Source organism: Endozoicomonas sp. 8E (assembly GCF_032883915.1).
In the GTDB taxonomy this organism is placed as follows: Bacteria; Pseudomonadota; Gammaproteobacteria; order Pseudomonadales; family Endozoicomonadaceae; genus Endozoicomonas_A.
Genome location: NZ_CP120717.1, coordinates 6,412,555 through 6,470,225 on the forward strand (window position 1 = coordinate 6,412,555; position 57,671 = coordinate 6,470,225).

A 57,671-nucleotide genomic window follows, 5' to 3' on the forward strand; every position below is an offset into this window, starting at 1 on the left:
CTGCTGCCTGTCACGGGCTGTTTGCAGGTCTTTTTCGCACAGGTCCAACCCTGTCACATCGACTCTGGCCTCCAGCCAGGCTGCAATGGAGTGACGGCCCTCACCGCAACCCACGTCCAGCACTTTATCGCCACTGCGTAACTTCAGACGATTAAAATCTATGGTTTGCATGTTGTTTCAGTTATCCTCGGGCATCACCCGCTGACAGCGGTCCGCTGGTCAAGCTCAGCATCGGCAGCCATTGTGGCTTTTAATTCTTCGGGTTCTTGTTCAATATCCAGCAGGTTCAGGTAATACTGACTGAACTGTCTGGCGGCTACTTTCCAGCAGAAAGTATCCAGAATTCGTTGTCGGCCAAGCTGACCGTATTGAATCCGCTGTTCAGGGTTTTCCAACAGTGTCCGCAAGGCTTGTGCCAGGGCTTTGCTGTTGCCAGCCCGGACAATCAGGCCAGCATCACCCACAACTTCAGGAAGAGCGCCTCCGTCTGAAGAAATTACCGCACATCCACAGGACATGGCTTCTCCGGCCGGTAGCCCAAAACCCTCATAGAGTGAAGGGGTCACTGCAATGGCGGCTTGGGAATAGTATTCCACCATTTGTTCAGTGGAAATGCCGGACACAAAAGTTACCGCTGAGCCAAGATTCAGTTGTTTCAGCTGCTGCTCTGTCTGACCACCTTCTTTCAGTTTGCCTACCACCAGCAGTTCCAGCTCAGGATAGTCCGGTTTTAACAAAGCCATGGCTTCCAGGAGATGTTTTAAACCTTTCAAAGGCTGGTCCGCAGAAGCTGTTGTCATAATTCTGAACGGCTTGCGTTCGATATTAGGTTGAGGGCTGAAGGCTTCGGTATCAATCCCATTATAAATAAGATTGATGTCGTCAGCTGGACGCTCAAAGGCTTCAGCGATATCCCCCCGGGACTGCTCCGAAACAGTGACAATGTGCTTCAGTTCACGAACCACTCTGCCCTGCATGGTCAGGAAAGAATACCAGCGCCGGGTCAACAGACGGTGCTTCCAGTCTGGCGCGGCATCCAGAGCCAGCTGTCTGTCCCGGGTGATGGGGTGATGGACGGTGGCTACAACGGGAATACCCTGTTTTTGCAGGTCCAGAAGGCCATAGCCCAGACTCTGGTTGTCGTGAATAATGTCGTAGTCATGAGTGTTTTTGCGCAGGTATTTCACGACACGACGGGTAAATGTGTAGGGCTCGGCAAAGCCTCCGGTCAGCATGGCCCACCATTCAAAGAAATCAGACCAGGATTTCAGGTGTCTGGGTCTCAGGGCTGTGACATGACTTTCCTGGCTGAACAGATCCAGACTGGGGATTTCAATCAGGCCCACCCGGGGATCAAGATCCGGATAAGGAGGGCCGGAAATAACATCCACCTGATGACCGGCTTCCACCAGAGCCTTGCTCAGGTACTTGAGATAGATGCCCTGACCACCCACAAAGGGATGACTTCGATAACACAGCAGACAGATTTTAAGCGACCTGGCAGGCTGTTTAGATACCTCAGACGACAGAGGGCTTGCTGACGTCAGTGTGTTGGGTAGTTTTTCTTGTATGGTCATTGAATAACCTGTCACCAGACTGGTTTATGGGCTTGAAACAGCGCAGTTTGCTGAATGTGACGGGACAAAGGCCACCGTTTTCTACCCGTATCATTTGCGGGTGAGTCCTTTCTGTCAGACTCGGACAGGCTCCTGATCGTCAGGGTCGTGGGAAAATAGCATAAAGTGAAGCGGGCGTGAAATGGCGGGTGCATATCGAATGAATCTCTGAGAGTCATGCTCTCATTGTCTGCAGCGAACTAATGACAGATCTACCTTCATGCCTGATCTTTTGGACAGAATGTTGGTCACGCAAAAAAACTGTTATAACACTTTTATGCGCAATAAAATGTTATAAAAATACACTTTATTGCGCATAAAAGTGTATACACCTACACTTTATTGAAGAACGATCAAAAATCCGACATAACCCATGAAAAGATTGTTGCTGAAAAAACTGCTTGATTGGAAGCAAAGCCCCTCAAGAAAGCCTGTTCTGCTTGATGGTGCAAGGCAAACGGGCAAATCTTTTCTCCTTGAAACACTGTTCGGTGGACACTTTGAACAAGTCATACGCCTGGATTTTCTTGAGCAGCCCGGTTTGGCGAACCTGTTTGCCGACTCTCTCAAACCAGACGATATTATCACCAATATCGAGATTGAACTGAACATCAGCATTGACAGGCAAAAGGATCTCATCATTTTTGATGAGGTTGGAGAGTGTCTGGCGGCCCTTCACTCCCTGAAGTTTTTTGCTGAACAGTGTCCTCAAATGTATCTCTGTGCATCGGGGTCAAATATTGGTCTTCTGGATTCATTTCCTGTTGGTAAGGTGGAATGGCTTGAACTCTACCCACTGACATTTGAGGAATTCCTCCTGGCCTCCAATCAACCGCCTCTGGTTAAAGCTTTTGAACAAGTGAATCTGGGTAAGGTAGCTCATGAAAAGCTCTTCAGTTTGCTTATTGACTATTACTTTGTTGGAGGGATGCCAGAAGCAGTAAAGGCCTGGTTTGAGGTTGATAAAGACATCACTGAAAGAACCCGGACAGTCCAACAAATACATGCTTCACTTCTCTCGGGCTATGAGCGTGATTTCGGAAAATACTCCGATAAACTTTCTGCACAACATATACAGGCAATCTTTAAAAATGTGCCAGTTCAGTTATCGAATACCATGGACGACTCGGTTAAACGGTTTAAGTTCAAAGACGTTTTAGAGAAAAAAAGTCGCTACAAAGAGCTGGCGGGCCCCATTAACTGGCTGGAAAATTGCCGACTGATATCCAAGTGTCACCCCATAGACTGCAAGCCTGACTCCCCCCTTAAACCACTGGCCAAAGAAAATATCTTCAAACTGTTTTTATTCGATATTGGCTTACTGGGACACATGCTGCAGATCAACTACAAGGAGCATCGGGATCAGAAGTATCACTACAAGGGTTTTATCGCAGAAAACTTCATACAAAACGAACTCATCACCCTGATCGGCAAGCCAACCTATTCATGGGAATACGCCAGAAGTGAAATCGAATTTCTGTATAAAACCGAAGCAGGTGACATAGTACCTGTAGAAGTAAAAAGTGGCAAAAGGACTCGAGCCAAATCGCTGCAAACTTATGTCCAGCGATATAGCCCAAATACAACACTCAAGCTGATTGGTTCAACAGGCTCACTGGATGACCCTGCTGCCAGGGTCCTGCCTTTGTATTACATTTCTAAAGTCAAAGAGATTCTGGGGTAATTTGGATAGCCGGACTTCTGTGCGCCAGGAGCTGCTGGAACAATAAGAGATGGGAGCGAGATATATAAAAAATTGTCTTACTTCTATAGATAGCCTATAACTAAATGATCCAATGAAGTTTTGATCCGGGGGCGATCTGGATTCGACGACGGTATCGAAACCTTAGGTGCATGCCGAGGACGTAGTGGTTCTCGTTAATCAAAACACTACAAACCTTATAGTTGCCAACCTGGTAGCTCTTGGAGACGCTCAAAACGACCTCTTCGATCAAGAAGAGTTCGCACTTGCAGCTTGATCGTAGCTAAACCCTACGAGTCTCCCAGTCTCTCCGGCTCGTCTGCTGGCCGGTTTTCGGACTGTCACCGTAAGTAGACTCGCGAGGCCCTGTATGCCTGTGGCTGGCCAGCTAAAACTTAACAGGATCGCTCAGTAGAACCCCGACCGCTGGGTCGTTTCTGAGTTAAATCCAAAGGCGGATCTAAGCATGTAGAGCCGAAGGCTGAGAATCGGCGGACGCGGGTTCAATTCCCGCCGCCTCCACCAATATACAGCCCTGTGGATAATTGATCTGCAGGGCTTTTTTGTGTCTGACAAGACTCTTTTTCTTCAGGGTTCCGAAAAAGTATCAAAGGTTTGTCGAGCGAAACTTCCACGCGTTTTTGGCAGGTTTATCCCTGGATCGTGAAATTCCGGATCGCATGATCATCATGAACTTTCGCCACCTGCCTGAAAAACATCATCCCGGACGAGCTATTTTTGAGGAAATAAAGATTTCTTATCAAGTCTATTTGTTCCCATAGACTTCTACCTTGAAGTAATTTGGAGTCAATATGAAAATTGCAGTACTGTCTCGCAACCCCAAATTGTACTCTACTCGTCGTTTAAAAGAAGCCGGCGAAGAAAGAGGACATGAAGTTGATATTATTGACACTCTCCGATGTTATATGGATGTAACACGCAGTCGCCCAACTGTTCGCTGTGATGGCGAGTCTCTTCCATACTACGACGCAGTAATACCAAGAATTGGAGCTTCTATTACATTTTATGGCACTGCCATCGTCAGGCAATTTGAAATGATGGGCACATTCTGTGTGAATGAATCTGTTGCCATTACTCGCTCTCGCGACAAATTACGTTCTCTACAATTGTTGTCACGAAAAGATATTGGATTACCGAGAACAGGCTTTGCCTGTAAACCCGAGAATGTAAAGGACCTCATCAAAAACGTAGGTGGAGCCCCACTGGTAATAAAATTACTGGAAGGTACTCAGGGTATCGGCGTAGTTCTCGCAGAGAATCAGAAAGCAGCAGAAGCGATAATTGAGGCTTTTTTTGGGCTGAAAGCTAATATTCTAGTTCAGGAGTTTATTAAAGAAGCAGGAGGTGCAGATCTCCGTTGCTTTGTGATCGGCAGCAAAGTCGTAGCCGCTATAAAACGACAGGGAGCAGATGGAGAATTTCGCTCAAACCTTCATCGCGGTGGAACAGCTACGCTTGTCCGCTTGTCAAAAGAGGAGCGAGCGACTGCAGTTAATGCCGCAAAAGCAATGGGGCTGAATGTCTGCGGTGTCGACCTTTTACAATCTGATAACGGGCCAGTAGTTATGGAAGTTAACTCCTCTCCGGGACTGCGCGGTATTGAAACAGCAACAGGAAAAAATGTTGCTGGCATGATCTACGAATTTATTGAAAGCAAAGCAACTAAATCAACCCGAACCCGTGGAAAAGGCTGAAGGTGACAAAGATGTTAGTATCAGATATTAGTATCGGTGGCTCTGTGATCAAGGCTGGGCAAACCAGACAAATTCGTCTGGAGGTTGCAAAGCTATGTACCAATACAGACTTTTCACTACCTGTACATGTTATACACAGTAAAAAAACTGGTCCAAAAGTCTTTGTATCGGCAGCCGTTCATGGCGATGAGCTGAACGGTATTGAGATTATTCGTCGCCTAATAAATTTGAAGACATTTAAAGTTACTATGGGTACCTTGATTCTTGTACCAATGGTTAATGTCTATGGAGTGCTTTATCAAAGCCGATATCTCCCAGATCGTCGGGATTTGAACAGAAGCTTTCCCGGTTCACCAAAAGGTTCATTGGCCAGCCGGTTAGCTCATATATTCCTGAAAGAAATAGTCAGCCTCTGTGAATACGGCATAGACCTCCACACAGGCGCTATTCATCGCTCAAACTTGCCTCAGATTCGTGCCAATCTGATGGATAAAGAAACACTCTCTCTGGCCCGTGCATTCGGTGTACCCGTTTTATTGAATGCCAATATTCGTGACAATTCTCTTCGACAGGCAGCTGAAGAGTTCAATGCGCGTGTACTGCTTTATGAAGCCGGAGAAGCTTTAAGGTTTGATGAAGTCAGTATACGTGCGGGAGTTCATGGCGTTATCAATGTGTTAGCTGAGCTGAGGATGCTTAGACTGAGGCGCAAGGTAAAAGCTTTCACTCCCTATATAGCGAACAAAAGTTCGTGGGTCAGGGCTAATGCCAGCGGCATTATCAACTCTCTTAAAAATCTTGGTGATCAGGTTGATAAGGGAACTCCATTAGCCACTATTGGAAGCCCACTTGGTGAAATCATTGATGTAGTAAAAGCGACACAGGCAGGCATCATTATTGGTAAACAGAATATCCCTCTCGTTCAGGAGGGTGAGGCTATGTTTCATATCGCTTTCTTTACTGCATCCGATGGTGATGTTGCTGAAGATATAGAAATGATGCAGGAAGAGCTGCAAACTGAATCGTCCGTTTTAGAGTAACTCAAATGTTTAAAAAAATACAAAAGGCAAACAACAAGCCTGTTATTGGCTGTGTAGAGCTATGCGATCTGCCAGACCTGGGTATTTTTGGCGTTGAAGTACGCATTGATACCGGAGCAAAAACCTCCTCCCTGCATGTGGACAACTTAATATCCTTTGAAGACGAGGGAAGCCCCTGGGTTATGTTTGACCTGCATCCAAACCTCCATAACGTGGGTGAAGTTCTAAATTGTAAAGCGCCTGTTAAAGATATCAAAACCATAAGGTCATCAAACGGAATTAAAGAAAAACGGTATGTCATTAGTACCACATTAAAATTACATGATTACATCTGGCCTATCGATGTAACACTTTCTAACCGTGCAAAGATGACATATTTGATGTTACTTGGAAGAGAAGGGATGGGTAATTTTTTTTTAGTAGACCCTTCTCGGAAATTTATGAAGAACGAATAGGGTATACACATTCTCTGGGTGTGAATGCCGAACCATGCTGGCAGCAACAGTCAGTTCTGCCTGCCGGTGGCAACCTGTACATTCTCGTTGATGATGAAGTGGAGCCGTGATTCAGCTTCCAATTAAACTTAGAAAACACTTATTTTCTTGATCTGTCACTTTCTCAATCTACCCTTACTCCCTAGAAATTAGAATGCACGGATAGAATGATGAACAACTCACTCTTTGCGGCATTGTTTATACTGCCGGTATCGATATCTTCCATCTGTCAGGCTGACTCGTTGAAAAGACGTTTTGTTATCGAGTTTCAGCAGGATGGTGCAGGTTCTCCGATCCAGAGCGTTTCTATAAAACATAACCTCAATACTCTGTCGTACAACCCGTCAGACATTGCCGACACAAACGGCTATGCGGGGTTAGATTTACCACCTGATGATAAACCTCATGGAATTAACGGTTACGGATTAAAAACCACCCTTATTGAGTCCATTTCGTGGCCATTGATTTACGCCTCTCATCTGCTGGTGGCTTACGAAATGATCCTGATCACACATGACACCTCTCTGAGCGCCAAACCTTTTTCATGGCTACCTGTAGAAGCGTTTGTTGTTATTGGCTGGCTTTTGAAAAACGATTGGAACTCTGATTCGTCACTGTTTATCCCGATAGATCAACCGGAGGCCAGTCAGGATGACCCGTTTGCAATCACCACCATGATGCTACCCGGAAATAGCCAACAAAAAAATGACCACCAAAACCCGCCATCTACATCATCCAGTCAGCAAGCCACAGGAGGGGCAACCAGCACCCGGACTACAGGCTATGCCAGCGGCTCCCCTTCTTCTGGCTCTGGCGACGATGACAAAAACCCTGAACCACACCAGCATACTTTCGATTACAACTGTCACTTCGGTTCCTGTCATGGTGTTTGTAAACTCCGATCATCATCTGTTGGTGGAGGGTCCGCCAGAAGGCCGCGGAATTCCCTAGCCAGTTCAGCAAGCCTCATCACACTGGCAACATTAGCACAGAGCATACATCCTCCCTCAGCAGTCCCGATCGGGCAACCAGAGCCAGCCAGTAAAACTTGTAAAAGTGGAGTTACTGATCCCACCGGGCCGTTTGTCTGTGAGGTGCTGCTGAAAGTGAAGAGTGGCGAACGGCTGTGCGGGAAGCGCTTAAGGGACAGAGAGATGCTGTCAAATCACAGAATGCAATACCACACTGCGCCAAGATTCTGTGATGTGATAGTAGTCGGGGGTAATGGCGAGCAGCGAGTATGTGGGGCCGTCTTCAATATACTAAAGCAGCAGCGTCACAACAGGAGATACCACGAAGGTGAAGAAAATATCAGATGGTCCGATCCCGATAGAAGCGACCAAGATATTGGGTCAGTATTCTGTGATGTGATTGCATACGTGCAGAATTACGAGGAACGCATACAGGTAACATCACGACAACTATGCGGGAGGATCTTCGAGACTAGCGAAAGACTGCGTCGTCACAGAAGAAGTTGCCACCAGGGACGCCATTCCAGATGGAAAGACATCAGGAGACCACCGGTGGAGTAATTTTCGGATTTTTAACCATGCAGCAGTCATCAGCTACTGTTTTTCGGGAACTTACACAGGGTTCAACGTGTCTTAAGTGTATGGCTTAAATAATTTTAAATATCAGCTCATTCAAATTAATTCACTACACTTCTTGACTGATGCGTAGTGTTCTGAAGACAGGAGAATAGTGTAATGAAGAAATTTCTCAAACTTGGCCTTCCTTTCACCCTGTTATTTTCTCTGGGTGCGAATGCCGAACCATGCTGGCAGCAACAGTCGGTTCTGCCTGCCGATGGCAACCTGTGCATTCTCGTCGATGATAAAGTGCAGCCAGGTCAACCAAAATGGTTCTTCGGCAGAGCGGCACTGGATCTGGATGAAACCGACCAGACGGCTGGCAAAATAAAGCACTTTTGTGTTTATGAAGTAAGGAGTGAAGGTGGCTATGACATCAAGCGCAGCAGTGACTATTTCTGGCTGGATGCGACAGAAAGTGAGGTCCAGTCAAGATTTCAAGTACTGCCAAAGCACAAAAATGATCCACTCAGCCCTGATCAGTCTGATAAATGGGTGTTGAGTTCAGGCGCTCTGGCAGATTTGTTCAAGTTCTGCTCTGCTGAAAAACCAAAAGTGGTTGAATCAAGCGATATCAGTATGTGTGCAAAACCTTTGAAGAGCGAGAGCATTGCTTTTGGGAAACTTTCCACACAGGCCAAATGCAAGGTGTTTGATGCGGCGGTGGGCAAAGATGTAGTGCCCATGCCTATTGTACAGGCTATGCGTCACGATCTGCCTGATGCCACTTGGGTAGGCGTTGGTTGGGCTGTGCGCGATGGTCAGCCATTTGCCACGCATACGGTTTATGGCCCTCCATACTCTACCGAGTATTGCCTGCTTCAAGCTATGATACGAGGTCACCAGTACTGTAGCGTTGATAAAACCGGTCACTATCAGACAGGCAATGAGATTGACTACGATGATACAGCCGACGGAATAAACGACGCCTATATTTTAAATTATCCTGATCAACCCTCAGGCAAACCGGAACTGTAATATCAGGGATTACTCCTAACAATCGACAGTTCTGGAGGCCTTGAGTAAAAAAAACGGCTATCATAACATGTCAGTGGCTGATAAATTCTGAAAGCCATTTTTTGTAAAAAAGCAGTAGATCCCTGACAACAATGGAAATAAGAAAAGCACAACGCAGCGATGCCCATAGGGCTTTTGAGCTTCGAACTCTGGCGATACGTTCTGAATGCAAAGGCCATTACAGTGATGAAGCTCTGGCTCGTTGGACTGAAGGTTCTGCCACTGAGAAATTTATGAATGACGTTGAGCAGAATTTTCATGTTGTGATGATGAAAGGTGAAGTGGCCGGTACAGGAATGATTGATATCGGGAACGGCATGGTCGATGCCATCTTTGTGGACCCCCGATTTATGAGAGTGGGCGTTGCCCGCAGGATGATGACTCATCTGGAACAGATTGCGAGGGAAGCCGGTCTACCTGAAATGAAGCTGAATTCAACATTGAATGCAGCCGCCTTTTATCGGCGTTGTGGTTTTGACGGAGATGCAGTATCGACTTATCATTCTCCCAGAGGGTTTCAGCTGGATTGCATTCCCATGACTAAAAACCTCTCTGAAGCTGCCTACTGACTCATTGTTGTGGTTTCACCCAGACTTCTAAGAGGCTGTCGCAGAAGTACTGCGCTTCCACGAGGGCGGCTGGGATGCTCATTTACTCGCTGTAAACTGGCCTTTTTCGCCAGTCAGTGCTGTGTCTCAGCTTGTCTCGCTAGTTTTTCAGCAGCCTCTTAACCATTGTTATTCCTGACTTTCAGCTGAACCGTATAGACGGGATTTGTACCTATCTATCATCGTTTATTCATCTATTTTATATGGAAATAATAACAAACAAACTTTATGTCATATTAATATTCCGGAAGTACTATGAACGATTTCATTTCTGCCTCGAATAATCTTCTTTGGGGAAGTATCCTGATTTACCTGCTGCTTGGAGCCGGTATTTTATTCACCATTCGTACCCGCTTCGTGCAGTTTCGCCGCTTCGGTATGGCCGCGAAAACCATGATGGGAAGTCGCAGAACCCACTCCCAGCGCCAGATTTCTGCGTTCCAGGCATTCTGCACCAGTCTTGCAGCCCGAATAGGTACTGGTAATATCGCCGGTGTTGCCGTTGCCATCTATCTGGGTGGACCCGGTGCTATCTTCTGGATGTGGCTGATCGCCCTGCTGGGTATGGCGACCAGCTTTTCAGAAAACACTCTCGCCCAGATCTACAAAACCAACAATGGCGATGGCACCTATCGCGGAGGTCCCGCTTACTATATGCAAAAAGCGTTGGGTCAGCGCTGGATGGGCGTTGCTTTTTCCATCTCCCTGATTATCGCATTCGGATTTGCTTTCAACAGTGTTCAGTCCAACTCTATTGCGGCTGCTTTTTCGGATTATAACATTGCTCCTGAGTACATCGGTGCAGGTCTGGTAGTAGTCAGCGGCATTGTTATCTTTGGCGGCATTCGTTCCATCGCCAAAGTCGCTGAAATGATTGTTCCTGTCATGGCTCTGGGCTACCTGGCTGTGGCTCTTGTGATCGTTGCCATGAATGTCTCTGAACTGCCTGCTGTATTCACTCTGATTTTCAAGAGTGCTTTCGGTCTTGAAACAGCTATGGGTGGCGGTGTTGGCTACATGGTTTCTCAGGCGATGATGCAAGGTATCAAGCGCGGTCTGTTCTCCAACGAAGCGGGTATGGGAAGCGCACCTAACGCTGCAGCAACTGCTCACTCCACTCACCCGGTTAGCCAGGGCATGATGGGGATGCTGGGGGTATTTATAGACACTATCGTCGTATGTACAGCCACGGCTGCTATCATCCTGATGTCCGGCATGCTGGAACCGGGCAATGGCCTGACCGGCGTTGCATTGACTCAGGCTGCCTTGTCCAGTGAGATAGGCCCTTTGGGTGGACACCTGATTGCAGTAGCCATTCTGCTCTTTGCTTTCACTTCCATCATTGCCAACTATTACTACGGTGAGTCCAACCTGCTGTTTATCAAAAACAGCAAGCCGCTGCTGGTGATTTATCGAGTAGCTGTGCTGGTTATGGTGTTCTGGGGCTCTGTTGGCAATCTGCCTGCCGTTTGGGCTTTTGCTGATCTGTCCATGGGTATCATGGCCCTGATTAACATTACCGCTATTCTGTTACTGTCAGGTATCGTTGTGCAGGTTCTGAAAGACTTTGATGAGCAGGTGGCTGACGGCGTTGTCCCGGTATTTAACCGTAAGAAGTTTCCATTGCTTGATAAGACCATGGATAAAGACGTATGGCAGGAGCACAATGCTGGCGAAGCTCGACCATACCCTATCCCGAAAGTGAAGATCCAGACGGCTACTGAATAACACCTATTGAGGTCGAGCCACCTGCCCGACCTCTTTTTCCATGAAAACACCTCTAATACCAATCGAACTTTCCAACTCCCTATTGCGCCGAAGATTTGAGCCTTAATACCGCGTTGGCGATCGTCGCCATTGCTAAGACTATGACTCCTCACGCCGCCTTGTCTTAAGGCTCAAATCTCCATGCTCATCACGGCAATTAGAAAGCACGATTGGTATAAAAATACTCTCCTGTGTGACATAAAACCGCTTCAGCAGAATCTGCCCTAATCAGGATTTGTGATATGCTTGAGCCCGTTTAAAGTTATCCAGGTGAGTACCGTCCTTTTTGCCATGCACTGAAGCACTCTGGCTTTGAAAGGTCATCCCAAAAGCAGGTATTCCCTCACCAAGTCAATGGAAAAGGTTTCTGAGCATGCCGGAAAAAAAGCAGGGCTTCGCCTTTGAGCAGTCGCTCACAGAACTGGATACACTGGTCCAGCAAATGGAATCCGGTGATATGTCGCTGGAAGAGTCACTGAAGGCCTTTGAAAAAGGGGTAAAGCTGACACGTGAATGTCAGAAAGCCCTGACTGAAGCAGAACAGAGAGTCCAGCAGCTTCTGGAAAATCAGGGTCAGCCGGAAACCCGCCCGTTCGATCCGACAGAAGGCCAATAACCCATGACTCTGCTGGAATACATCAAGGGTTGTCAAAGCCGCGTTGATGAGCAGCTCAAAAATCATCTTCCCGGAATCAGTCAGGTCAGCGAAAGACTGGTTGAGGCTATGTCCTACTCCGTTTTTAACGGCGGCAAACGTGTTCGACCGATCCTGGTTTATGCCGCCTCTGAAGCCCTGGGCGGCGAGCAGACTCAGGCAGACCCTGCTGCCTGCGCTGTAGAGCTGATCCACGCGTACTCCCTGGTGCATGATGATCTTCCAGCGATGGATGACGATGACCTTCGAAGAGGCAAACCCACCTGCCACAAAGCTTTTGATGAAGCCACCGCCATTCTGGCCGGTGACGCTTTGCAAACCCTGGCTTTTGAAGTACTGGCTAGCAACAGTCATGAATTACCCGCGCCTGTCCGTCTGCAACTGGTCGGGGAGCTGGCCCGTGCTTCTGGCCATGGGGGTATGTGCGGTGGCCAATCCATGGACCTCAACTCGGTAGGCAGTCCTCTGAATCAGGAACAGCTGCAGTTAATGCACAGCCACAAAACCGGGGCGCTGATTCGCGCCAGTGTTGTCATGGGCGCCATCTCAAGCGGTAAAGTCGAAAGGGAACAACTGACCCACCTTATTCGTTATGCGGACGCTATTGGTCTGGCTTTTCAGGTTCAGGATGACATTCTTGACGTCACTGTCGACACCAAATTGCTGGGCAAACAACAGGGGGCAGACCTGGCTCTCGACAAGCCCACCTACGTATCGCTCATGGGACTGGATGGAGCCAGGGAACTCGCCAGCTCCCTTTGTCAGCAGGCGATTCACTCCCTTGAAAGCTTCGGGGGTCGAGCCAAAATCCTCAGACAAATGGCAGAGTATGTCATCCAGAGATCTCATTGAACCGATGTGAGCAGTATTCCCATAGAAAAAACCTCCTGTTCAGGTACAATCCTATAATTCACCGATGACATTTACTGTTATCATTCTTTGCCCTTTGGGTAGAGTGTGGAATGATATCAGTCTCTCATGACTGTGTTATGACGCTGTCAGGCTTCGATACCCTCAAACCTGGCAAACTGCCGGAAGCATCAAGGTTTCCCCTTCCCGTCCCATGCAAGTTGTGGTGAATGAGGAACTACGTCGAATTTTTGAAAAGCGACCTGGAAGATCGGTTCCCCTGAAAAAGTCGCTTTTTATGGCTGAGAGGCCTGGATCGCAAGCAAACATGTTTCACGAAATACCCAAGACAAAACCTGATACTCCGCTGTTGGATCAGGTCAATACTCCTGAACAGCTGCGCCAACTTGATAGAACAGATCTGCCCCAGCTGGCCCGGGAGCTCAGAGAATTTCTGCTCTACTCGGTTGGTCGGGTAGGTGGGCACTTTGGTGCCGGGCTGGGTGTTGTTGAACTGACTGTCGCCCTGCACTATCTCTTCGATACCCCCCATGATCGCCTGGTATGGGACGTGGGCCATCAGACCTATCCCCATAAAATAATCACTGGCCGCAAAGACAAAATGAGCACCCTTCGTCAGAAAGACGGTCTGGCTGCGTTTCCAAAAAGAGAAGAAAGCGAGTTTGATACTTTTGGCGTAGGTCACTCCAGTACGTCTATCAGTGCCGCAATGGGCATGGCGACCAGCGCCCGACTGAAAGGAGAAAAACGTCGTACCGTTGCAGTGATTGGCGATGGCTCCATGACTGCCGGGATGGCTTATGAAGCCATGAACCATGCCGCCGACCTCAAGGCCAACATGCTGGTTATTTTAAACGACAATGACATGTCCATTTCAAAAAGCGTGGGCGGCTTGTCGAATTATCTGACCAAAATCTTATCCAGCAGGACCTATCACCATATTCGGGAAGGCAGCAAGAAAGTACTTAATGGCATACCCCATGCCTGGGAGCTGGCGCGCAGGACCGAAGAACACATGAAGGGAATGATCATTCCCGGCACACTGTTCGAAGAAATGGGTTTTAACTATTTTGGTCCTATTGACGGCCACGACCTGCCCATGTTGCTGCACACTCTTGAGAACCTCAAAGATCTGGACGGTCCTCAGTTCCTGCACGTAGTAACCCGCAAGGGTAAGGGCTTCACACCCGCAGAAAAAGACCCTATTGGTTATCACGCCATCACCAAACTGGAACCCAGCTCCAAAGCCAGTGAAGACAAACCCAGTCTTCCCAAAAAGCCCAAGTACTGTAATGTCTTTGGTCAATGGCTCTGCGACATGGCAGCAAAAGACGACAAACTGGTAGGTATTACCCCGGCCATGTGTGAAGGCTCGGACCTGATTCGCTTTGCTGATCGCTACCCGGATCGCTATTTTGATGTCGCCATTGCCGAACAGCACGCAGTGACTCTGGCTGCTGGTATGGCTTGTGAGGGGATGAAGCCCGTCGTAGCGATATACTCTACTTTCCTGCAAAGAGCCTACGATCAGCTGATTCACGACGTTGCTGTTCAAAAGCTGAATGTTCTTTTCGCCATCGACCGGGCAGGCATGGTTGGCGAAGACGGCCCGACTCATGGCGGCTGTTTCGATATTGCCTACCTGCGCTGTGTACCTGAAATGCTGGTTATGACGCCTTCTGATGAAGATGAAACCCGTCGTATGCTCTCTACAGGTTACCAGTATCAGGGACCGGCTTCTGTCCGTTACCCAAGAGGAACCGGACCCGGTGTCGCGATCAGTGAAAGTCTGGAAACCATGACAATCGGTAAAGGAGAAGTTCGTCGTCAGGGACAACAAGTAGCTATTCTCTCTTTCGGCACTTTGCTGCAGAACGCTCTGCAAGTCGCTGACGAACTGGACGCCACTGTCGCAAACATGCGCTTTGTCAAACCACTGGATAAAGAGCTCATTCAACAACTGGCCAAAGATCATGAACTACTGGTCACTCTGGAAGAAGGCTGCATTGCCGGTGGAGCCGGATCAGCCGTTTCCGAGTTCCTGAACGAGCATGGCATCAATGTGCCCATCATGCAGCTGGGCATTCCGGATGACTACATCGAAGCCGCCAGTCACAAACAACAACTGGCCGAGTGTGGACTGGATGCCGGGGGCATCAAACGATCCATTTTGAAACGCATGAGCCGGAGCCTGAAAAGCGCGATTAAGATCGCCCACGTCACACCAGCCTGATCATCTCATTATCAGCCTCCTGTTCATGGGAGGCTGATTCATTTCACTTCTGTTACTGTGATCTATTGCTGAACAGATGTCGCTAAATGCATAGCTTCTTCACCTTCCATCTGAATGGTTACATCTTCATACAGTGATATTTTATTGTCGCGCATCTCTATATAGCCAAATATTTTAAACAGGGCGGTAGAGCCCTCATTAGAGGTCACTCTGGAGGTGTGGTGATCGAACCCCCGGTCACCGTCAAAAAAAATCCGATGCACAGAAATATCTACGCTCCTGGTATGCTCCTTTATCCACTGTAATCGTTCGCAAATTTGCCGGCTGCCCTCCAGACGTCTTTCATTGATGATTATGACGGCGTCCTCCGTAAAATAATCAGTCACTTTTGAGGTGTCATGCTTTGCCAGGACAATTTGTAGAGCATCACAGAAAAGTTGCACTTTTTGCTGATAAGTCATTACCTTTGCATTCATGAGTACTATTCCTACCTTCGACATCCTCCCCGCCGTGAAGAGGGTGTCGCAAAACTCTCTCCAGCGTGGGAACGAGTTGACTCCCGTCATTCTCGTCATTCCCGCGAAGGCGGGAATCCACACTGACTCACCACCAGAACCGTACTGCCCGGTGCTCCCCTGGCCTTGTCATCCCCGAGAAGGCAGAGACCCACCGTTGGCGCTGGATTCCCGCCTTCGCGGGAATGACGACCTCAGAGCATGGGAACGAGCTGTTGGAGTTTTGCGACACCCTCTGAACGACGGGGATTCCTACAGCTAGAAGGTCATGCCCGAGCGCAGTGTACACCTTACCCAACAGCGGCATACACCTTATTCGACAATCTGCTCTACCTTTCGGATTGTCTGGGCGACCCCTTTAACAAACACGGGCAGAAAGCGGAAGGTATTTTACTTTTCCTGTCAGGTAGCGTAATCGCTAAAAACACCTGACGGATAGCAAAACAGCACAAGGGGCTTGCTCTGCAAGCCGAGCTTTCATCCCCGTCCTCAAAGTACGGGGTTTTACGCTCATTCGATAAGAAAGGTTCAATTTCTTCAGATATCCCACCCATTCTGAACCAACTGGAAATTGATTCAAATGAATGGCTCAAAACCATGAGATGGAATAACCGCCTTTATCGGGCAATGGGCAGGCTGGAAGCCATGAAAACTATTGCTCGGAAAATGAGGCAGTAATGAGTATAGGGATCGTTTACCTGTAGTCGCTCATTTCATGGCGTAAGCTGACTGCCCAACTTTTCCATTGTTATTTGTTTGTCCTGTCATATGGGGACCTTTACTATTTCTGACTTTTCCCCTTTTGAGCTATTCGTTTGTCGTTTGTTATGACAAACGATTATTCTGCTTGGCTGTAGGTTTGATGGTCTGCTGGGCTCGCGGTTAATAGGCCGTATTTTATATTTTTATATGGATGTCCTATTTTTCTTTTGAACTTTAATGACCATTACCTGTCTAAAACTTAGATGGCCATTGCTCGTCTAAAACTACAAGTTATTACGAGGGATATATAATGACTTACGGAGTAACAACCAGCGCCGCAGTCAGTGCGGTAACTCAACCGCCGCATTACAGTGCAGCCGCGTCCAGGACCGATTCGGAGGCTACAACGCTTTTTCCACGTGTTGATCAGCCTTCTGCAGATGAGGCTTCAGGCATTGCAGCCCGTAAAGCAACTAAAAGAAAGTTTGAAGAAGTACTGTTGGTTCCGACAGACAGGCCGCCTTCTGGCAGTCATCCCTCTACTTCCATTTTGGAAAATAGAGAAAATAACCATGAAAAATATTCACAAATGACTAACGCAGAATATGCTAGCACGTTTAGTTATGACGATCCGTTAGGATCAAATATAGAAGTTATCCTGGGAACAGGGGATTCAATTTGGGCTGAGTTGCCTTCCATTTATAGTGCGTGTCATCGTTATTGTTATCTTCTGATTTCTGCGAGTGAGAACAGAATTAATGCAGCCATGCATACTGCCATGAATGAAATAAACCTTGACTCTCATAAGGGAGAGGTCGATGATTTTTTAGAGGAATTCGGTGATAAAAAGTATAAAAAACTACTTTTTGTAAGAGACCATGAACTCTACTCCCATCTTGTTGAAAATGGTATCAGATTGGGTAACAACAGCGACGTTTATGTGTGTTTTTTTAATGAAAATCCTGTTACCGCATCCGACTACGATATTCAGTGTGATGCAAGACATAACAAATACGTGATATTAGACTCATCCGATAAATCAATCATAAAAGAGGGCAGAATATTTCATGATTAAATCCTCATTAGCCGACAGCTTGCACTAAGTTCTGTGCAAACTGTCAAGTGCCGAAAACAATGGAAAATACAAGACACTCGTAACCTGTTCCTTTTTTGGGATATATGGTTGATTTGTTTCCAGTAGCATTTTTGGGTGCCCAGTTTATTTCATATGGGACCTTTGCTGTTTCTGACTTTTTCCCCTTTTGAGTCATTCGTTTGTCGTTTGTTATGACAAACGATTATTCTGGGGAGCTGTCAGGGTTTGACGGGCTGCTGGGCTCGCGGCTTATGGGCTGTATTTATATGGATGTCCTACTTTTTTCACCAAGAGCCAGAGACAGTTCGCATCTGGCTCCAACTCAGACATCATGCAGTATCGTACAAGTGTCCCAGCTTCCAGACCTTGGTGGTCAGGTACTTCTCGTTATGAGGATTCTGCCCGGTCTGGTGGGGCTGACGATGAACAATATCAATCCCCTGACGGGTCAAGGCTTCAACCTTTTTAGGGTTATTGGTCATCAGTAGTAACTGTGTAACCCCCAGATGATCCAGCATGGTCTTGCACATATCGTATTTGCGCAGATCAGCAGCGAAACCCAGTTCTTCATTGGCTTCTACGGTATCCAGACCTGTATCCTGAAGCTGGTAAGCCCGTACTTTGTTCAGCAGGCCAATGCCACGACCTTCCTGACGCAGATAAAGAATAACCCCGCGTCCGGCTTCGGCAATCTTGCGCATAGCCTCCTCAAGCTGGGGGCCGCAATCACAGCGCATGCTGAAAAGAGCATCTCCGGTCAGACACTCTGAATGAACCCGTGCCAGAACGGGACCACCCTGACTCACATCCCCCATGGAGAGAGCCAGATGCTCCTTGCCGGTGCCACTCTCTTCAAATCCATGCATCATGAACTCACCGAAAGGGGTGGGCAAGCGAGACTCTGCAACGTAACGAACAGACACTCACTACTCCTCAAGACAGTCGTGCGTTGGGATTGTAGCATTACAGGATGTTACAGGCGAGTTAATATGGAGCCTCCAGTGTCATGACCCCGCCTTCTTCACTGAATCGGATATTCTTCAGATAACTCATGCCCAGTAACACGTTTTCAGGGCTGCCGCCTTCAATGACCGTCGCTTCAACATTGACAACCCGTATACCACCGACGGACACAAAACCCAGCATCACCCGAAAACCTCTGACGACGCCACTGGCCGTTTCGACACGAACCGCACTGCCATCCCTGTAGCGGATACCAAGACGGTCAGCCGTGGCACTGTTGATGGCGACAACATTCGCTCCGGTATCGATCAGCACCTGAACCGGATTATTGTTAATGACACCCTGGGCAAGGTACTGCCCATCATTGCTTCTGTTGATTCGAAACGTCAAAAGCTCCGGCGATTGAATGCCGTTACCCATATCGCGACTGAGAAAATAATCTTTCGCTACACCATTGATTTCGAGCCGGGCTTTTCGACTGCTGGCGTCGATCAGTTGGACACCTTTTACCGGTTGTTGACCAACCTTAAGAAATTGACGCTCACCATCAATGAAGACAAGAGCTTTGTCTGGAAACAGGGCCACTACCCTGACATTGACGGCGTGGGAAGAGTGTGAAAAAAACAACAACAGGCTGGTAAACACCCCAGCAATCACCCTGAAAGAGAATACTGATTTCATTCTATTTTTTATTTTGATCACCCACGAAGGGTTATAACCCAAATCCGTTTAGGCTCTATCTTGCTCACCGCAGGCATCAGGGTCAAGTTGTTAGACACAGCCGAATATTTTATTCTCGAAAACACCCACCAACTCTCAGAGCCGACTCTCAACTCTATGACTCTGAGATCCAACAGACCACAAGCCATCACAACACAAAATAAGCAATCACCTGAAGAGAGATAAGCGCAAAAATACCAGCAACTATGTCGTCTATCATTATACCCAGACCACCATGCACTCTCTTGTCCAGCCAACCAATAGGCCAGGGTTTCCAGATATCGAAGATTCGGAACAGGATAAAGCCGGCCAATACCCACTCCCAACCACTGGGCGCAGCCAGCATAGTGATCCAGTAACCGACAAATTCATCCCAGACAATACCAGGATGGTCATGGACGCCCAGATCTTTAGAAGTCTTTCCACACAGCCAGATGCCCAAAATAATACTGACAACCAGTACTAAAAAATAATTCCAGAGCGGCAGGTACTGGAACATCAAATAGAAAGGAATGGCCGCTATGGTACCAACGGTTCCCGGCGCAACAGGCGACAGGCCACTACCCAGACCAAAGGCAAAAAAATGAACCGGATTTTTCCAGACTGAGGGTGTATTGCTCATAAGTACCTGTAGTCCATGAAAGAATGCTCTTTCATAAAAAAGATGTCACTAAAAGTGCTGGTAGGCTCGGGGAGAAAGTGGCTGTGCCGTCTCCGCATCCATCAGCCCGGCAGCAGAAGTTATACGACCGATACAGGTTACAGGATTTTCTGCCAGCAGGCTGTCAGGAAGCAGCAACTTTTTTCGATCGGGCCATGTAAAGCACAGCTCATAATCATCTCCTCCAGTCAGGGCCAGCTTCCTGGCTTTCTCCAGACCCAGCAAACTTTTCAGCTCTTTGGAGACGGGAACCAATGACGTATTGACTTCAGCACCAACTTGACTGGCGTTGAGAATATGCCCCAAATCGCCCAATAGACCGTCGGAAATATCCAGGGCAGCCGTGGCCCCATTTTCCAGTAACCACTGACCCAACGCTATTCTGGGTGTCGGTCGATAGAAACGTTCCAGCAGATGACGTTGTTCAAGGGTACGAACACTCTCCGGGCTCTCACCTCTCAAAACATCAGGCAACGCACCGGCAGCGTCCCCAAAACGACCACTGACGTAAATCAAATCCCCGACTTTAGCGCCATTTCGCCGCAGCGCTTTAGCTTCTGGTAAGGTTCCCTGTACCTGTATTGAGAGGGTCAATGGCCCCAGAGTGGTGTCACCCCCGATCAGTCCTATCTGATGGGTTGACGCAAGCTCTGCCAAACCGTCAGAAAACGACTGAAGCCAGATATCATTGGATTCTGGCATGGTCAGACCCAGCGTAAAGCTGTGGGGTTTTGCTCCCATAGCGGCGAGATCACTGAGATTAACGGCCAGCGCCCGATAACCCAGCAGATAAGGGTCGCAGTTTTTCGGAAAGTGGATGCCTTCAACCAGCGTATCCAGAGATTGAGCCAGTTGCTGACCAGGATGAAGAGACAGAAGTGCACAATCGTCGCCTATACCAACGACATCACTTAAGTGAGATCGAAGACCCGGACGGTCGAAGAAACTGCGAATCAGATCAAATTCGCCAAGCGCCATGAAAGGTTCCAGCCAAACAAAAATATGAGTTTAACGTGCTGCCAGGCGGGTTAACAGATCAGGAGACAACAGCGCCACCCCCTGATCGAAAACCGATTACTTCCGACGGAAGTTACGCACTTCATCAGGACGAACACGGGGTGCCAGCTTGTCCAGAATGCCGTTTATGTAACGGTGAGAATCCTGGGCACCAAACCGCTTAACCAGCTCAATAGCTTCATTAATGACCACACGGTATGGAACATCGGAGCGGTTCATCAGTTCGTAGCAACCAATGCGCAGAGCCGACATCTCAACCGGGTCCAACTGTGAAATGGGGCGGTCCAGTAGCGGCGACATGGCGTCATCGAGTTGACTGGCTTCACGGGCAATCCCGGTCAGCAGCATGTGGAAATAGCCATCGTCCACCTTGCTGAAATCGTTGTCCGCACGGAACTGCATTTCAATCTGGGTGATGGATGACTGGGACATCTGCCACTGGTACAGGGCTTGTAGCGCCAGTTGACGTGCACGACGACGGGCAGATGGTTTTGGACGCGGGGCAGATTTCTGCCCGGCTTCCTGCTTCTCAGTGGACAACTCAGGCCTCCAGTTTCTTGAGCAGGGATACCATTTCGAAAGCTGCCATGGCAGCCTCTTCACCCTTGTTACCCGCTTTGGTGCCGGCGCGCTCGATAGCCTGTTCAATAGTGTCTACGGTCAGAACACCGAAGCTCACTGGAATTTCTTCGTCCAGATTCACAGTGGACAGGCCTTTCACACACTCGTTAGCAACGAATTCAAAGTGTGGTGTACCACCACGAATGACAGCACCCAGAGCAATAATAGCGTCGAAGCGTTGGGTTTTGGCGACTTTTTTAACAGTCAGTGGAATTTCGAACGCGCCCGGGCAACGAACGATAGTAATATCTTCTTCCGCAACACCGTGACGGGTCAGGCTGTCCACAGCAGCATTGAGCAGACTTTCTACAACAAAGGCATTCCAGCGGCCAACAACAATTGCATACTTGCCGCCATTTGCCTGCAGAGTACCTTCGATGGTTTGCAATGACATTGCGTTTTCCTCAATAAATCTTTGTAATGCACTGAATTCAGAGTACATGTGCTCTGACGTTCAGTCTTCACACGGAATATATTCAACGATTTCCAGATCAAATCCGGACAGGGCAGCGAAGCGAACCGGTGAGCTGAGCAGACGCATTTTACCTACTCCAAGGTCACGCAGAATCTGTGAACCGGTGCCAATGGTCAGATAAGCACCGGACATACCGTTGCTGCCACTCTTGCCTTCCGAGAACTTTTCCATTGCTCCACCCAGGTCCAGTCTGGACTCAGAGTCCAGCAGCACAATCACACCACGACCTTCACTGGCCACTTTGGCCATCGCCTTGTGCAGTGGCCAGCTGGACTTACCGTTTTCTGGATGTGCCGACAGCAGATCACGGAATGGTTCCATAGCATGAACTCGCACCAGAGCCGGAGAGTTCGGCGTAATATAGCCCTTGGTCAGGGCAATGTGCGTAGCGCCGCTGATAGAATCCTTGTAGGCCGTCATATCGAACTGGCCAAAATCGGTATCCAGTGTGCGCCGCTCTGACTTTTCAACGGTTTTCTCATTCAGGATTCGGTAGTTGATCAGATCAGCGATGGTGCCGATTTTCAGATCATGCTCTTTGGCAAACACTTCCAGATCGGGACGACGCGCCATAGTGCCGTCTTCGTTCATGATCTCGATGATGGCAGCTGCCGGTGTCAGTCCGGCCAGACGGGCCAGGTCACAACCGGCTTCGGTATGACCCGCACGGCTGAGTACACCGCCAGGCTGCGCTCTCAATGGGAATACATGGCCTGGCTGGACAATATCGCCGGGGCGGGACAGTGGGTCCGCTGCCACCCGAATGGTTCTGGCCCGGTCATGGGCAGAAATACCTGTGGTTACCCCTTCCGCGGCTTCAATAGAAACGGTAAAAGGTGTACCAAAACCCGATGCATTGTCTTCCGACGTCACCATCGGAGGCAGCCCCAGAAAATCGCAGCGCTCTCCGGTCAGTGTCAGGCAGAGCAGACCTCTGGCCTCCCGGGCCATGAAATTCACGATCTCGGGAGTGATTTTTTCAGCAGCGATTATCAGGTCCCCTTCGTTTTCACGGTCCTCATCATCTATAAGGATGACAGGCTTTCCGAGGCGAATATCCTCAATAATCTCTTCGATGGAGTTAAGCTGCATAACACCCCCATGTGTGTTTTTATACATCCGGTATGCGAAACCGGCGTATTCTAACGGTTTCGTTCCCAAGCTGGAAGCAGTCACTTCATAAAGCCATGTTCGGCAAGAAAACCGGCTGTCAGGCTGGCAGGAGCGGATTCGCTCTGTCCCCTGAGGCTCGAGTCCATCAGCCTTTCCAGATACCTGGCCAGCACATCCACTTCCAGATTGATTTCTGTTCCTGCCCGGTACCCGGCAATAATGGTTTCCTGGCGGGTATGAGGCACGATGTTCAGGGCAAAGCGACAGCCATCCACCCTGTTTACCGTTAAACTGACACCATCTATCGTGACTGACCCCTTGTGGGCAATATACCGGGCCAGATTAGCGGGAGCCTCGACCCAATAGACCGTCGAACGACCCGAAGGTTCGATGGAGACAATTTTACCGACACCGTCGACATGACCACTGACCAGGTGACCACCCAACCGGGTTGAAGGCGTCAGCGCTTTTTCCAGATTCAAGGCAGAACCGACAGCCAGACCCGAAAGCGTTGAATATTCAAGCGTTTCCAGGGAAACATCGGCCACATATCCCCGTCCGGTCAATTCCACCACAGTCAGGCAGACGCCATTGGTGGCAATGCTGTCACCCAGCTTTACATCAGAAAGATCCAGCGAACCTGAGTTGACCGTTAACCTCAGATCACCGGAGCGGGGTTCTACTTTTTGCAGGCTACCAACAGCCTCGATAATGCCTGTAAACATGAGTAGTGAATCTCAGTAATCAGTGTTCTGTTTAAACGTTGCCTTGATGAGCCAGTCATCGCCAATAGCACGAATATCAGAGATATTCAGACTCAGCTTTTCTGACATGGACTGGAATGGAAGGTTCAATAATGTCCGGGCTTCTGACCCCATCAAGATCGGGGCCATAAAGATATTCAGCTCATCCACCAGTCCTTCACTGACAGCCGACCCGGCAAGGGTAGCTCCTGTTTCCAGCAATACTTCCTGACAATTTCTTTGAGCCAGTTCACTCATTAATGCGTTCAGATCCACCTGCCTGCCGGCGTTCAACCTGATCACTTCAGCACCAGCGGCCTCCAGCTCTGCCTGTCGGCTCTGCTCTGCCTGATCCGTGCAGACAATCAGAGCCCTGCCCGGCCCAGTGACCACTTTCGCGTTGACAGGGGTTTGCAGGGATGAATCCAGAACCACCCTGAGTGGTTGTCTGCGAGCCAGTTTTTCAGCGTCTGGCAGCCCCAGTTCTTCGGCCCTGACAGTCAATGAAGAATTATCGTGAAGAATGGAGCCAACCCCGGTAATTACGGCACAGCTCTGCGCCCGGAGCTTTTGAACTTCACTGCGGGCAGCGGGTCCGGTAATCCACTGGGATTCACCACTGGCCATAGCTGTTCTGCCATCGAGACTCATGGCCAGCTTGAGTCGGACGAAAGGTTGCCCGCTCTCCATCTTTTTGATGAAACCAGGATTCAATGCTCTGGCTTCGGCCTCAAGAACACCGGATTCAACCTCAATGCCGACGTCACTCAGCCTTTTCAAACCAAGACCCGACACCATGGGGTTAGGGTCTTCCATAGCAGCGACCACCCGGCTCACTTTGGCCTTGATCAGCGCTTCTGCACAGGGCGGTGTTTTTCCGAAATGATTACAGGGCTCAAGGGTGACATAGGCCGTTGCTCCCTCAGCCTGGTCACCGGCCATTTCCAGGGCATGCACTTCAGCATGGGGCTCACCACAACGCTCATGAAAGCCTTCACCGACAATGACACCATCCTTCACGATCACACACCCTACCCTAGGATTGGGCATTGCCGTGTATAACCCTTTACGCGCCAGTTGCAGCGCACGAGACATCATTTCATGATCAATGGCAGACGCCATGGGATCTTCTCCGGGCTCAGTCAGAAATGGGGCCAGTTTATATGAATTTACCTCCGGCATCACTCACTGGTGAAAGCGCCCGATAAAATTTAATGAGGATAATACTCACTTCTCAGAGCCCCTTCCCGCAAGTAAAATCAACCTACTGCAAATGAGAAGAGTTGAGAGCAAGCAAATGCAACAACTTCGATTTCACCATGTCGGCATACCCACCCGCGAAAAGCTGTCGGAAGACTGTTATAACAAGGAATTGAAGCATCATGCCACCGGGTATTTCGAAACCCCTTATGGTGTTGAGTGGATGAATTTTGATGACGACAATACATTACCGGAAATTATAAAAACCACGCCCCACATTGCCTTTGAAGTGGACGACATTCAGGAAGCCCTAAAAGGAAAAGAAGTCGTTCTTGAGCCCACTTCTCCGGCAGAACATGTCACAGTGGCTTTTATAAAAGATGGTAGAACACTCGTAGAGCTGATTCAGTTTGACCGGCCAGAAAGTGAGATCTGGCCACATCCGGAAAAATTCCTGCTAAAGTAAGCCGCGTGGGCCTTTAGCGGGGCTTTCGGTTAAAAGATTCAGTTAAAGGCCAATATTGTCTTACGTCCGGGCTGACAAAGGTGGCCATGGACGCGACTCTTCACTCTCAATCCAGGCCTTTACCCAACCTTCCGGCTCTGGACACCAGTCTTCCCTGCCCATGGCTTTTCTGACTCGCCCAGTGTCCACTATCCGGCCCTTCTCGGTGACGGCTGTTCTTAACAGGATTGAAGAAGCCGGTTCACCTTTAACCCACATGGACTGGATAATATAAACCCATCGCTCATCCATCGCAGCCACCTGAGTGTACATAGTTACTTTGTCGAACATCCGAACCCGCTTTCGATAACGAGTGGTACTGCCAGCAACCACCAATCCCCAGCGCTCTCTTTTGAGGACATCAGACAGCCCACACTGAATAGAAAGAGTAAACCGGCCCAGATCATAGAGCGTCAAAACCCGACCATTGTTCATTTCCATGAACAGATCTAAATCCCATGGCATACAGCGAAAGCAGTTTTCACTGACAGCATCGACGGAAATTTTGGGTGCTTTTTTGGCTTTACCGATTGTGGTCAGGAGTCGAATAAATGGATACATACTCAAATCTTCTAGTAATTATGCCAAGCATCATAGCCATTCAAACAGTAGAAAGAAACAAGCGTTTAAAACTGAGTGACTCACGTCTGATAATCAATAGTTCAAAGTCTGTTCGAAGCTGATTTGTTGTCTAAACTATCCTGGATAGCTTTAAGCCATGTTGGAGATGTTTCATGGCTAAGAACTAAGCGCATGCAAGTGATGACAGGACGTAATGACAGTCTCCCCTCACTAACGACGTACCCGTTGATGAAATCTGTCGGGAATATTACAAGCCCGGAGATAAGAGAGGGAGAGGCCAGGAAAACAAGCCCTTGTTCCGGAGTAAACTATGAAAAAAATATTATTTATTGTTCTATGTTGGCTAATTACCAGCCCTGTATTGGCGTTACCTGCTATTAAACCAGCTCCTCTGAATAAGGGTGATACCGTTGCCTTAATTTCCAGCGGCTTTCGTGTTAATACCTCCCAGGATGTGCAATTTGCAACAGAACGACTGCAGGCACTGGGCTTGAGCGTTATCTACGGTAAAACTATTTTTCAACAAACCGGATATTTTGCAGGTACTGATCAGGCACGAGCTGCTGATATCAATGACATGTTTGCCAATCCAAAAGTAAAAGCCATTATCGAGTTACGGGGCGGCTGGGGGTCAGCGCGAATACTGGAATATTTAGATTTTTCTTTAATCAAAAAGCATCCCAAGATTTTTATGGGTTTTAGCGACATTACCACCTTGCTGCTAGCCATCCACCAGAAAACCGGCTTAATAACGTTTCACGGCCCGATGGCTGCTGCTTTTCCCTGGACACAATACACCGTTAATTATTTAAAAAAAATTCTCTTTGAAGGTAATGCCATTACCATGGGCAACCCCATCATCAAAAGCGATGATTTAACCCGTACTGTTGCAAGGATTCAAACTATTCGCCCTGGCATTGCCACAGGGGAAATCCTGGGTGGCAATTTATCCGTTTTAGTTTCTATGCTGGGAAGCCCTTACTTACCCGGTTTTAAAAATAAAATTCTGTTTTTGGAAGACACTGGTGAAGATGTTTATCAAATTGATCGCATGTTAACCCAGTTACAAACTGCCGGTATATTAAAAGAAATCTCTGGCTTTATTTTTGGTCAATGTACAAATTGTAATGCCAAGGTTCCTTATGGCTCTTACCGCTTGCAGGAGGTGTTAAAACAACACATCTCACCCTTGAATATTCCAGCCTGGAATGGAGCAATGATTGGCCATCAGGCAAATATTTTTACCCTTGGTCAAGGTACGAAGGTTCGTATCGACGCAAGCAAGGGTACTATTACTATGCTGGAACCTTCCGTCAATCCCTGAAGCGAAAATTTTGTACCAAAAGCCGGAAACTGAGAACAGACCACCAAAACAGATGCTAAGCAATATTTATATGGCAGCACTTCAGTACTTCCTCTGGATATCATTCTCAGAACTCAATATACTACCCCCTCATTCGGGGGAGTAGCCTGCCTGACAGACAACAGGTGTGTACGTCAACATCATTGGTCATTCGACTGTGGCGTATACGGCAGTGTAACAACACATTGCCTGGCGAGACTCGGTTGGCAGCACTGGTTTATGAGGGCCTGGTGATTGCTAGCTGTGTCAAAAGCCCTCTCGCCTTTTGATATGATTGAAACTCTATCCTTTGTTGCCGCCATAGCCGTAGGCTTTGTTGTTCTGTCCGCAAGTGCTGATCGTTTGATCGAAGTCGCTTCTACCCTGGCCTCTCGATTGGGTATGTCCATTCTGACCATCGGTATGACCATTGTTGCTTTTGGTACATCTGCACCAGAGCTTTTGGTATCGTCTGTCGCCGCATTGGACGGTTCTGGCGGTATCGCCATTGGTAATGCCCTGGGTTCCAACATCATCAATATCGGCCTGGTACTGGCGTTGTGCGGAATTATTTATCCATTGGTAGTCAGCCGTCGTATTATTACCCGTGAGTTGCCCCTGTTAGGGCTGGTCGTCGCTTTCACAATGGCTCTGATAGTGGATGGCGACCTCAGCCAGATGGATGGATTTATCCTGGCCGGAGCCCTGATGGCCTATTGCTTCTATCTGGCAAAACATTCCGGTGGTGACAGTGAAGATGAAGAAGAAGTGGTTATTCTCTCTATCCCGACCGCCAGAGCCGTTGTGGAAAGTCTGGTGCTGCTGGCTCTGCTGATGGGCAGCTCAAAACTACTGGTTTGGGGTGCCAGTGAACTGGCCCGCTCATTCGGTATCAGTGAAATGATTATCGGTCTTACCGTCATCGCTTTCGGAACCAGTCTGCCGGAAATGGCTGCTGCTTTGGCCAGTGCTCGAAAGGGTCTGTTTGATCTGGTGATGGCCACCGTTATTGGCTCCAACATATTTAACCTGTTAGGCGTTCTGGCCTTTCCCGGGATTCTCACTGGCGGACTGGAAATTGATTCAACTGTCCTGCAGAGGGATGGCCTGGCAATGACCGGGCTTACTGCGCTTCTGGCGATTTGCATACTAACCAGCCTGTCAATGGATCGCGACGAAACCAGCACTTCTTCATCCATGACCATGGGAAGATTGGCATGCAGCAGGTTACCACGCTACAAGAGCGCCATTATTCTTGCACTATTTGCCATCTATATGGGTGTGCTGGCCCTGTCAATCATTGGCTGATGAACGAAAAACCCTACAATGAGGTCAGCAATGGCCTCATTGTTTATCAGTGGTTTCGAGTCGTTCAATTTCTTCCCGGAATTCATTCAGGTCCTTGAAGTGACGATAAACAGAGGCAAACCGGATATAGGCTATTTCGTCCAGCTCACGAAGTACACGCATCACTTCTTCGCCCAGAACCAGAGATTTTATTTCCCGCTCACCGGTGGCCCGGAGCCGGTGCTTGATCCGGTTCACGGACTCTTCAATCTGTTCCATACTGACAGGACGCTTTTCCAGAGCTTTGGATATGCCCGCCCTTAGCTTTTCTTCATTGAAGGGTTCACGGGAACCATCTCTTTTGACCAGCCTGGGAATCAACAACTCTGCCATTTCATAAGTCGTAAATCGTTCACTACAGGTCAAACATTCACGACGACGTCGCACCTGGTTACCATCTGCCACCAGGCGGGAATCAATGACTTTGGTATCGACAGCGTTGCAAAAAGGGCAGTGCATGGGTAAGCGAAACGTTTTTCAGAGTGAGTCTTCCATCATAATTCACCCCTGTGAAATTACCAATACTTTGCAGAATGAAGTGACCTGTGTGAGTAAGCCGCTGACCCGGTTCAGGTCAGCGGTCTTACGTTGGAAAACAGCCTTGGATCAGCTGTAGACAGGCAGACGCTTGCAGATTGTCAAAACCTTCGCCTTCACATCCGCGACAACCTGCTCATTACCAATGTTTTCAAGTACATCACAGATCCAGCCTGCCAGGGCAGCGGAATCTTCTTCATTGAACCCACGGCGCGTAATGGCCGGAGTACCAATACGCAGACCACTGGTGACAAATGGAGAGCGAGGATCATTTGGAACAGCATTCTTGTTGACCGTAATGTTAGCTTCACCCAGAGCTGCTTCGGCGTCTTTACCGGTGTACTCTTTACCGATCAGATCCATGAGAAACAGATGATCGTCAGTACCGCCGGATACAACTTTGATGCCGCGCTCGAGCATAACCCGGGTCATCGCCTGGGCATTTTTCACGACCTGCTGCTGGTAAGTCCTGAAGTCATCGGACATGGCTTCCTTAAAGCAAACCGCTTTAGCTGCAATCACGTGACACAGGGGACCACCCTGGGACTCGGGGAACACAGCAAAGTTGAACTTCTTGTTCAACTCTTCATCATCGTTAGCCAGGATCAGACCGCCGCGGGGACCACCCAGGGTTTTGTGAGTAGTAGTCGTAACAACATCGGCAATGCCTACCGGAGACGGATAAACACCAGCAGCAACCAGACCAGCCACGTGAGCCATATCTACCAGCAGGAAAGCACCTACCTTGTCGGCTATATCACGGAAACGCTGCCAGTTCACAACACGGGAGTAAGCCGAGAAGCCTGCAACGATCATTTTTGGCTTGTGCTCATCGGCCAGACGCTCAACTTCTTCGTAGTCGATCTCACCGGTTTCAGGGTTCAGGCCATACTGGACCGCTTCATAAATACGGCCGGAAAAACTGACCTTGGCGCCGTGAGTCAGATGGCCACCATGGGCCAGACTCATACCCAGAACCTTGTCACCCGGCTTAATCAGAGCCATGTAGACCGCCGCATTGGCCTGGGAGCCGGAATGAGGTTGCACGTTTGCGTAACCGGCACCAAACAACTCTTTGGCTCGATCAATGGCCAGCTGTTCAGTGACATCAACATGCTCGCAGCCACCGTAGTAGCGCTTGCCCGGGTAACCCTCTGCGTATTTGTTGGTCAGGACAGACCCTTGTGCTTCCATCACTCTGGGGCTGGTGTAATTTTCGGAAGCGATCAGTTCGATGTGCTCTTCCTGGCGAACCGCTTCAGCGTCGATGGCAGCCTTGAGTTCAGGGTCGAACTCAGCGATGGACATGTCCTTTCTGAACATTAATGATTCCTCGGAATGTTGCCTGTTAATGAGGTTTTTCGGCGACCATTCTAATACAGCTGTTCAGGATTTCGTATCGAAAAAGTTTCATGTCAATTTGAGCCAGGCTCATGGGCTCTGACTTAGCTTTCTGGCAGCCAGAGTCCTCAGTCATGATCTGATCAAAGCTCCAGGGGGAGTCAGCCGGGAAATCATCGGGCTTACATTTCATGTCAGCCGCTGCATCTCTTTTTGCAGACCGATAGGCTTTTGGCAAGACCTCATCAATCTTACCGTTTAGGCCAGGGTTATCTTCGAGTAGATCGAAGATGGCACCTCGTTGTTTAGCGATACTGACCAGCCAGCTCCTGTACCAGTCCGTCATTGTGTGCTGATCGTCTTTTCCGGACTGCATTTGCCATTTCAGCAGGTGCAAAAGCAATTCTTTAACACAACTGCGTAAAGCCTGATACTGAGCCTTACCCATGTCTTCAATTTCCTCTACCAGATTGGCAATATCAAGCTCATTGAAACGACCTTGCCTAATCAACTCGGCCTGACGATACGACCAGCTATAGAAATCAGTGTCATACAGGTTTTCCATAAATATACCTTCATTGCCCTAACACTGTAGGCAAAGAACGGAAGGGAATCAAAATGAAACATGCAGAGGCTGACGCCTTTGCGGAGTAAGTACGAGCATACAGAAATGCCTCAAAAGTGCTATTATACGGAGGCTTCAGTCAAACCTATTATGGATGCCCAAATTGTCACAATACGTCTATACCATGAACCGGGTGAGCAAGACCGTTCCCCCGAAGCGCCAGATTCTTAAAGATATTTCCCTCTCTTTTTTCCCCGGTGCCAAGATTGGCGTCCTGGGTCTGAACGGCGCCGGTAAGTCCACTCTGCTGCGCATCATGGCTGGTGTTGATCAGGAATTTGATGGCGAAGCCCGCCCACAACCCGATCTGAATGTTGGTTACCTGCCCCAGGAGCCGCAACTGACACCCGGTAAAACAGTCCGTGAAGTGGTGGAAGAGGCACTGGGTGAAATCAAGGAAGCCCAAGACAAGCTGGACGCCGTTTACGCAGCTTACGCTGAGCCCGATGCGGACTTTGACGCCCTGGCGGCAGAACAGGCCAGACTGGAAAACATTATTCAGGCGGCCGATGCCCACAACCTGGAGCGCAAACTGGACGTCGCTGCTGACGCTCTGCGCCTTCCCGAGTGGGATGCTGTCGTAGACAATCTGTCAGGTGGTGAGCGCCGTCGTGTAGCTCTATGCCGCCTGCTGCTTTCCAGCCCCGAAATGCTGCTGCTGGACGAGCCTACTAACCACCTGGATGCCGAGTCAGTGGCCTGGCTGGAGCGCTTCCTCGTCGAATATCCAGGAACCGTTGTGGCTATCACCCACGATCGTTACTTCCTGGATAACGCAGCTGGCTGGATTCTGGAGCTGGACCGTGGCCACGGTATACCCTGGGAAGGTAACTACAGTGACTGGCTGGAGCAAAAAGAAGCCCGACTCGAGCAGGAAAGCAAGCAACAAGACGCTCATCGAAAAGCGATGCAACAGGAACTGGAATGGTCCCGCTCAAATGCCAAAGGTCGCCAGTCCAAATCCAAAGCACGTCTGGCACGCTTTGAAGAGATGCAGTCCCAGGAATTTCAGGCCCGTAACGAAACCAACGAAATCTACATTCCGCCCGGCCCAAGACTGGGTGATAAAGTTCTGGAATTCAATCATGTTTCCAAAGGCTTTGGTGATCGACTGCTGATCGACGACCTGAGTTTCAGCATTCCCAAGGGCGCTATTGTCGGTATCATCGGGGGTAACGGTGCCGGTAAAACCACTCTGTTCAAGATGATTACCGGGGACGAACAGCCTGATTCCGGGAGCATCGAACACGGCGAGACGATCAAAATCTCTAATGTTCAGCAGATGCGTGACGAGCTGAAAGACGACAAAACTGTTTTTGAAGCGATCTCCGATGGCCAGGACATTCTGCGCATCAATGGCTATGAAATGCAGTCCCGCAAATACATTGGCCGTTTCAACTTCAAAGGCGGTGACCAGCAGAAGCGTGTGGGTGAACTCTCCGGTGGTGAGCGTGGTCGACTGCAACTCGCCGCAACACTGAAAGAAGGCGGCAATGTTCTACTACTCGACGAACCTTCCAATGACCTCGACGTAGAAACCCTGCGTGCCCTGGAAGACGCGCTTCTGGCCTTCCCCGGCTGTGCCATGGTGATCTCTCACGACCGCTGGTTCCTGGATCGTGTGGCCACCCACATCCTGGCTTACGAAGGCGATTCCAAAGTCACCTTCTTCGAGGGCAACTACACCGAGTACGAAGACGATCGTAAAGAGCGTCTGGGTGAAGAGGCAGCAGGCCCTCACCGTATCAAATACAAGCGTATTGACGCTTGATTATCAGTCGGTTGAGCGTAGCTTTTTTGGCTACGCTCCTCAAACACGCCGCTGTATGAGTCAACACTGTGTGGTTCATCCAGTTACGCCGCCATTAACCGGGCGGCCTGAAAATAAGACCACCCGTAATATCAAAAAACCATCAAAGTCTGCTTCAGGCGAGTGACGAAGGCCCGGAAAGAACTGGAAGCATTTGCTCCATGTGCTCTCAATTTGTCTGGCTGCGCCCTAAAAGTTGCTGCGGCCACTCGTGGGAACAAGTTTGACTTTGAATCTACCAAGTTCAGCCATTGGATCGCCAGCGTTGAATAATGGCAGCTTCTCATCAAGTTTATTTGAGTAGTCGATAACACAATCAGTGTTATATCCACGTAGTTGCGGAACTTGTGAAATTATTTCATTTGGATTTGTCGTTCCATCCAACTGTTGTATTATCAGCCCCTCTGCGGAATTTTCACCGGCGTATATCCTCATCCCCCTACCCATAATGAAGAATGGCTCATCGGCTCCTAACTCTGTTGCAACCTTTAGTGCTGATCTTAATTTTATATAGCGGATTCTTTTTCCATCAATAGAAATTGGTGGATTCAACCTGAATTCCTGTTCGTAAAACAGCGATCCTTCTTTAGTTCGAACGCACTCCATTGTCTTCTCTGCAAAAGCTGCGGAAGACATGCATATAATAACTATTGGTAATATCAGATTGGATTTAAACATCTCATACCCTTTTGAACAACGTGTTTAAAATAATACATGTTTGTTTTTTTTCAACATCAACCGACGCCCGGTACAGCAATGCTCTTCAGCACTTCCGGCTATTTGCTTTTTAAGCGACCGCGAACGAAAAGTATTCAAGAGACGTTTCTTTTTAGAAGCTGACCGCTTAAGCCTGAATGAGTGTAGAACTTTCCAAAGAATCGTCTAGCCTTCTCATTTCTGCGAAATAATTCGGAATTTATGGCTATGCTGCTTAAGTTACTCAGTGGTCTACCTCTTGGTTTGATCTGCACTATTACAGGCTCAACACTGTCAAATAGCGCACAATCTTCCGGAGCGGTTTTTGTTGGGAGAATGGGAGGCTTGGAAGTACAGGTTCAGGGAGATAAAGCCCTGTTTAGAAACAACGAGATACTTCACAAAAGCAACCCTTTGTCTCTGGCAATGGATAATAAAGGCATTCAAAAAATAGAAATAGAACCGGACAAGATAGAAATTTACAAAGATAAAAACAACTTGCCAGACACCATTTATTTTCCACTACTCATTGAGCCAACCCCGACGGCCACAGGTTTTCAAACCATTGACCAAACCAGAGGGCTACAGCTACTGAACGACAGTGTTATATCACTGGCAACCACCGTAATCGATAAAACCATCATTCTTTCTACACCCAATCTGTACACCCCGCCAACGGAATACAACTCTAAAACGATCGCTTATTCTGAGGTGGAACTCTATCAGGAGACTCAAAATACATTTTACGCAACCGCTTCTATTCCTATGCTGACCCCTGTGTCCTCAGCGGCATCCGACGGGGATTATATTGACCTTGATTTTGAAACTCGGGATACCATCAGGGTTTACCCAAAAAGAAAGGACTCTGACTCCACATCCGGTTTTTTTGAGCAGATTATCAGAAAAGTGCCTGATAGCCCTGAGAAAAAAAACGAAAACGGAGGGCAACAGGAAGAGCAAACGACCACTTCGTCCGGTGATAACCCCAACTCAGAAGACACTACGACAGAAGCGACAACAGATTCCTCGACCACAGTCGAAACTGCCTCAACCCCCACACAACGATCGGAAGCCTCAGCACTGGATGAAAAAGCGGATGTAACGCCGAAGCCTCTATCTGAAAATTTCAACACGTATCACTCAATAGAAAACAGTTCGAATCAAATCGTGCTTGATGCCATTAGAGCATTCATTGAAGAAAATGATGAACAGGACCTTTCATGGGTTGTACTTGAAAAAATTCATGGCTGCAATTACAGCTTCTGGACGGATGGCAGCATTGTTAAGGTGGGTAGAAGGAATGACTGGATTGGTGATGATGAAAACTTTTATAACCACCGCCCGGTAAATGAACAATACAGAGAAATGATTCTTGATATGCACCGGAAGTTCTGTAAAGAAGGAGACATTTTAAATGTTACCGGCGAACTCTACGGCAAATCTGTTCAGAAAGAAGTTTTTTATCAGGATAATATCAAATTTGCGGCTTTTGACATTTTCGTCAACAAACAAAAAATAGATTATAACACTTTTAAACAATGGACTTCAGCCAGTGGCATCCCTACCGTTGCAGAGATAAAAATGTGTGACTCCCTTGAAAGTGCTCTTTCTTTCAACCCGGTTTTTACAAGTTTTCATAGTCAAACCGGTGATGTTGCAGAAGGTGTCGTCATTAAGCCTGTGCAGCCTAAATTTTTAAAATACCAAAAACCTGTCATTTTAAAAATAAAAAACCCGAGATTTGCTGAAACCAATTTAAAAAAAGTATTTCCTAACGAAAACAAACAAATAAAGCAAGAGAATCAGATTATACTTTCCTCACTTCTTGCAAAAGTAACGGAAAACCGTCTTTGTTCTGTCACTTCAAAATCAGATAAATTAACACCAAAAAACACCAATAAAATTAAGGGCGAACTTGTTAAGGATATTTTAGATGAATATGAAAGAGAGAATGAGCTAACTGCCAAGAGTAAAGTAAACGATAATAAACAGTGGAAACTTATAATTTCTGAATTATTTAAAGCCGCATATCAACTGATAAATGATCGGTCTGAGACATTTCAATAAACAGGAGAATCCATTGACTTGTTTGACTCGTTCCCATTCCGATTCATGGTAACGAGTCATTCTTTGTAAAACCTTATATCCAAACCTTACCCCTCGATAAAAACAGTCAACTGCGAAGCTGTTTGAAAAAATACCACCAAATACTGGAACGTCTCTGAAAACATTTTTGCCAGATGCTACTCATCCCAATCTTCGGTAGAATTAGTTAAAGGGCTTTCATAATTCGTAGGTTTCTCTTCACATATAAATGGTTTCAATACCCCCCCATAGACTTCTCTGAAGGCGTATGGGAAGTATGACATTTGTAACTCTGGCGTTATAGATAATATGGTAATTAAAGTGGTAATTGTTAGCATCGGAAAAAGATCAAATAATGCTTTATTTAATTCCTGGATGTTCGTTATTTTTCTCTTTAGCTCAGCCCGGGTATTTTCCGGCAAAAGAAACCAGTAGAAAAAAATAAAATAATGGTTAAATAAATAACTATCTCTCGCATACGTATATATAGTATTGCAATCAATATGATAAGAACTACCTAAACCAATATTCGGGTCAGCTCCATATACTAATAATAAAAAAATAACCTGCATGCTTTCTGTCTCAAAAATGGCTGGATGGAAAGAAGAATAGCCAATAAATCTAATACAAAAAGCAGACACATTGGGATCAGCCCCACTTTGAAGTAAATGAAGTATCATATCAACGCTTCCATGCTGAAGAGCTGCCACTATTGGATAGATAGCCTCTTCATAGATTTCTTCATCTTCACCTACTCCATCAAATTCCCTTACATTAATATTTTTTCCTTGCGTAATGAGCAGAGTAACTTTCTCCTTATCTGCACTTTTTATGGCATCTAAAAACTCTCCGGAATAAACATAAAATGGATAGAAAAAAAACGCATCTTAATAAACCTGGAAAATTGTAACCCAGTGCAATATAGCACCGAAATCAGGAAACACCTAAATGAGCAAAAATCCCCACTGACTAAAGATTGTTAATTGCGTACAATACGCAATCCGAGAAACGTCACCTTCGCTTCGCAAGACGATAAAACAGCAAAGCCCGGGAGTAGGAAAGTGATCAGCAAACTGAACCAACAGGCCGTTAATGCCGCCAGCGCAGTAGGGACGCTGTATCAGAACTTTGCCGATCGGTTGGCCGGCTCCGGATTCCAGGGCGATATAGAGCTGGGCCATGCAGAGCGGACTGTGCTAGCTACTGACAACTCGATCTATCAGGTGTATCCGGCGGGTGTCCTATACCCCAAAGGCACCGAAGATCTCAGCAAAATGTTGTCATTGGCTAATGAACCTTCTTTTCAAACGGTTGTGCTCTCTGCAAGGGGAGGAGGTACCGGCACCAACGGACAGTCTCTGACCTCGGGATTTATGGTAGACACCAGTCGTTATATGAATCAGATTCTGGAGATCAATCCTGAAGAGCGCTGGGCAAGGGTTCAAAGCGGGACCGTCAAAGACTATCTGAATGATCTGGCTGCAAGGCACGGCCTGTTTTTTGCCCCGGAACTGTCCACCAGCAACCGGGCGACAGTGGGTGGCATGGTGAACACCGATGCCAGTGGTCAGGGGTCGGTTGTCTATGGCAAAACCCGCCATCATGTTCTTGAACTGACCTCGGTCTTTGCTGATGGCACCGTATGGAACTCATCACCACTGACAGAACAGGAGCTTGATGAGATCTGTCAGCGCGAAGACCGTGCAGGGCAGGTTCACAAAACGGTGATTGAAGCCTATAACCAGAATAAAGATCGTGTCGAAACCATCTTTCCAAAGCTCAACCGTAATCTCACCGGCTACGATCTGGCCAATATCCGCAGAAAAGATCCTGTGAATCCTGAAGACGTTGGCAAGTTTGATCTCAATGCCATTCTCTGCGGTTCTGAAGGGACTCTGGCCATGATCAGTGAAATCAAGGTCAACCTTCTGCCCATACCTGAAACCTCTGCACTGGTTCTGGTGTTCTATTCCAGCTTTCAGGAATCGCTCAGGGATGCCCAGTCTCTCATGCAAGCGACTCCGAGTTCTGTCGAAACCATTGATTCCAAAGTCTTGTCGCTCGCCAAAGCAGACAGTGTCTGGGAGAGCGTCAAAGAGTACTTCCCCGATGATGTTGATCAAATAGACGGCATTAACTTTGTTGAGTACACCGGTCAGTCGGAAGCCGATATTCAGGAAGGTATTGAGCGCTTGAAAGCGGAGTTGGACAAGCCATCGGAAATCCAGCGGCTGGGTCACAGCATTGTGACAGGAACTCCAAACGTTAAAAAGATCTGGAATATGCGCAAGCAGTCCGTGGGCCTCTTGGGCAACATGGAAGGCGACGCACGACCTATACCCTTTGTAGAAGACGTTGCCGTGCCACCAGAGAATCTGGCTGCTTTTATCGCTCGCTTCCGGGCGTTACTGGATAGCCATGAACTGTCTTATGGCATGTTTGGCCATGTCGATGCCGGGGTTCTCCATGTAAGACCCGCTATTGATATGAAAGATGTTGAGCAGGAGGTTCTGGTCAGAACCATCAGTGATGAAGTCTCTGCGCTGGCGAAAGCCCATGGTGGCGTCCTGTGGGGAGAGCATGGCAAAGGCGTTCGCTCTGAATACGCACCCGACTTTTTTCAGGATCTTTACCCAGTACTGCAAAACATCAAGAGTGCTTTCGACCCCCATAATCAGTTGAATCCGGGAAAAATAGCGACACCCTCCACCCGGGCATCAGAAACCCTGCTGAAGATTGACGGTGTGCAAACCCGTGGCCAGCTGGACAGAACCATCGAAAGAAAAGCCTTCGATGCTTTTACCCATGGCATGTTCTGCAATGGCAATGGCGCCTGCTTCAACTACAACCCCAACAGCGCCATGTGTCCAACCTGGAAAGCCACTCTGGATAGAACTCAATCACCCAAAGGCCGTTCAGGACTGGTACGTGAATGGTTGCGACTGCAAAGCGCAGCGGGCAGCAACATCTCTCAAGCAATAAACGAGGCTCGCCAGTCCGGACTTTTTTATAACGCCATGGACAAGACCCGCAACAGCATCGATAAACTGCGAGGCAAGGAAGATTTCAGCCATGATGTTTATGAAGCACTGGACAGCTGTATGAGCTGTAAATCCTGTGCAGGTCAGTGCCCTATTCAGGTGAATGTGCCTGATCTGAGGTCCCGGTACTTTGAGCTTTACCACACTCGCTACCTGCGCCCCGCTAAACATCACGCTGCTGCCATGCTGGAACCCGTTCTGCCAGCACTGGCAAAAGCCAAATCTGTTTATAACCGTGTGGCTAACTCGGGTTTGATGAACAAGCTTTCGGCCAAGACATCCGGTCTTCAGGATCTGCCGGCTATCACCAGTGCATCCCCTCTGGAAGACAGTTGTCGTTCTGGTGCCTCCGTGGCCTCAGACACTCTGCTTGCTTCCATGACAGAAAAAGAGCTGGCGCGAACGGTGGTAATTGTTCAGGACGCCTTTACCAGTTTTTTCGAAACTCCGGTATTGACTGACCTGGTCGAGCTGCTGGTCAGACTCGGTTATCGCCCTCTCGTTGCGCCTTATAAACCCAACGGCAAAGTGTTGCATGTCTACGGTTTTCTGGGGCGCTTTGAAAAAGTCGCGAAAACCAATGCCAGAGCACTCAAAAAACTGGCCGATAAAGGCGTAGCCCTGATAGGGATTGATGCCGCCGTTACCCTGACTTATCGCGATGAATACCATGAGATCATGGGTGAAGAGGCCCCCAAAGTGCAATTACTCTCGGAATGGTTTGCCAGCCAGGCGGATACCATTCGTGAGCTTCAGTTAAACCTGAAGGGTGAGCTCAAACTGCTGGGGCACTGCACAGAGACCACTAATGCGCCAGCAGCACCGGCTCAGTGGCAAAAGCTGTTTGCCGCCTGCGGACTAAAACTGACTTACCAGGCTACTGGCTGTTGCGGCATGGCGGGTATCTACGGGCATGAAACCCGTAACCAGGAAACGTCCCGCAAACTGTACGACATGAGCTGGAAACCTGTGATTGAGAGTCCTGACAACCAGGATCAACTGGTGGCTACTGGCTACTCCTGTAGAAGTCAGGTTAAGCGTTTTGGGAATACCGAGATTCCTCACCCGGTTTCAAAGCTGTTGGCCTTGATGAACGAGTAAAATAACAGTGCTCAACCCACTGCCAACAGCTCTGACAGCTCATTGCGATTCTCAATCAGATCAGCCAGCGTGTAACCTTCCAAAACCGCCATGAATGCTGACATGGCGTCAGCCAGAGCCTTTTTCAAACGACAATCAGTTGATATTCGACACACCGGTTCATCACAGTCCACCAATACCAGGGTGGACTCCATCATTCTCACCACCACCCCCAGGTTAATCTCTTCAGCAGAGCGCCCCATCCGGAAACCACCACCTTTTCCACGAACCGTTGACAGATAACCTTCCTGACCCAGGCGCTGGACAATCTTCATGACATGATTTCGCGAGAGATCATACACCTTTGTTACTTCCTGAATAGAGATCAACCTGAGCTGTGGCTGCAATGCCGAGTAGATCAGGATTCTCAGCGCATAATCGGTTTGCTTGGTCAATTTCATGGGAACTATAGACTTTTTTTAAAGATGCATCTAGGATGCACCTAATAAAGATGCATTACAAATACATCTTATAAAAAAACCATCTGGAGCCATCCCATGAGCCTGAGTGAAAAGACCATCAACATCGTCAAAGCCACTGCCCCCGTATTGGCTGAACATGGCGATGCAATCACCCGCCACTTTTACCAGCGTCTGTTCAGCCATCATCCTGAACTGCTGAATATTTTTAATGTCTCCCACCAGGAGACAGGCCGTCAACAAGCTGCACTGGCTGCGGCTGTCTATGGCTACGCTGCCCATATTGATAACCTGGGAGCACTCAACAATACTGTGCAGCGCATTGCCCACAAGCATGCCAGCTTCAATGTAAAACCCGAGCACTATCCCATTGTTGGTGAAAACCTGCTGGCAGCATTGGCCTGCGTTCTCGGTGATATTGCAACGGATGAGGTTCTTGAAGCCTGGGGAAAGGCGTATCAATTCCTGGCCAATATCTTTATCGAAGTTGAAGAAAGTATTTATCAGGAAAGTGAGGGTCACAAAGGCGGCTGGCGCGGTACCCGTGAATTCACAGTAATCCGAAAAGTAAAAGAGAGCGACCTGATCACTTCCTTCTACTTTGAGCCAGTGGACGGAAAACCCATTGCTGACTTCAAACCGGGACAATACATAGGTCTCTACATAACCCCGGAAAACAGTGATAACCGTTGCATCCGTCAGTACAGTCTGTCCGATGCAAGTAATGGCAAAAACTACAGAATTTCAGTAAAGCGTGAAGGAACAGGGGCTATTCAGGGCCTGGTTTCCAACTACCTGCACGACCATGTACAAGAAGGTGATACGGTAGAACTAAGTCCTCCTGCCGGAGACTTCTTTCTGGACACCCGCCATGAAAACCCGGTTGTTCTAATCAGCGGTGGTGTCGGTGTCACACCGCTACTGAGCATGCTGAATACCCTGATCGCCTCGAACACCCGGGAACCTGTCCGCTTTGTTCACAGTGCAGTAAACGGCAGTGTTCATGCCTTTTCCGATCATATAAACACTCTGGCGGAAGAGCGTGATAATCTTGAGAAATTTGTTTTCTACGATCAGCCTGCAAATAGTGACCAGCACTATGATCATGCCGGCCGTACCGACCTGAACCTGATTCGTGGGCAGATTGAAATCCCGGGTGCTCACTACTACTTCTGTGGCCCTTCAGGTTACATGGCCATGGTCAATGAAACACTTCTGAGCTGGGGTGTACCATCAGAAAACATTCACTATGAGGTATTCGGTCCTCACAAGGAAATCTGATCTGTGCTGAAGAGTGCCTGAGGCGCTCTCCTGCTGACGCCTTTTTGTCACCTTCTCTCCCTGTTGATGCTCATCCAAATGTTGAATCAGGTTTCTGACTCTTATCCTGCCTCCGTTTCTGTTGCTAGATTCTTGATAAAGAGGTTTTAAAACAGGGAAGTAAACAATGACTCCGGGTCTTTATGAACAGGTTCGAGATCTGACTCTAGATCGTAATAAGTTTGCACCGGGTACCAGGGTTGGACTCAATGACCAATACGAACTGGTGGAAGTAATAGCCAGCTACAAAGACTGGATTATCACTCATCCGGATCCTATTCGCCTGAGAAACCTGCTCGGCTCGCTGATTCAATCAGCCCAGGATGTGAATCAATACCTCAACCTGAGTGATCGTTCCGCCTCAATGCTTGAAGCACAGGTAGCTGGAGAGCTGGACTTTTCGGTACTGACCAAACAGGTCGCAGAGTTCCTGAAAACCCCCGCCTGTCAGATCATTCGAACCAGAGAACAGCTGAATAATCTGCTACAAGCTTCTGTCGAGGCCAAAAAGCCCAAGAAAAATATCCAGGACGAACTGAAACAAGCCATGCATGAAGGCTTTTCAAGATTCTGCGACCTTATGGACGCCAGCGATCTCAAGCAGCTTGTCGGATTCTATAAAACAGCACTGCTTGAATGGCTGGATGAATTCAGTCATCTGTGCGCAATTGAGGGCGATCTGAACGATGTATATCAGGCCACCAGGAACGGTTTTGATGCCTTCACCAAAGACCTTATTACTGAGACTCAGGGCAAAGTTATCACACCCTCTTCTGCCAGGGCAGCCAATCAGGTTGCAGAAGATGAGGGGCACCAGTGGGGTGAGAATGCCGAATCACTGAGTGAAATGGATGGCTGGTTGCAGTCATCCAACACTGAAAATCTGGAGCGGCTACTGAAGAAGATCCGTCAGGATAAAGATCTTGGTGACAGGTTTCTGAAGGTTAAAGAGTTTGAACTCAGATCCCGTCTGGAAAAATGCCCTGACGCCATAGCTAAAGACCTGAAGAACATGAAGCTTTCACTGGATGATCACCTTCTGCGCTCTGCAAAGCCTCAGCGCAACAAACACGACCTCCTTTATCAAATTGTTCTCTCTGTTGCCCGGCAGCAGAGCACCGACATTATTGCCCGTCTACCACAGGATGATCCTGACATGATGGGTCTTGGTCTTTATCTGAAATACCCGAATCTGATGGCTCGATGTAAGCCAGCCCTCGTGCATCAGCTCATTCTTCTGATTCAACTCAGCCCAGAGATGGAAGAGCATTATATTACCGTAGCCTCAAAACATTATCTGAGGCACCAGGATGGCTTGATGGTTGCCCACTCACCGCTTTTATACAAAGCCACCCGACATACACTGCTACTGTCTGACTTTACCCTGGAAAAAACTATTACTCTGGAATTCATCAAGCACTACCCAAAAGCGGCTCTGGACATTGAGCCAGCTCTTTTTAAAAAACTACTTGCTCACCCTGATCTGGTCGACTTCTGGCCCGGGTTTATCGCAGAAAATGCGACCCGGCTCAGTGTTGAAAACTGGCAACAGATCTTTTCTGGAAATCCATCCGGATTTCATAAATTGATCACCCGACAAATGTCAGCAACACCACCAGTGGTTTGCCGATTCCCCAACGCTTTCACAGCTCAGGTAAAGAGCTTCCTGAAAAACAACCCGGACATATTAAGCAAAGTGCTGAAGTTACCCAGACAAGTGGAAAGTGCTGGTTACAGAACGTTGATAGCCATCGCCCAATCACTCTCTTTTGAAGTTGCCACCCTCTCGGACGTCAAACCCGATTCAGGTTTGAAATCAGAAGAAATTGGCAGCCCAAGTCAATACTGAATCATAAACGACGCCGGACAAATGAACCCGGCATCGCAGGCAAGACCAGTCCCGCGACCGAAACACCGGCTGAAGCCAAGGTTGCAAGAGTAGAGGTGGTTTGGTATCGGCAGTTGAAATGAAAATTGTCAACTAACGCCAAAAAACTGCTGATAAGGCCAGTGTTGTCATGAATACTCCGGGCGTTAATGACTTGGAAGACATTTTCTTGCGCGGTGAAACCTTTGTTTTTGAAAAAATAATTATTTTCTTGATCTATCAACTTTCTGGTCTAGCCTCTCCACTCTTATAAGCGCAAAATAGATGTAAGGATAAAGCTTTGAAAAAGCCATTTTCCGAGGCACTGCTGTTGTTGCTAATATTACTGCCTGTTACCTGTAATGCCAAATCGTTAAAAAGACATTTTATTGTCGAGTTTGAACAAGATGGAGGCATTCCAGAAAGGAGTTTTTTCATAGAATACAATACAAAAACATTGTCGTACGACAAGTCATACTCTGCCGAAACAAATGATGACTCAGGATCAATTTTTCCACCTGATCACAAATCATACAGACTTGGCGATTATGGAGAAACAACGCCTCTTATTGAATCAATTCCGTGGGAATTGATTTACGTCGCTCATCTGCTGGTTGCTTACAAGCTGGTTCTGACCACAAGCGCCCCTCTTCTGAGCGCCAAACCCTATTCATGGATACCCACAGAAGCGTTTGTCGCTGTCGGTATACTTTTAAAAAGCTATTGGAACTCCAATTCATCGCTGTTTAACCCGGTGGATCAACTGGAGACAAGTCAGAATCATCCGTTTGCGATCACCACTATGGTGCTTCCCGGACAGGGTCAAACAGAAAATGACCAACAAAACCAGGCATCAGCATCGTCCGATCAGCAGGCCCCGGGAACAATCACCCGTGAAGGCTTTTTTGGCAAGCTTCTGTCTCGCCGCTCTGGCAAAGGCGAAGGAAACCCCGAACGACATCAGCATACTTTCGGCTTAAATTGTTACGTCGATTCCTGTCATGGCGTTTGTCAATTCCGATCACAAGCTGATAGCAGCGGGCAACCTGATACAGTTGAGGAGTGCCCCATATGCTTTGAAATGTTCGGAAAAGTAACTGTGACTCCCTGTTGTTCGAATAAAATTGACACGCACTGTTTAAAAGAGATATTTCTGAGCACTTCATCAGGGTCAACGAAAACCTGTCCATTTTGCAGAGAAGATCTGTCTTTCCTGGCACAATCACCGGATTTTGCAGCAAGTGTAGAAGCACAGCAGGACTTAACAGTTCCTGATAACGAGCCTTCGGGTATCAGTTCCTCACAAACAGCCTCTTTCACTAACACTATGAGAGCACGTGATCTAACAGTCTGCGAGGTGATCCTAATGGACGGGATTGGCAGGGTGTTGCCATGCGGGAAGGTCTGCAAAAATCACGCAGCCTTAGCCAATCATGTATCACGTTGCCACTTTCGCCGATGAAACTGTGACATGGCCGGAGAGCCCCCTCTATGATTGGAGGCTGTCGCAAAACTCTGGTTCCCATGCTCTGAGGTCGTCATTCCCGCGAAGGCGGGAATCCAGCGCCAACGGTGGATCTCTGCCTTCTCGGGGATGACAAGGCCAGGGGGGCACCGGGCAGTATGGTTCTGGTGGTGAGTCAGTGTGGATTCCCGCCTTCGCGGGAATGACGAGAATGAAGTCGGGAATGACGAGAATGAAGCCGGGAATGACGAGAATGAAGCCGGGAATGACGGGAGTCAACTCGTTCCCACGCTGGAGAGAGTTTTGCGACAGCCTCAGAGCGTGGGAACGAGTTGTTGGGCTTTTGCGACAGCCTCATTGGGGCGGGGGTTTCATACCAATCGATCATTTTTTCTTGATTTAACAACTTTCTGGTCTAGCCTCTCTATTTCAAAAAAATACGAAATAGATATTAAGGATGACCCCTTGAGAAAACCATTTTCTGCGGCACTGCTGTTCTTGCTGATGTCGTTGTCTGTTATCTGTTACGCCGAGCCATACAACAACGCCCTGAGCGCCAAACCTTATTCATGGATACCGGTAGAAGCGTTTGTCGCCGTCGGCATGCTTTTGAAAAGTGACTGGAACTCCAATTCATTGCTGTTCAACACAGCGGATCAACCGAAGGCCAGTCAGGATCATCCGTTTGCCATCAGCACTATGGTACTACCCGGACAGGGTCAACAAAAAAATGACCAGCAAAGCCAGGCATCAGCATCATCCAATCAGCAGGCCTCAGGAACAAACACCCACCTTAAAAACTGTTTCGCCCAGTTCCAGACTTGCCGCCGCGACGGTAATGGGAACCCTGAACAACCCCAACATACTTTCGGTTTAAAGTGTTACGTCGATTCCTGTAATGGCGTTTGTCGATTTCGATCACCCGCTGATAGCAGTACGCTACCCGAAGCAAGTGACGAATGCCCTATATGCTGTGAAGCGTTTACTAATACGATTCTTACTCCTTGTTGTTCGCAGAAAATTGACAAACACTGTTTGCAAGAGGCATTTGAGAAAACTGGGAACACCTGCCCATATTGCAGAGAAGATTTATCTTTTCTAGCTCAATCACCGGATTTTTCTCTTGGTGAAGCAGATGGGGATTGCCCTATATGCCATCAAATGTTTAGAGATGATGTGCTTGTGACTCCCTGTTGTTCGAAAAGAGTCGAGACATGTTGTCTACTGGATGCTTTGGTATGGTCGGAGTCGGGACACTGCCCATTTTGCACAGCAGGCACGTTATCAGTATTACGATCACTAGGTTTTATAGCAAGCGCAGAGGCACCGCAGGACTTAACAGGTTCTGTTAACGGAGACTTGCCAATAGTTGGCGAGGATGGGCCATGTCAAAGAGTCTACAAGTATGTCAGAGACCTGATCGGGTATCTCGAATAAATATACCCCTGATGAGTTTCTGGTCTAGCCTCCACATTCTCAAAGACACAAAATAGCTGTCAGGTTAAACCTTTGAAAAACCCGTTTTCAGCGGCAGTGCTGTTATTGCTAATGTCGGTGTCTGTTATATGTTCTGCGGAACCGTTAAAAAGATATTTTATTGACGAGTTTGAACAGGATGGAGGCATTCCAAAAGGGAGCGTTTCTATAAAACGCAACAGTTACGTTGAAACAACATCTTCTATTGAATCGATATCGTGGGAGCTGATTTATGCCACTCATCTGCTGGTGGCTAGCAAATTGCTACTGACCACCAGTGACAACCCCTTTAGCGCCAGACTTTATTCATGGATACCATTAGAAGCGCTTGTTGCTGTCGGCATGCTTTTGAAAAGCTATGGGAACCCGGATTCACTTCTGTTCAACACGGCGAATCAACTGGAGGTCAGTCAGAATCATCCGTTTGCCATCACCACTATGGTCCTTCCGGGACAGGGTCAAACAAAAAATAGCCAACAAAGCCAGGCGCCAGCATCTTCCGCTCAGCAGGCCTCAGGAACAATCAACCGTCTTATAGGCTCTTTCGCCAGGCTTCTCTCTTGCCGCCGCGACGGTAATGGAGAACCCGAACAACACCAGCACACTTACGGTTTAGATTGTTACGCCGACTCCTGTAACGGCGTTTGTCGATTCCGACCACCAGCTGAGAGCAGAGAGCTACCTGAAGCAAGTAACGATTGCCCTATATGCTTTGAAATGTTTACCAATGTGATTGTTACGCCCTGTTGTTCGCAGAAAATTGATAAACATTGTTTACAAAATATATTTCAGACAGCTGCGGAAATCTGCCCATATTGCAGAGTAGACCTGTCTTCATTAGCAAACTCACCAGACTTTGCAGTACGCGAAGAGCTACAGCAGGACTTGCCATGTTCTTTTAACGAGCCCCGGGGGATCAGCTCCTCACAAACGGCCTCTTTCGATATCCATTCGAGAGCGCGTGGTCCAATAGCTTGCAACATGATCATAATGGACGAGAATGGCTACCTGCTGCAATGTGGGGTAGTCTTCGATACTCAAGCGGCCCTGAGGGTTCATATAGCAAGATTTCACCCCCCAGCACGCCATGACTGGGGGCAGCCCTGAAGCCCTCAGTCAACAGGGATTCTAAAAAACTGACTGATTGCACATACGACTTTTGCTGTCATGCTGTGAGCCATGTGCGAGAAAGGCTTCAGACTCGCAACAAAGAGATGGCGCTTTAAGTTGGAGCTGACACAAGGACAGGCTACCATACAGTTTTATCTGAAACCTTCTAATGGCCAAAGCAAAATCCAGAAAAGCCTATGTCTGCACCGAGTGCGGCAGCGAGTCCTCCAAGTGGCAGGGGCAATGTCCAGACTGTAAAGCCTGGAATACGTTCAAAGAGGTCAACCTGGGACCTGCGGCTTCCCCCTCTATCGGTGCCGCCAATAAATCCGGTTTTGCAGGCACCCTCAGTGGTCTTCAAACCCTGAGTGAGGTGGATGTTGCTGAAGCGCCCAGATTCAGCAGTGGCACGTCAGAGTTTGACCGGGTCCTTGGAGGTGGTTTTGTTAAAGGCAGTGCCGTCCTGATTGGCGGCCATCCGGGGGCTGGCAAGAGTACCATCCTGCTTCAGGTTCTTTGTCACGTTGCCCAGAGCATGAATGCCCTCTATGTCTCGGGTGAGGAATCACTTCAACAAATTGCAGCACGGGCCAAACGCCTCGATCTGCCTGCCGATCGCCTGAAGATGCTGGCAGAAACCTCAGCCGAAAATATTGTCGCTGTGGCCGAGCAGGAGAAGCCGGGGGTTATTGTTATCGACTCTATCCAGGTCATGTATATGAACGGCGTGGACGCGGCTCCCGGTGGCGTTGCCCAAGTCAGGGAGTCCGCAGCCTTCCTTACCCGCTTTGCCAAACAAACTGGCACTGTCTTGCTGTTGGTGGGCCATGTGACCAAGGATAATTCTCTGGCAGGCCCTATGACACTGTCCCATATTATTGATACCCAGATCATGCTGGGAAATACCGACGACTCTCGCTTCAGGGTTATGCGGGCAACCAAGAACCGATTTGGACAGGTGAATGAGCTGGGCATCTTTGCCATGACGGAAAGGGGAATGAAAGAAGTCAAAAATCCTTCAGCCATTTTCCTGTCCCGGGCATCCGAGCCAACCTCAGGCAGCATCATAAATGTTTTGTGGGAGGGCACCCGCCCTCTGCTGGTGGAAATTCAGGCACTGGTTGTAGACTCGCAACTGGGCAACCCAAGACGTGTAACCGTGGGACTGGATCAAAACAGACTGGCCATGCTGCTGGCGATACTGACTCGACACGGGGGTATTTTTACCAGCGATCAGGATGTTTTTCTTAACGTGGTAGGAGGCGTTAAAGTCACGGAAACCAGCGCCGATCTGGCCGGTTTGCTGGCAGTCGTTTCCAGCCTGCGCGACACTGCTCTACCCCAGGATCTTTTCGCCTTTGGGGAAGTGGGCCTTGCGGGTGAAATCAGGCCCGTTGCCAACGGTCAGGAACGCTTGATTGAAGCAGCCAAACACGGCTTCAGAAGAGCCATTGTACCGGCAGCAAACAAGCCCAGAAAACCCATTGAAGGATTAACTGTTGTCGGCGTGCACAAACTGTCCGAGGCACTGGAGGCTATCTGAATTATCCGGGTCAACATTCATCCTGTTATAATCCGGCAAAATGTTTGAAATCAGGTTAGAACATGCTCAAAGGTCTCTACGGTGTAACCGACAGCCAGCTTCTCCCCGACGATCGTATTCTGATGGAAGCGGTTGAACAGGCTTTGATGGGTGGCATGAAAGTACTTCAGTATCGCGACAAGAGTCTGGATCATGAAAAGAGGTTCCGTCAGGCCAGTACTCTGAGGGTGCTCTGCCACAGTTACGGGGCCCTTTTAATTATCAATGATGACATTGAACTGGCTGCAGAATCGGAAGCAGACGGCGTACACCTGGGACAACAGGATGAATCCATAAAATCCGCCCGAAAAAGGCTCGGGGAATACGCTATTATTGGTATCAGCTGCGAAGGATCTCTCGATCTGGCCCACAAGGCTGTTGAGGAGGGTGCCGATTACATTGCCTTTGGACGTTTTTCCCCCTCACGTACCAAGCCTGACGCCAAGCCTGCCGAGCCGTCACTTCTGCCTTCTGCCCGGGAGACCTTTAAAGTCCCTGTTGTAGCTATCGGAGGAATTACCGTGGATAATGCCCCGCAGCTTATAGAGGCGGGTGCTGATATGGTGGCAGTGGTTCGTAATTTGTTTGCTTCCACAGATATTCAGAGTCGTGCCCGCAGTTTTACTGAATTGTTTAATCAGGAATAGATCATGTCCCTTCCCCATGAATGCTCCAGCACTCTGTTTACTGAAGCCCAGGCTGTCATCCCGGGAGGGGTCAACTCACCGGTCAGAGCGTTCAAGGGTGTCGGTGGCGAACCAGTCTTCTTCAAAAGCGCCAAAGGTGCCTATATACAGGATGTCGATGGCAATAGCCTGATTGATTACGTGGGTTCCTGGGGTCCGATGATTCTCGGACATAACCATCCGGATGTTGTCAGCGCCGTTCGCGATCAGGCCCTGGATGGAATGAGCTTCGGTGCGCCCACAGCCCTGGAAACCGAGCTGGCCCTGAAAGTTCGTGAAATTTTTCCCTCCATGGAACTGCTCAGAATGGTGAGCTCGGGTACCGAAGCCACCATGAGTGCTATTCGTCTGGCCAGGGGCGTTACCGGCCGTGACAAGATTGTGAAGTTTGAAGGCAACTACCATGGCCATTCCGACTCACTGCTGGTAAAGGCTGGCTCTGGCGCGCTAACTCTGGGAGTGCCAAGCTCTCCCGGAGTTCCTGAAGCTCTGGCAGAAAGCACTATTACACTGACGTACAACGACCTTGACTCTGTTAAACAGGCTTTTGCAGAAACAGGCAGCGAAGTGGCCTGTATCATCGTTGAGCCAGTGGCCGGTAACATGAACTGCATTCCCCCGGTCAAAGGTTTCCTTGAAGGTCTTAGAGAAGTGTGTAGTGAGAACGGCGCCCTGCTAATCTTTGATGAAGTCATGACCGGATTCCGTGTTGCCCTGGGCGGAGCACAGGCTCACTATGATGTAAAACCGGATCTGACGACACTGGGTAAAATCATCGGTGGCGGTCTGCCAGTAGGCGCTTTTGGTGGCCGAAAAGAGGTCATGGAGCATCTGGCTCCACTGGGACCGGTTTACCAGGCTGGCACCCTGTCTGGTAACCCGTTGGCTATGGCCGCAGGGCTGGCGACACTGAGAAACCTGAGTCGCCCCGGCTTCCACGCGGAGCTTACCGAAAAAGCAGCGAAGTTACTGGCAGGCTTTAAGGAGAAAGCCTCAAAACACGGCATTCCCCTGCAAACCTCTCAGGTGGGTGGTATGTTTGGTTTATTTTTCACTGACCAGCCTGATGTCGAGCGCTTTGATCAGGTAATGGCCTGCGATGGAACCTTCTATGGTCGCTTCTTCCACGCCATGCTGGATGAGGGAGTCTATCTGGCTCCCTCCGCATTCGAAGCCGGATTTATATCCGAAGCTCATGGTGATCTGGAGATTCAGAAAACCATAGAGGCTGCGGATCGTGCTTTCCATCACTGTCGATAAGGTAATCAATTGACCGTGAAAAATATTTTACTGCGTCGTTTTTCATGCTCACCTGATTCATACTTAAAAATGACGCAAAATAGTTTTCTTACCTCACGGCTGTATTCACTATGAGTTCACTGGCTCTTTCGGATGCGGTGCTGGCAGCTGCCAGCACCTTTGCTGTCTTCCTGCTCTGCCAGCAACAGGCATTTGCCGAGATTCACAGAACGGCTACCAAGGGGGCCCTCCTGGGCTTCCTGCTGGTTGCTCTGGCGTCGGCAGCGGGCACCCTTAAGTATGGCTTTTCAGAGATCTGGACCGGTGTCTATCTCTTTCTGAATAATGCCGCTACTTACCTTTCACCACCATTAGTTGGTACAGCAATCGCTCTGCTTCTGTCTAACAGGGTGTGGAGTAAGCCGGCCTGGGGAAGGATGATCATCGGACTCTGTCTGGCTTATGAAATAAGCCGCTGGTACGGGGTTGAAACACTCTACAGGGACGCCCTGCTGGCTGTCAGCCTGCTCATCGCTCTCTATAGTGTAGTCAGAGCACAAGTAGAGCCCGGCCCCAAGGGCTTACTGCTCATCGCATTCATCAGCTTTTTTATTGGCGGCCTGGTCATTGGTAATGAGGGCACCCTGGGTGGATACCTGAGGCTTAACCTTTTCCGCTATATGATTGCCCTGGGAAGCCTGCTGATGGCAACCGGTTTGTTCATGCTATTGAAAAACCAGAACCGGACTTTCGAACAAGCAGACATAAATCAGGAATAAACGAACACTCCCTTCTCCTGTCGGACTGCCAGCAGCAGATGGCTGGCAAAACAAATGCACGACGATGGTTCAGACACGGAGGCTCATGCCGGAGGCATTGGAAAGAGTTTAACGTTATTGCCTTTTGCTTCAGAAACCTTGGCTGCCCCTTCTTTTTCAACTTCGTCAATGCGGATAATAGACGACAAAGGAATATAACTCCGCTTAACACCTTCGAAAGTGCTCTTAAGTTTCTCTTCACTGGGATCGACCAGCAACTGGCTACGCTCACCAAAAGCAAATTCCTCTACTTCAATAAACCCCCAGAGCTCACTCTGGAAAATCTGTCGAGCGTACACTTCAAAGACTTCAGACTCATTCTGAAAAATAACACGAAAAATCTGAGATTTCGACATTGACTCCAAACACCTGTGACGCCGGAAACTTTAATGAAAAACATTCATTTCCAAAGGAGATTAGGGACTGGTTCTAACACCTATGGTCATTTCGGGCATGTAATACTAAAGGCGGCTAGCATAGCACAGTCTGGGCTGCCATGAGCTAATGAAAACAGGGGTTTATTGGACTTTAGTAATTTTTCAATATCTAAACTATATTTCACTGTGGGCTGGTTATGGAACATGGTTTGTATTCGATATGTATACAGTGTCGCAAATTTCAGGCCCAGTTTTCTATTTAGCTAATTCTGGTGAGCTTGAGTCGCTTGAATCAGGCATGCTGATTTCCGAGAGCACCGTAATTTCGAGCCCCTATGGGCAGCATTATGTGGTTCTTCAGAGGGAGTCAGGACCCCCAATATCTGTTTTAGTTAAAGACTTTCAATCTCTGGCCAGCGTCCTGCCTGATGATTCTGCTGCCTCTAAAGGAGACAGCGTCCAGCCAGCTAACAACCTGCCTGACAGTAGTTTAGAGGAAGCATTGCAAGCGACCAAAACAGCTAAAGACCATAATGACCGTCGAGTTATGCATGTTGTTGAGTTTGAAGACGGGCATCATAGGCCAGCTGCGGTTGTGGAACGCGTTAACCTTGAAGTGGACATTTCGAGAGGACAAGCTTTCACTAATGATCCTACCGCACGTGACTACAGTGGCTTTTTAAATACAGACCCTGGCTCAGCTTCGCAATTTAATGAAATATCTTTTTCAAATTCACGAGACGGAACCATTGCTCCATCGATAGCAGGAAGATCACCAGAATTATCCGAAAATGCTGCTTCGAATAATTTGCCTCTGACGTTTGTCGGCAGTTTTCTTGGTCAAGTGTTCGAAGATTCGCAGATTAGTGCACATGGGCAATTTGATTTAGAAGGTGGGGAGAGCACTATCCCCGCGCAAGCTTATCAAGGTAAATATGGTGTTCTGACCATTGAGGAAAGTGGTGCATGGCGCTACACGCTAGATAACAGTTCATCCGATGTTCAGGGGCTACATGATGGCCAGCGTGTATCTGAGTATTTTGTCGTACATGCTCTAAATGCAAACGGTGTTAATTTCTCCCATGCGCTTACTGTTGATGTTCAAGGCACTAATGATTTGCCCGTCATACATAGCAGACACGTAGGCCATTCAATTATTGAAGGTGCAAGTCAGCCGACCACTGGCAGCATTAGCTTCACCGATGCCGATACGGGCGACGCTGCAACCTTCTCCACCCCGGTGACAGTGGCAGGCTTTACGTTGAATGCCGATGGCACCTATTCTTTCGACCCGGCCGATCCGGCCTACGATGGTATAGCTCAGGGCGATACGCAAAGAATCGTGATCCCGCTCACGGTGACTGACGCCAGTGGCGCTTCTGATACTAAAACTCTGGTGATGACGATTAGCGGCACCAACGACACACCCGTGCTCGATCAGATACAGGCGCAAAGCGCAACGAAAGGTGGCAGCCAGCTTGGCGGACAGATCACTTCGCAAGACCCTGATGCTCATGCATCCGTCGCTTATTCAATCGCTACTCCGGTTGATGGCTTCACACTCAGCAAGGAGGGTCATTATGCCTTTGACCCAGGCCATACTGCCTATCAATCCCTTGCGACTGGTCAGAATAGAACGTTGACTATCCCGATTACGGCTACGGATCAACACGGAGCCACCGATACCCGGGATCTGGTCATTACCGTACACGGTCGATCCAATGCTGCGGTGATTGCTGGAGCAGACTCCGGTAGCGTCACCGAGGATTCTTCAATACAAGTCGCTGGTATCCTGAGTATTACTGACAAAGATGCAGGTCAGGATCACTTCCAGGCAGGTAACTACACCGCGACTCATGGCAGCTTATACCTTGATGCTAATGGTCACTGGGCATACAACCTGGATAACACCCATGCCGACGTTCAGGCGCTGGGGGCTGGCGCAACGACCACCAACAGCCTGACCGATACCATTCAGATTCAGAGTGCGGATGGCACAAGGCATAATATTGTTATCACCATTAACGGCTCTAACAATAGCCCGGTACTGAACGCCATTTCCGCCGCTTCTGCAACAGAAGGTGCCAGCCAGCCGATCACGGGAAGCATTACCTCCACCGATGTCGATACGGGCGACACTGCAACTTACTCCACCAAATCAACAGCGGCAGGGTTCACGCTGAATGCCGATGGCACCTACTCTTTCGACCCAGCTGATCCGGCCTACGATGGTTTAGCTCAAGGCGATACGCAAAAAATCGTGATCCCGGTCACGGTGACCGACGGTAGTGGCGCTACAGATACTAAAGCCCTGGTGATGACGGTTAGTGGTACCAACGACGCCCCCGTGCTTGATCAGATACAGGCGCAAAGCGCGACGGAAGATGGCAGCCAACTCAGCGGTCAGGTCACTTCACAAGACCCGGATAACTATGCATCCGTCGCTTATTCAATCGCTGCTCCGGTTGACGGCTTCATGCTTAACAGGGATGGTCAATATACTTTTGATCCGGGCCATGCTGCGTTCCAGTCCATTGCGGCCGGTCAGGATAAAACGCTGACTATCCCCGTTACGGCTACGGATCAGCACGGAGCCAGCGATACCCGGAATCTGGTCATTACTGTACACGGTCAATCGGATGCTGCGGTGATTGCTGGAACAGACTCCGGTAGCGTCACCGAGGATTCTTTATTACAAGTCACTGGCAGTCTGATTATTACCGATAAGGATGCAGGGCAGGATCACTTTCAGGCAGGTAACTACACAGCAACCCATGGCACCTTGCACCTTAATGCTAATGGTCACTGGGCTTACAACCTGGATAACACCCATGCCGACGTTCAGGCGTTGGGGGCTGGCACAACGACCACCAACAGCCTGACCGACAGGATTCAGATTCAAAGTGCTGATGGCACAACGCATGATATTGTTATCACCATTAACGGTTCTAACGATGGTCCGTTACTGAATACCATTTCCGCCGCCTCTGCAACAGAGGGTGGCAGCCAGCCAACCACGGGAAGCATTACTTCCGCCGATGTCGATACGGGTGACACTGCAACTTACTCCACCACAGCGACAGTGGCAGGGTTCACCCTGAAGGCCGATGGCAGCTATTCTTTCGACCCGGCCGATCCGACCTACAATGGCCTGGCTCAAGGCGATACGCAAAGAATCGTGATCCCGGTCACAGTGACTGACGGTAGTGGCGCTACTGATACTAAAGCCTTGGTGATGACGGTTAACGGTACCAACGACGCTCCCGTGCTTGATCAGATACAGGCGCAAAGCGCGACGGAAGATGGCAGCCAACTTGGCGGACAGATCACTTCACAAGACCCGGATAACCATGCGTCCGTCGCTTATTCAGTGGCTACTCCGGTTGATGGCTTCACGCTTAACAAGGATGGTCAATATACTTTTGATCCGGGCCATGCTGCGTACCAGTCCCTCGCGGCCGGTCAGGATAAAACGCTGACTATCCCCATTACGGCTACGGATCAGCACGGAGCCACCGATACCCGGAATCTGGTCATTACTGTACACGGTCAATCGGATGCTGCGGTGATTGCTGGAGCAGACTCCGGTGACGTTACCGAGGATTCTTTATTACAAGTCACTGGTAGTCTGATTATTACCGATAAGGATGCCGGGCAGGATCACTTCCAGGCAGGTAACTACACAGCAACCCATGGCACCTTGCACCTTAATGCTAATGGTCACTGGGCTTACAATCTGGATAACACCCATGCCGACGTTCAGGCGTTGGGGGCTGGCACAACGACCACCAACAGCCTGACCGACAGGATTCAGATTCAAAGTGCTGATGGCACAACGCATGATATTGTTATCACCATTAACGGCTCTAACGATGGCCCGGTACTGAATGCCATTTCCGCCGCCTCTGCAACAGAAGGTGACAGCCAGTCGACCACGGGAAGCATTACCTCCACCGATGTCGATACGGGTGACACTGCAACTTACTCCACCACAGCGACAGTGGCTGGGTTCACGCTGAAGGCCGATGGCACCTATTCTTTCGACCCAGCCGATCCGACCTACAATGGCTTAGCTCAAGGCGATACGCAAAGAATCGTGATCCCGGTCACAGTGACCGACGGCAGTGGCGCTACTGATACTAAAGCTTTGGTGATGACAGTTAGCGGTACCAACGACGCCCCCGTACTTGATCAGATACAGGCGCAAAGCGCGACAGAAGATAGCAGCCAACTTAGCGGGCAGATCACTTCACAAGACCCGGATGACCATGCATCCGTCGTTTATTCAATGGCTACTCCGGTTGATGGCTTCATGCTTAACAAGGATGGTCAATATACTTTTGATCCGGGCCATGCTGCTTACCAGTCCCTCGTGGCCGGTCAGGATAGAACGCTGACTATCCCCATTACGGTTACGGATCAACATGGAGCCACTGATACCCGGAACCTTGTCATTACTGTACATGGTCAATCGGATGCTGCAGTGATTGCTGGAGCAGACTCCGGTAGCGTCACCGAGGATTCTTCATTACAAGTCACTGGTAGCCTGAGTATTACCGATAAGGATACAGGTCAGGATCACTTTCAGGCAGGTAACTTCTCAGCAACCCATGGCACCTTACATCTTGATGCCAATGGTCACTGGGCTTACGACCTGGATAACACCCACGGCGACGTTCAGGCGTTGGGGGCTGGCACAACGACCACCAACAGCCTGGCCGATAGAATCCCGATTCAAAGTGCTGATGGCACAACGCACAATATTGTTATCACCATTAACGGTTCTAACGATGGCCCGGTACTGAATGCCATTTCCGCCGCCTCTGCAACAGAAGGTGACAGCCAGCCGACCACGGGAAGCATTACTTGCGCCGATGTCGATACGGGCGACACTGCAACCTACTCCACCACTATGACGGTGCCGGGGTTTACATTAAATGCCGATGGCACCTACTCATTCGACCCGGCCGATCCGGCCTACGATGCTTTAGCTCAAGGCGATACGCAAAGAATCGTGATCCCGGTCACGGTGACTGACGGTAGTGGCGCTACTGATACTAAAGCCTTGATGATGACGGTTAGCGGTACCAACGACGCCCCTGTACTTGATCAGATACAGACACAAAGCG

At 48.7% G+C, this 57,671-nt stretch carries 51 protein-coding genes, 1 other RNA gene, 1 pseudogene and 1 riboswitch (2 of these 54 only partly in view); of the genes and pseudogenes, 31 read left to right on the forward strand and 22 right to left on the reverse strand.

The annotated features are described in order from the left end of the window. Together P6910_RS22470 and P6910_RS22475 are read right to left on the reverse strand one after the other, a co-directional pair. Positions 1-171 carry the beginning of a class I SAM-dependent methyltransferase gene (locus tag P6910_RS22470; protein WP_317143485.1) on the reverse strand. 588 nt of this gene lie to the left of the window's left edge, so 171 of the gene's 759 nt are visible here — the first part of the coding sequence; its start codon is at positions 169-171; its stop codon lies off the left edge, out of view. A 23-nt stretch (positions 172-194) separates the two neighbouring features. Next, entirely contained in the window at positions 195-1,577 is a 1,383-nt protein-coding gene (locus P6910_RS22475) for a glycosyltransferase family 4 protein (protein WP_317143486.1), read from the reverse strand. Positions 1,578-1,989: 412 nt separating this feature from the next. Here P6910_RS22475 and P6910_RS22480 point away from each other — a divergent pair, with 412 nt between their 5' ends. The 13 genes and pseudogenes from P6910_RS22480 to dxs all read left to right on the forward strand — a co-directional run bounded on the left by P6910_RS22480 (position 1,990) and on the right by dxs (position 15,306). Continuing rightward, positions 1,990-3,300, forward strand: a complete 1,311-nt coding sequence (locus P6910_RS22480) for an ATP-binding protein (RefSeq protein ID WP_317143487.1) — start codon at positions 1,990-1,992, stop codon at positions 3,298-3,300. A gap of 127 nt (positions 3,301-3,427) precedes the next feature. Continuing rightward, positions 3,428-3,843: a transfer-messenger RNA gene (gene ssrA, locus P6910_RS22485) on the forward strand. 119 nt (positions 3,844-3,962) lie between these two features. Next, positions 3,963-4,067 (forward strand): annotated as a pseudogene (locus P6910_RS22490) (IS5/IS1182 family transposase); the annotation flags it as partial. Between the two features lie 63 nt (positions 4,068-4,130). Then, positions 4,131-5,033, forward strand: a complete 903-nt coding sequence (rimK, locus tag P6910_RS22495; RefSeq protein WP_317143488.1) for a 30S ribosomal protein S6--L-glutamate ligase — start codon at positions 4,131-4,133, stop codon at positions 5,031-5,033. Positions 5,034-5,044: 11 nt separating this feature from the next. Further along, a complete protein-coding gene (locus tag P6910_RS22500; RefSeq protein WP_317143489.1) occupies positions 5,045-6,073 on the forward strand; it encodes a succinylglutamate desuccinylase/aspartoacylase family protein in 1,029 nt (342 codons plus the stop codon). Positions 6,074-6,078: 5 nt separating this feature from the next. Beyond that, positions 6,079-6,528, forward strand: a complete 450-nt coding sequence (locus P6910_RS22505) for an ATP-dependent zinc protease (protein WP_317143490.1) — start codon at positions 6,079-6,081, stop codon at positions 6,526-6,528. A gap of 206 nt (positions 6,529-6,734) precedes the next feature. Further along, a complete protein-coding gene (locus P6910_RS22510; RefSeq protein ID WP_317143491.1) occupies positions 6,735-8,099 on the forward strand; it encodes a hypothetical protein in 1,365 nt (454 codons plus the stop codon). A gap of 174 nt (positions 8,100-8,273) precedes the next feature. Next, entirely contained in the window at positions 8,274-9,134 is an 861-nt protein-coding gene (locus tag P6910_RS22515) for a hypothetical protein (protein WP_317143492.1), read from the forward strand. A gap of 131 nt (positions 9,135-9,265) precedes the next feature. Further along, positions 9,266-9,742, forward strand: coding sequence for a GNAT family N-acetyltransferase (locus tag P6910_RS22520; RefSeq protein WP_317143493.1), 477 nt, complete (start codon positions 9,266-9,268; stop codon positions 9,740-9,742). A 294-nt stretch (positions 9,743-10,036) separates the two neighbouring features. Further along, positions 10,037-11,509, forward strand: a complete 1,473-nt coding sequence (locus tag P6910_RS22525; RefSeq protein WP_317143494.1) for a sodium:alanine symporter family protein — start codon at positions 10,037-10,039, stop codon at positions 11,507-11,509. A gap of 412 nt (positions 11,510-11,921) precedes the next feature. Beyond that, positions 11,922-12,164: an exodeoxyribonuclease VII small subunit gene (locus P6910_RS22530; protein ID WP_317143495.1), complete on the forward strand. Its 243-nt coding sequence runs from the start codon at positions 11,922-11,924 to the stop codon at positions 12,162-12,164. 3 nt (positions 12,165-12,167) lie between these two features. Beyond that, positions 12,168-13,055: a (2E,6E)-farnesyl diphosphate synthase gene (gene ispA / locus P6910_RS22535; protein ID WP_317143496.1), complete on the forward strand. Its 888-nt coding sequence runs from the start codon at positions 12,168-12,170 to the stop codon at positions 13,053-13,055. Between the two features lie 325 nt (positions 13,056-13,380). Then, a complete protein-coding gene (gene dxs / locus P6910_RS22540; protein ID WP_317143497.1) occupies positions 13,381-15,306 on the forward strand; it encodes a 1-deoxy-D-xylulose-5-phosphate synthase in 1,926 nt (641 codons plus the stop codon). A 62-nt stretch (positions 15,307-15,368) separates the two neighbouring features. Here the strand turns inward: dxs and P6910_RS22545 are convergent, their stop codons facing one another. Next, positions 15,369-15,782 (reverse strand): nuclear transport factor 2 family protein, encoded by a 414-nt coding sequence (locus P6910_RS22545; RefSeq protein ID WP_317143498.1) that lies wholly within the window; start codon positions 15,780-15,782, stop codon positions 15,369-15,371. A 43-nt stretch (positions 15,783-15,825) separates the two neighbouring features. Between P6910_RS22545 and P6910_RS22550 the strand changes: the two genes are divergently transcribed. Further along, positions 15,826-16,083 (forward strand): hypothetical protein, encoded by a 258-nt coding sequence (locus P6910_RS22550; RefSeq protein ID WP_317143499.1) that lies wholly within the window; start codon positions 15,826-15,828, stop codon positions 16,081-16,083. 750 nt (positions 16,084-16,833) lie between these two features. Continuing rightward, positions 16,834-17,598, forward strand: a complete 765-nt coding sequence (locus P6910_RS22555) for a hypothetical protein (protein WP_317143500.1) — start codon at positions 16,834-16,836, stop codon at positions 17,596-17,598. Positions 17,599-17,948: 350 nt separating this feature from the next. Here P6910_RS22555 and ribA read toward each other — a convergent pair whose 3' ends face one another. From ribA to ribD, 9 genes are all read right to left on the reverse strand, one after another. Continuing rightward, on the reverse strand, positions 17,949-18,542 hold the full coding sequence (ribA, locus tag P6910_RS22560) for a GTP cyclohydrolase II (protein ID WP_317143501.1): 594 nt from the start codon (positions 18,540-18,542) through the stop codon (positions 17,949-17,951). A gap of 61 nt (positions 18,543-18,603) precedes the next feature. Further along, positions 18,604-19,263 (reverse strand): TIGR02281 family clan AA aspartic protease, encoded by a 660-nt coding sequence (locus P6910_RS22565; protein WP_317143502.1) that lies wholly within the window; start codon positions 19,261-19,263, stop codon positions 18,604-18,606. 187 nt (positions 19,264-19,450) lie between these two features. Beyond that, complete coding sequence (locus P6910_RS22570) at positions 19,451-19,924, reverse strand: phosphatidylglycerophosphatase A (RefSeq protein WP_317143503.1); 474 nt, start codon at positions 19,922-19,924, stop codon at positions 19,451-19,453. Positions 19,925-19,972: 48 nt separating this feature from the next. Then, the gene (thiL, locus tag P6910_RS22575; protein WP_317143504.1) at positions 19,973-20,941 is read right to left on the reverse strand and encodes a thiamine-phosphate kinase; all 969 of its coding nucleotides are present in this window, start codon (positions 20,939-20,941) and stop codon (positions 19,973-19,975) included. Between the two features lie 96 nt (positions 20,942-21,037). Continuing rightward, positions 21,038-21,520 (reverse strand): transcription antitermination factor NusB, encoded by a 483-nt coding sequence (gene nusB, locus P6910_RS22580; protein ID WP_317143505.1) that lies wholly within the window; start codon positions 21,518-21,520, stop codon positions 21,038-21,040. Between the two features lies 1 nt (position 21,521). Next, entirely contained in the window at positions 21,522-21,995 is a 474-nt protein-coding gene (gene ribE, locus P6910_RS22585; RefSeq protein WP_317143506.1) for a 6,7-dimethyl-8-ribityllumazine synthase, read from the reverse strand. Between the two features lie 60 nt (positions 21,996-22,055). Beyond that, positions 22,056-23,168 (reverse strand): bifunctional 3,4-dihydroxy-2-butanone-4-phosphate synthase/GTP cyclohydrolase II, encoded by a 1,113-nt coding sequence (gene ribBA / locus P6910_RS22590; RefSeq protein WP_317143507.1) that lies wholly within the window; start codon positions 23,166-23,168, stop codon positions 22,056-22,058. A gap of 80 nt (positions 23,169-23,248) precedes the next feature. Next, the gene (locus P6910_RS22595) at positions 23,249-23,914 is read right to left on the reverse strand and encodes a riboflavin synthase (protein WP_317143508.1); all 666 of its coding nucleotides are present in this window, start codon (positions 23,912-23,914) and stop codon (positions 23,249-23,251) included. Between the two features lie 12 nt (positions 23,915-23,926). Continuing rightward, the gene (gene ribD / locus P6910_RS22600; protein WP_317143509.1) at positions 23,927-25,054 is read right to left on the reverse strand and encodes a bifunctional diaminohydroxyphosphoribosylaminopyrimidine deaminase/5-amino-6-(5-phosphoribosylamino)uracil reductase RibD; all 1,128 of its coding nucleotides are present in this window, start codon (positions 25,052-25,054) and stop codon (positions 23,927-23,929) included. Positions 25,055-25,229: 175 nt separating this feature from the next. Between ribD and P6910_RS22605 the strand changes: the two genes are divergently transcribed. Continuing rightward, positions 25,230-25,598, forward strand: a complete 369-nt coding sequence (locus tag P6910_RS22605) for a hypothetical protein (RefSeq protein WP_317143510.1) — start codon at positions 25,230-25,232, stop codon at positions 25,596-25,598. 60 nt (positions 25,599-25,658) lie between these two features. Here the strand turns inward: P6910_RS22605 and P6910_RS22610 are convergent, their stop codons facing one another. Continuing rightward, positions 25,659-26,198, reverse strand: coding sequence for an acyl-CoA thioesterase (locus tag P6910_RS22610; protein WP_317143511.1), 540 nt, complete (start codon positions 26,196-26,198; stop codon positions 25,659-25,661). A gap of 331 nt (positions 26,199-26,529) precedes the next feature. On the opposite strand from P6910_RS22610, the gene P6910_RS22615 reads away from it, so the two are divergent. Then, on the forward strand, positions 26,530-27,543 hold the full coding sequence (locus P6910_RS22615; protein WP_317143512.1) for an LD-carboxypeptidase: 1,014 nt from the start codon (positions 26,530-26,532) through the stop codon (positions 27,541-27,543). A gap of 122 nt (positions 27,544-27,665) precedes the next feature. Further along, positions 27,666-27,821, forward strand: a riboswitch (yybP-ykoY riboswitch). A gap of 4 nt (positions 27,822-27,825) precedes the next feature. Continuing rightward, positions 27,826-28,869: a calcium/sodium antiporter gene (locus P6910_RS22620; RefSeq protein WP_317143513.1), complete on the forward strand. Its 1,044-nt coding sequence runs from the start codon at positions 27,826-27,828 to the stop codon at positions 28,867-28,869. Between the two features lie 36 nt (positions 28,870-28,905). On the opposite strand, the gene nrdR is transcribed toward P6910_RS22620, so the two are convergent. From nrdR to P6910_RS22635, 3 genes are all read right to left on the reverse strand, one after another. Further along, positions 28,906-29,367 (reverse strand): transcriptional regulator NrdR, encoded by a 462-nt coding sequence (nrdR, locus tag P6910_RS22625; protein ID WP_317143514.1) that lies wholly within the window; start codon positions 29,365-29,367, stop codon positions 28,906-28,908. Between the two features lie 147 nt (positions 29,368-29,514). Next, on the reverse strand, positions 29,515-30,768 hold the full coding sequence (glyA, locus tag P6910_RS22630) for a serine hydroxymethyltransferase (RefSeq protein WP_317143515.1): 1,254 nt from the start codon (positions 30,766-30,768) through the stop codon (positions 29,515-29,517). A 25-nt stretch (positions 30,769-30,793) separates the two neighbouring features. Beyond that, the gene (locus tag P6910_RS22635) at positions 30,794-31,351 is read right to left on the reverse strand and encodes a DUF29 domain-containing protein (protein WP_317143516.1); all 558 of its coding nucleotides are present in this window, start codon (positions 31,349-31,351) and stop codon (positions 30,794-30,796) included. A 163-nt stretch (positions 31,352-31,514) separates the two neighbouring features. Between P6910_RS22635 and ettA the strand changes: the two genes are divergently transcribed. Then, positions 31,515-33,182 (forward strand): energy-dependent translational throttle protein EttA, encoded by a 1,668-nt coding sequence (gene ettA / locus P6910_RS22640; RefSeq protein ID WP_317143517.1) that lies wholly within the window; start codon positions 31,515-31,517, stop codon positions 33,180-33,182. Between the two features lie 228 nt (positions 33,183-33,410). Here the strand turns inward: ettA and P6910_RS22645 are convergent, their stop codons facing one another. After that, positions 33,411-33,899 carry a hypothetical protein gene (locus P6910_RS22645; RefSeq protein WP_317143518.1) on the reverse strand — a complete coding sequence of 163 codons (489 nt, stop codon included), beginning with the start codon at positions 33,897-33,899 and terminating at the stop codon, positions 33,411-33,413. 363 nt (positions 33,900-34,262) lie between these two features. Here P6910_RS22645 and P6910_RS22650 point away from each other — a divergent pair, with 363 nt between their 5' ends. Further along, the gene (locus P6910_RS22650; protein ID WP_317143519.1) at positions 34,263-35,984 is read left to right on the forward strand and encodes an RNA ligase family protein; all 1,722 of its coding nucleotides are present in this window, start codon (positions 34,263-34,265) and stop codon (positions 35,982-35,984) included. Positions 35,985-36,160: 176 nt separating this feature from the next. On the opposite strand, the gene P6910_RS22655 is transcribed toward P6910_RS22650, so the two are convergent. Continuing rightward, complete coding sequence (locus P6910_RS22655) at positions 36,161-36,712, reverse strand: hypothetical protein (RefSeq protein WP_317143520.1); 552 nt, start codon at positions 36,710-36,712, stop codon at positions 36,161-36,163. 351 nt (positions 36,713-37,063) lie between these two features. On the opposite strand from P6910_RS22655, the gene P6910_RS22660 reads away from it, so the two are divergent. Then, the gene (locus P6910_RS22660; protein ID WP_317143521.1) at positions 37,064-40,144 is read left to right on the forward strand and encodes an FAD-binding and (Fe-S)-binding domain-containing protein; all 3,081 of its coding nucleotides are present in this window, start codon (positions 37,064-37,066) and stop codon (positions 40,142-40,144) included. Between the two features lie 11 nt (positions 40,145-40,155). Here P6910_RS22660 and P6910_RS22665 read toward each other — a convergent pair whose 3' ends face one another. Continuing rightward, complete coding sequence (locus tag P6910_RS22665; protein ID WP_317143522.1) at positions 40,156-40,584, reverse strand: Rrf2 family transcriptional regulator; 429 nt, start codon at positions 40,582-40,584, stop codon at positions 40,156-40,158. A 96-nt stretch (positions 40,585-40,680) separates the two neighbouring features. Here P6910_RS22665 and hmpA point away from each other — a divergent pair, with 96 nt between their 5' ends. Then, positions 40,681-41,883: an NO-inducible flavohemoprotein gene (gene hmpA, locus P6910_RS22670; protein WP_317143523.1), complete on the forward strand. Its 1,203-nt coding sequence runs from the start codon at positions 40,681-40,683 to the stop codon at positions 41,881-41,883. Positions 41,884-42,049: 166 nt separating this feature from the next. Then, positions 42,050-43,771, forward strand: a complete 1,722-nt coding sequence (locus P6910_RS22675) for a hypothetical protein (protein WP_317143524.1) — start codon at positions 42,050-42,052, stop codon at positions 43,769-43,771. Between the two features lies 1 nt (position 43,772). Here P6910_RS22675 and P6910_RS22680 read toward each other — a convergent pair whose 3' ends face one another. Then, positions 43,773-44,033 (reverse strand): hypothetical protein, encoded by a 261-nt coding sequence (locus P6910_RS22680; RefSeq protein WP_317143525.1) that lies wholly within the window; start codon positions 44,031-44,033, stop codon positions 43,773-43,775. A 57-nt stretch (positions 44,034-44,090) separates the two neighbouring features. On the opposite strand from P6910_RS22680, the gene P6910_RS22685 reads away from it, so the two are divergent. Then, entirely contained in the window at positions 44,091-45,251 is a 1,161-nt protein-coding gene (locus tag P6910_RS22685; protein ID WP_317143526.1) for a hypothetical protein, read from the forward strand. Positions 45,252-45,278: 27 nt separating this feature from the next. On the opposite strand, the gene P6910_RS22690 is transcribed toward P6910_RS22685, so the two are convergent. Continuing rightward, positions 45,279-45,533, reverse strand: coding sequence for a hypothetical protein (locus tag P6910_RS22690; RefSeq protein WP_317143527.1), 255 nt, complete (start codon positions 45,531-45,533; stop codon positions 45,279-45,281). A 186-nt stretch (positions 45,534-45,719) separates the two neighbouring features. Here P6910_RS22690 and P6910_RS22695 point away from each other — a divergent pair, with 186 nt between their 5' ends. The 6 genes from P6910_RS22695 (at position 45,720) to P6910_RS22720 (ending at position 52,126) form a co-directional block, all read left to right on the forward strand. Next, on the forward strand, positions 45,720-46,691 hold the full coding sequence (locus P6910_RS22695) for a hypothetical protein (protein WP_317143528.1): 972 nt from the start codon (positions 45,720-45,722) through the stop codon (positions 46,689-46,691). Between the two features lie 117 nt (positions 46,692-46,808). Next, entirely contained in the window at positions 46,809-47,837 is a 1,029-nt protein-coding gene (locus P6910_RS22700; RefSeq protein WP_317143529.1) for a hypothetical protein, read from the forward strand. 172 nt (positions 47,838-48,009) lie between these two features. Next, entirely contained in the window at positions 48,010-49,383 is a 1,374-nt protein-coding gene (gene radA / locus P6910_RS22705) for a DNA repair protein RadA (RefSeq protein ID WP_317143530.1), read from the forward strand. A 62-nt stretch (positions 49,384-49,445) separates the two neighbouring features. Next, positions 49,446-50,069 carry a thiamine phosphate synthase gene (gene thiE / locus P6910_RS22710; RefSeq protein WP_317143531.1) on the forward strand — a complete coding sequence of 208 codons (624 nt, stop codon included), beginning with the start codon at positions 49,446-49,448 and terminating at the stop codon, positions 50,067-50,069. Between the two features lie 3 nt (positions 50,070-50,072). After that, complete coding sequence (gene hemL / locus P6910_RS22715; protein WP_317143532.1) at positions 50,073-51,368, forward strand: glutamate-1-semialdehyde 2,1-aminomutase; 1,296 nt, start codon at positions 50,073-50,075, stop codon at positions 51,366-51,368. 110 nt (positions 51,369-51,478) lie between these two features. Beyond that, positions 51,479-52,126 carry a hypothetical protein gene (locus tag P6910_RS22720; protein ID WP_317143533.1) on the forward strand — a complete coding sequence of 216 codons (648 nt, stop codon included), beginning with the start codon at positions 51,479-51,481 and terminating at the stop codon, positions 52,124-52,126. Between the two features lie 83 nt (positions 52,127-52,209). Here the strand turns inward: P6910_RS22720 and P6910_RS22725 are convergent, their stop codons facing one another. Beyond that, positions 52,210-52,521: a DUF1820 family protein gene (locus tag P6910_RS22725; protein WP_317143534.1), complete on the reverse strand. Its 312-nt coding sequence runs from the start codon at positions 52,519-52,521 to the stop codon at positions 52,210-52,212. A gap of 319 nt (positions 52,522-52,840) precedes the next feature. Between P6910_RS22725 and P6910_RS22730 the strand changes: the two genes are divergently transcribed. Continuing rightward, a protein-coding gene (locus tag P6910_RS22730) for a VCBS domain-containing protein (RefSeq protein WP_317143535.1) crosses the window boundary here: on the forward strand, positions 52,841-57,671 show its 5' end (the start). 5,540 nt of this gene lie beyond the right edge of the window; only the first 4,831 of its 10,371 coding nucleotides appear in the window; its start codon is at positions 52,841-52,843; its stop codon lies beyond the right edge, outside the window.

Coding starts and splice junctions, on each gene's coding strand:
- P6910_RS22475 (WP_317143486.1), bottom strand. CDS start 1,577: ATGACCATACAAGAAAAACTACCCAACACACTGACGTCAGCAAGCCCT.
- P6910_RS22480 (WP_317143487.1), top strand. CDS start 1,990: ATGAAAAGATTGTTGCTGAAAAAACTGCTTGATTGGAAGCAAAGCCCC.
- rimK (WP_317143488.1), top strand. CDS start 4,131: ATGAAAATTGCAGTACTGTCTCGCAACCCCAAATTGTACTCTACTCGT.
- P6910_RS22500 (WP_317143489.1), top strand. CDS start 5,045: ATGTTAGTATCAGATATTAGTATCGGTGGCTCTGTGATCAAGGCTGGG.
- P6910_RS22505 (WP_317143490.1), top strand. CDS start 6,079: ATGTTTAAAAAAATACAAAAGGCAAACAACAAGCCTGTTATTGGCTGT.
- P6910_RS22510 (WP_317143491.1), top strand. CDS start 6,735: ATGATGAACAACTCACTCTTTGCGGCATTGTTTATACTGCCGGTATCG.
- P6910_RS22515 (WP_317143492.1), top strand. CDS start 8,274: ATGAAGAAATTTCTCAAACTTGGCCTTCCTTTCACCCTGTTATTTTCT.
- P6910_RS22520 (WP_317143493.1), top strand. CDS start 9,266: ATGGAAATAAGAAAAGCACAACGCAGCGATGCCCATAGGGCTTTTGAG.
- P6910_RS22525 (WP_317143494.1), top strand. CDS start 10,037: ATGAACGATTTCATTTCTGCCTCGAATAATCTTCTTTGGGGAAGTATC.
- P6910_RS22530 (WP_317143495.1), top strand. CDS start 11,922: ATGCCGGAAAAAAAGCAGGGCTTCGCCTTTGAGCAGTCGCTCACAGAA.
- ispA (WP_317143496.1), top strand. CDS start 12,168: ATGACTCTGCTGGAATACATCAAGGGTTGTCAAAGCCGCGTTGATGAG.
- dxs (WP_317143497.1), top strand. CDS start 13,381: ATGTTTCACGAAATACCCAAGACAAAACCTGATACTCCGCTGTTGGAT.
- P6910_RS22545 (WP_317143498.1), bottom strand. CDS start 15,782: ATGAATGCAAAGGTAATGACTTATCAGCAAAAAGTGCAACTTTTCTGT.
- P6910_RS22555 (WP_317143500.1), top strand. CDS start 16,834: ATGACTTACGGAGTAACAACCAGCGCCGCAGTCAGTGCGGTAACTCAA.
- P6910_RS22565 (WP_317143502.1), bottom strand. CDS start 19,263: ATGAAATCAGTATTCTCTTTCAGGGTGATTGCTGGGGTGTTTACCAGC.
- P6910_RS22570 (WP_317143503.1), bottom strand. CDS start 19,924: ATGAGCAATACACCCTCAGTCTGGAAAAATCCGGTTCATTTTTTTGCC.
- thiL (WP_317143504.1), bottom strand. CDS start 20,941: ATGGCGCTTGGCGAATTTGATCTGATTCGCAGTTTCTTCGACCGTCCG.
- ribE (WP_317143506.1), bottom strand. CDS start 21,995: ATGTCATTGCAAACCATCGAAGGTACTCTGCAGGCAAATGGCGGCAAG.
- ribBA (WP_317143507.1), bottom strand. CDS start 23,168: ATGCAGCTTAACTCCATCGAAGAGATTATTGAGGATATTCGCCTCGGA.
- P6910_RS22595 (WP_317143508.1), bottom strand. CDS start 23,914: ATGTTTACAGGCATTATCGAGGCTGTTGGTAGCCTGCAAAAAGTAGAA.
- ribD (WP_317143509.1), bottom strand. CDS start 25,054: ATGGCGTCTGCCATTGATCATGAAATGATGTCTCGTGCGCTGCAACTG.
- P6910_RS22605 (WP_317143510.1), top strand. CDS start 25,230: ATGCAACAACTTCGATTTCACCATGTCGGCATACCCACCCGCGAAAAG.
- P6910_RS22610 (WP_317143511.1), bottom strand. CDS start 26,198: ATGTATCCATTTATTCGACTCCTGACCACAATCGGTAAAGCCAAAAAA.
- P6910_RS22615 (WP_317143512.1), top strand. CDS start 26,530: ATGAAAAAAATATTATTTATTGTTCTATGTTGGCTAATTACCAGCCCT.
- nrdR (WP_317143514.1), bottom strand. CDS start 29,367: ATGCACTGCCCTTTTTGCAACGCTGTCGATACCAAAGTCATTGATTCC.
- glyA (WP_317143515.1), bottom strand. CDS start 30,768: ATGTTCAGAAAGGACATGTCCATCGCTGAGTTCGACCCTGAACTCAAG.
- P6910_RS22635 (WP_317143516.1), bottom strand. CDS start 31,351: ATGGAAAACCTGTATGACACTGATTTCTATAGCTGGTCGTATCGTCAG.
- P6910_RS22645 (WP_317143518.1), bottom strand. CDS start 33,899: ATGTTTAAATCCAATCTGATATTACCAATAGTTATTATATGCATGTCT.
- P6910_RS22665 (WP_317143522.1), bottom strand. CDS start 40,584: ATGAAATTGACCAAGCAAACCGATTATGCGCTGAGAATCCTGATCTAC.
- hmpA (WP_317143523.1), top strand. CDS start 40,681: ATGAGCCTGAGTGAAAAGACCATCAACATCGTCAAAGCCACTGCCCCC.
- P6910_RS22675 (WP_317143524.1), top strand. CDS start 42,050: ATGACTCCGGGTCTTTATGAACAGGTTCGAGATCTGACTCTAGATCGT.
- radA (WP_317143530.1), top strand. CDS start 48,010: ATGGCCAAAGCAAAATCCAGAAAAGCCTATGTCTGCACCGAGTGCGGC.
- thiE (WP_317143531.1), top strand. CDS start 49,446: ATGCTCAAAGGTCTCTACGGTGTAACCGACAGCCAGCTTCTCCCCGAC.
- hemL (WP_317143532.1), top strand. CDS start 50,073: ATGTCCCTTCCCCATGAATGCTCCAGCACTCTGTTTACTGAAGCCCAG.
- P6910_RS22720 (WP_317143533.1), top strand. CDS start 51,479: ATGAGTTCACTGGCTCTTTCGGATGCGGTGCTGGCAGCTGCCAGCACC.
- P6910_RS22725 (WP_317143534.1), bottom strand. CDS start 52,521: ATGTCGAAATCTCAGATTTTTCGTGTTATTTTTCAGAATGAGTCTGAA.